Genomic DNA, 55,566 nt, shown 5'->3' with positions numbered 1-55,566 from the left:
CGGAACTTCACCGCCCTGGTGCACGAGTTCCGCACCCAGCTCGACGCCTACGCGAAGAGCCAGAAGGGCCAGAAGGGCCGGGGCCACGGCTCGAAGCCCAAGCACTACGACCTCTCGGCGTTCGTCCCCGCGTCCCCCGAGAAGATCGACGCGGGCTTCGACGTCCCGCGCATCATGCGGGACTTCGACTTCGTGAACCTCCAGGGTTACGACTTCCACGTCTCGGGCGAGAAGACCACCGCCCAGCAGTCCGCGCTGTACGCGAAGGGCGACTTCAGCGTCGACCGGACCGTGCGCGACTGGCTGAAACGCGGCGCCCCGGCCCGCAAGCTGGTGATGGGAATGCCGTTCTACGGTCAGGGCTGGACCGGTGTGACCGGCGGCGGTGACGGCCTGGGCCGGCCCGCCGCGGGGCCCGCACCCGGCACCTGGGCCGCAGGCTACGAGGACTACAAGGCCCTCAAGAAGCTGGCCGAATCCGGTACGTACAAGGTCCACCGCAACGTCCGGGACGGCAGCGCCTGGCTGTTCGACGGCACCACACTGTGGACGTACGACGACCCGCAGGTCCTGCGCACCAAGACCGCCTACATCCGCGACCACCGGCTCGGCGGTGCGATGTTCTGGTCACTGGACGGGGACACGGACGACGGCGAGCTGATGGCCACCGTCGACCGAGGGCTGTCCGGGCGGCGGTAGGAGCTCGCACGGATCCGGAATGTGCGGGTCCGGGGTGGCTGCGACCGCGCGGCCACCCCGGGCCCCTGTCACCGGTCCCGGGCTCCCGCCCTCCTGCTGACATGCTGGCTGCCATGGCCACCGCATACCGCTGCCCGCAGGACGGAACCCGTGCCGACGTCGCTTCGCTGACCTGGTGCTGCCCGGTCTGCCGCGGCCCCTGGGACCTCGACTTCGAGGTCTCGGGGCCCCTCCGTCCCGCGACCCTGTCCGGCCGGGTCAACTCCCTCTGGCGCTACGAGGAGGTGCTGCCGCTCGCGTCGCCCACGACCACCCTGGGCGAGGGCCGCACCCCACTCGTGCCGCTCACCGGCACGGTCTCGGCCAAACTCGACTTCCTCATGCCGACGCTCTCCTTCAAGGACCGCGGCGCGGTGATGCTCGCCGAACTGGCCCGCCGTCTCGCACCCGAGCGCGTGGTGGCCGACAGCAGCGGCAACGCGGGCACCGCCGTCGCCGCCTACTGCGCCCGCGCCGGGCTGCCCTGCACCGTGTACGTCCCCGAGGGCACGTCCCCGAAGAAGACCGAGCAGATCCGGGCCCATGGAGCCCGGTTGGACATCGTCCCCGGGGACCGCGAGTCGACCGCCCTGGCCGCCCGGGCCGCCGCCGACGCACCCGGCACCTTCTACGCCTCGCACGTCTTCAACCCGTACTTCCTGCACGGCACGAAGACCTACGTGTACGAGCTGTGGGAGGACCTCGGCGGCAGGCTCCCCGACGCGATGGCCGTACCCGTCGGCAACGGCACCCTGCTCCTCGGCGCGGCGCTGGCCGTCGCGGAGCTCCGTGCCCAGGGCCTGATCGACACCGTTCCGGCCCTGATCGCCGTGCAGGCCGAGGCCGTCTCCCCGTTGGCCGCCGCCTTCCACGCCGGGGCGGACGTACTCCCCGACACCCCGCCCGGCGCCGTCTCCCCCACCCTCGCCGAGGGCATCGCCATTCCGCGTCCGCCGCGGGCGCGGGCGATCCTGGCGGCGGTGCGCGAGTCGGGCGGCACCTTCCTGACCGTGACCGAGGATCAGATCCGGGACGCACAGCGGGATCTGGCGGCCCGCGGCTTCTACGTGGAGACGACAGGCGTCGCCTGCTGGGCCGCGGTCGGTGGCTGGACGGACCGCAGCGTCGTCGTACCGCTGTGCGGCGCGGGCCTCAAGACGGGGCTCGCGGCCTGAGCCGGGCCACTCCCGTGCCCTGGGGCACACCGCTTGCTGCCGGATCCTGGTTCGGCCGGCTGCCTCATCAGCCGTTCACCCGCGCGCCGCGCGCCGCCGTGCCGGTTCCGTTCCCTACGTTCGTACCGTGAGCCTCTCGCGCATCTCTCTCCTCACGTCACTGGTCGCATGCGCGCTGATCGCGCCCTTGCCGCCCGTCTCCTACGCCACCCCCCACCAGGCCGCGCCCGCTGCCGCCGGTCCCGCTCCCGACGTGGCCTGCGGCCGCGACACCGATCCCGCCTGGGCCCCGACGTCCACCACGTTCGGCGAGGCCGCGGGCTACGACCCCTACGTCGGGAACGGCTACCTGGGCCACCGCGTCCCCGCCGCCGGCGCCGGATACGCGGAGACGGGCGAGACGACCGGCTGGCCGCTGTTCACCCCGCGCTACGACGGGGCCTTCGTCTCCGGGCTGTTCGGCCGCGACCCCGACCTGTCGGCCGGCCGCGAGGTGGCCGCCGCGCTGCCGAGCTGGACCACCCTCGATGTGCGCGTGGGCGACGAGACGTACGGCTCCGCCACCCCGGCGGGCCGGATCTCCCGGTACCGCCAGACGGTGTTCCTGCGCTGCGGACTCGTGCGCACGTCGTTGCGCTGGACGACCGCCGACGGCCGCGCGACCGACCTGACGTACGAGGTGCTGACCGACCGCGCCTCCGTGCACACCGGCGCCGTACGGCTGCGGATGACCCCGCACTGGAGCGGCACGGCGACCGTCACCGGCCGGCTCGACCCGCGCGGCGCACGCCGGATCGCACTCGACGACGACGGGACGTTCCGCACGCGGGGCACCGGAACGGCCGGCGCGATCGTGCAGACGATGCGCCGGGACTCCGGCATCACGGGCCGAACCACCGGCACCACGCCCCCGGTCGCCGGGAACGCGAACCCGTCCCGGGTGAGCGCCGGGCGCACGTACACGTTCGAGAAGTACGTCGGGGTCGACACCACGCTCACCTCGCGCGCCCCGCGCACCACCGCGCGCGAGGCGTCCCGGCGCGCTGCGCGGCTCGGCTGGTCCGCCGTCCTCGCCGAGAACGCCGCCGTCTGGCGCCGGGACTGGGCCGCGGACGTCCTGGTGCCGGGCAGCCCCGACCTCCAGAAGTGGCTGCGCTCCGCGCAGTACGGGCTCCTCGCGTCCACCCGCACCGGTTCCCGCGACAGCATCGCCCCGGCCGGGCTGACCAGCGACAACTACGCGGGCATGGTGTTCTGGGACGCCGAGACCTGGATGTACCCCGGGCTGCTCGCCACCCGCCCCGAGCTGGCCCGTTCGGTGGTCGAGTACCGCTACCGCACCCGTGACCAGGCCCGTGCCAACGCCGAGAAGCTGGGGTTCAAGGGGCTGTTCTACCCCTGGACGAGCGCGAGCGAGGGCAACCTCTGGTCGGAGTGCCAGAGCTGGAATCCGCCGCACTGCGTCACGCAGAACCACCTCCAGGGCGATGTCTCCCTGGCCGTCTGGCAGTACTACCTGGCCACCGGCGACCGCGACTGGCTGGCCGGTCACGGCTGGCAACTCCTGCGGGGGATCGCGGACTTCTGGGTCTCGCGCGCCACCGCGAACGACGACGGAAGCACTTCCTTGAAGGAGGTGGCGGGCCCGGACGAGTACAGCAACGGCGTCACCGACGGGGTGTTCACCAACGCCGTCGCCGCCACCGCCCTGCGCAACGCCACCCGCGCGGCGCAGCTCCTCGGCCACCCCGCTCCGGCCGAGTGGATCAAGGTCGCGGACAGTCTGCGCATCCCGTACGACCCGAAGCGCAAGCTCTTCCTCCAGTACGCGGGCTACGACGGCTCGACGATCAAACAGGCCGACACCGTGCTGCTGATCTACCCGCTGGAGTGGCCGATGGAACCGGGTGCGGCGGCCGCGACGCTCGACTACTACGCGGCTCACACCGATCCGGACGGCCCGGCGATGACGGATTCGGTCCACGCGATCGACGCGGCCACGATCGGGGAGCCCGGCTGCGCCACGTACACCTATCTCCAGCGTGCCGTGCGCCCGTATCTGCGCGGTCCGTACGCCCTCTTCAGCGAGGCGCGGGGCGCGAAGTCGGGCGCGCAGGATCCCCTGTCCGGGTTCCCCGCCGAGGACTTCCTCACCGGGAAGGGCGGCTTCCTCCAGGTGTTCACGCACGGACTGACGGGGTTGCGGCTGCGGGAGGACGGAGTACGGCTGGACCCGATGCTGCCGCCGCAGCTGCGCGAAGGGGTCACGCTGACGGGCCTGCGCCATCAGGGGCGCACGTACGACATCGCGATCGGCCCCCGGACGACGGAGGTCCGGCTGACCTCGGGTGCCCCGTTCACCCTGGACACGCCCGCCGGCCCGCGTCTGCTGTCCACCGTGCTCACCCTGCCGACCCGCCGCCCCGACCTCACCCCGACCACCGACGCGTCCCGTTGCCGCCCGGCGACGGCGACCTCGGAGTCCCCCGGCCTGTACGCGGCGGCGGCGGTGGACGGCAGTACGGCGACGGCCTGGTCCCCTGACGGGGCGACGGGCACGCTGACCGTGGATCTGGGGCGGACGGCGGCGGTGACGGCGGTCGTGCCGGAGTGGACGGACGTACGCCCCGCCGCCCACCGGCTGGAGACCTCGGCCGACGGGGAACACTGGGAGCCGTACCGGGCGGGCGCGGTGGCCCGCGAGGTGCGGGTGACGGTCCGCTCCGCGGATGCGGACGAGCCCGCGGGCGTACGGGAGTTGAGGGTTACCCAGCCGTAGACGATCCGGGCGCCCCGGCGGACTCCGGGGGGCGGCCGGCCCCGGTGGGGCCTGCGGGTCGCCCGGCTCCGGAGGGGCGCGCCTCGTCCGGCCGGCGGGCCGTCGGGCGGCCGAGGAGAATTCCGCCCAGCACCAGGACGAGGCCGCACACCTGCCTGAGGGTGAGCGACTCCCCGGCGATCAGGGTGCCGAGCAGTACCCCGGTCACCGGGTTGAGCAGGCCGACCAGGCCGACGGTCGCGGCGGGCAGATGGCGCAGGCCCGTGAACCAGGCGGCGAACGCGACCGCGGTCGCCACCACCGCGACGTACCCGAACGCGAGGACGGCCGGCCCGTCGAGCGCGGGCGGCGCGCCCTCCACCACGGCGGCGAGGGGCAGCAGCAGGAGGCCACCGGCGATCAGCTGCCAGGAGGTCGAGGCGAGCACGTCGGCACCGGCGCCCCAGCGCTTGACGAGGATGTAGCCGAGGGACGACATCAGCATGGCGGCGACCGAGGCCAGCACTCCGCGGGCGTCGACGGAGACCGAACCGGTCAGCAACATGAGGCACACCCCGGCGATTCCCGCGGCGGCGCCGAGCAGGGGCAGCAGGCCCGGCCGTTCCGCGACCAGTGCCCAGGCGATCAGCATCATCGCCACCGGCGAGGCCGCCATGATCGTCGAGGCGGTGCTGGTCGGGAGCAGTTGCGCGGCGACGTAGACGAGGGCGAAGAACCCGCCCATGTTGAGGACGCCGAGGACCGCGGCCTTCCACCACCAGGAGCCGCGGGGCAGCTCCCGCCGGACGGCCAGGAGCAGCAGTCCGGCGGGGAGGGCCCTGACCGTGGCACCGTACAGCGGGGTCTCCGCCGGCAGGTAGGTGTGGGTGACGTAGTAGGTGGTGCCCCAGGCCACCGGCGCGACCGCCGTGATCAGCACCCATCGCAATGCAGCTTCCATGGAAATTATTATGCCTTCCACGGAAGCTATAGTGAAGCCATGCAGGATTCCTCCCCCGATTCCCCCGCCGCCCCCACCCCTCAGCCCCTGGACCACGTCGCGCGCATCCAGGCGGAGTGGCACCGCGAACGCCCGGACCTCGATGTGAGCCCGCAGGGCGTGATCGGACGGCTGCACCGGCTCGGCGGGCTGCTCACGGAGGAGCTCTGCGTGGTGTACCGGCGATTCGGCCTGAGCGAGGGCGAGTTCGACGTACTGGCCGCTCTGCGGCGGGCCGGTACGCCGTTCGAGCGGGCCCCCGGGGAGCTGGCGACGCACACCATGGTCACCACCGGTGCGATGACCAAGCGCATCGACCGTCTGGAGCGCGCCGGCCTGGTCACCCGCCGCCGCGCGGCCGGCGACGGCCGGGGCCGGGTGGTCGCCCTCACCGACGCGGGCCGGGAGCTGATCGACCAGGCGTTCACGGAGCACATGCGCAACGAACGCCGCCTCCTGGACGCGCTGACCGGGGACGAGGCGGCGGCCCTGGAGCCGCTCCTGACCGCGTGGCTGGCGCGGGTGGAACCCCCGCAGGAGGGCTGAACCCGGCGGTGGGCGGCGGTCTCGACGGGCGGCACAGCCGACCGGCCCGGACGGTCAGGCGGGCGGCCGTGGCTCCAGGACCGTCGCGGTCCCGCCCGCCTCTGCACACTCGTACAGCGTGATCCGGTCCCCGGGGACCAGGTGGCGCCACCGGCTCGGGTCCAGGGGCAGGAGCCGTACGGGGGCCCGGTCACCGGGCCGGAGCTCGGGGGCGAACTCGACCCATACCCGGGCGATGTCCCCTTCGGGTTCTCCGTCGCGTCGCCGGTTGCCGATGCCCCACATCGGTCGCAGTACCCCGGCACCCGGAATCGGCGTGCGCCGGAACGTCTCGCCCGCCGGGCGGAGTACGAGGTCGGCCCGGACCACCAGGCCCGTGCGCGTCTCGGTATCCCGCCACCGGCACCACTCGCGGCTCCGTTCGAACCCCAGCATCTCCGCCGCACGCCCCAGCCGCTCCCAGAAATTCGCCGGCGCGGTCCATCCGTCGGCCGACTCCTGCAGCACGCAGAGCGCCGCCTCCCACTCGTCGTGCGCGAGGTCGTCCCAGACGTCGGAGGCCGTGAAGTCGTTGCTGGTGGCCACGTCCTCGGGCACGAGCAGCGCGGCGGCCTCAAGGATCTCGACGACGTCCATGCGGCGAGTATGGGCCAGGGGGTGCACGCAGCACCCGTGCCCACCGTCCCGCGTGCGCTCGGGTGAATACCGGCCCGGCCGGGAATAGCGGGCGCGGGTCGCTGTTGGCCACTGCATGACTTCTGAGACGCGTGAGGCATTCGGACGGGTCGGAATCTGGAGCAGCGCCCTGCACGGGTCGCGGACGGACGACGCGGGCGGGCGAGCCATCGCGGAAGCCGTCGCCGAGCTCGAAGACCTGGGGTACGGCACGCTCTGGATCGGCGGCAGCCCCTCGCCCGACGACGCCGCGGCGATCGTCGCCGCCACCCGCAAGGCCACCGTCGCCACCGGCATCCTGAGCATCTGGGACCACACGGCGCAGGACGTGGCGGCGCGGATCGCGGAGATCGACGCGCAGGCGCGCGGGCGGTTCGTCCTCGGCCTGGGCGTCAGCCACGGCCCGATGGTGCCGCAGTACGCGAAGCCGTACAGCGCGATGGCCGCGTACCTCGACGCACTGGACGCCGCCACCCCGCCCGTGGACTCCGGGCATCGGGTTCTCGCGGCGCTCGGCCCGAAGATGCTGAGGCTGGCCGCCGACAGGGCGCTGGGCGCGCACCCCTACCTCGTCACCGCCGAGCACACGGCGGAGGCGCGCGAGGCGCTCGGCCCCGACGCGCTGCTCGCCCCGGAGCTCTCCGTCGTGCTCGACACCGACCCCGACCGGGCCCGCACCACCGCGCGGACCATGCTGGGAAGGTATCTCCAGCTGCCCAACTACACGGACAACCTGCTGCGCCTGGGGTTCCTGGAGAGCGACTTCGAGGGCGGCGGCAGCGTCCGTCTGCTGGACGCCCTCTTCGCCCTGGGCGACGCCGAGCAGGTGAAGGCGCGGACCCAGCAGTACCTGGATGCCGGCGCCGATCACGTCGCCCTGCAGGTGATCACCGCGGACGAGGGCAGCGCCGGGCTGCCCCGGGCCGAATGGCGTGAGCTGGCCGAGGTCTTCGGCGACGCGTTGTAGCCGTGCCGGTCCGGGCGGGCGGGAGGGCCGGCACGGCTGGTCGCGCAGGTCGGTGTGCGGGCCGCTGGACCGCGAGCGGATGGTGGAACACGTCGAGCGGATCCCAGCGTGCCTTCGCCCGCTGGAGCCTGGCCCGCGCGGGCGATTTCACCCGATTCCGGGAGTTGCGGACCGGCGCACCACCGAGCGGGGGCCCTTGTAGCGGCGTGGGGATGTCCGGCGGGTCTCGCCGTGTCCTCAGCTGCCGGCCGGGGGGCCTTGCTGCGGACCGAGGGCCGGTTCGAACGCGGCGGTGTAGCGGTCGAAGTGGCTCTTCCAGGCATCGGCGGCGACGGTTTCACCAGCGAGGTGGCCGAGGCACATCTGCCAGCCGGCCGCGTTGCGGGCAGCGATGCCCGGGGGCGTCTCGTCGGTGAACACCAGGCGGGTGCGGCCGTCCGGCTCCGGCGTCAGGGTGAAGCGGAGGGTTTCCTCACCCCAGGTGTAGGCGAGCGTGTGGGGCGCCTCCGCTTCCAGAACAGTGCCGGTGAGGGTCATGTCGGTCCCGGGGAACGGGAAGCTGATCTTGGCGCCGGGCTCCCAGGCGTCGGCGATGACCTCGGACGGAAACCACGCCTTGAGTTCCTCGCGGTCGGTGATCGCCCGCCAGACCGCCTCGGGAGGCCGGGCCAGAACGCGCTCGAAGCGCAGAACCGGCCGGGCGCCGCCCGTGCTCAGCGTGGCTTCGGCCGGGTCTGCGGGTCCCATGGGTCCTGTGGGGGTGTTCATGATGCTCCTTCCTCCAGATGCCGGCCCAGGCGGTCCAGGCTCGCGCTCCACAGGCTGCGGTAGGAGGCGAGCCACGCATCGAGCTCGGCCAGCGGCTCCGGGCGTATCCGGTACAGCCGCCGCTGGGCGTCGACCCTGGCCTCGACCAGTCCGGCATCGCGCAGAGTGCGCAGGTGCTTGGAGACGGCCGGCTGCGTCAGCCCCAGCTCGTCGACCAGCTCGCCAACGGGCCGCTCGCCGTCCTTGAGGAGGTCGAGTATGCGCCGACGGTTGGGCTCGGCGAGTACGGCGATGACGTCACTTGCCGGAGTACTCACCAGACGAATATACGACACCAGCTATATGCCCGCAACCGCATATACGAGACGGATCCACCCATGGGGAATCCTTCCCACGGTGCACGACTTATTGCAGGGGACATCCTCATCCTCTGTAACCACGACGTCCGGCGGAAGGAGGCACTTTCATGTCGCCCAGTCGCACCGATGTGCCCAGCCCTCCGGAACGCCCGATCGCCGGTACCGGCACCGGCACCGGCACCGGCACCGGCATGTTCACCCTGAATCCGCGGAGGTCGGAACGCGACGGCCTGCCGATCCGGACCGCATGGGCCACCGTGCCGGCCGAGGAGAGTACGAGCCGATGAGCCTCCGTCAGTTCGAGTACGCCCTTGCCATCGCCGAGGAGGGCTCGGTGACGGCGGCCGCGGAGCGGCTGCACGTCGCCCAACCGTCGGTGTCCCAGCAGATCCGGAGCCTGGAGCGGGACCTCGGCGTCCAACTGTTCACCCGCACCCCGGCCGGCCTGGTGCCCACCGCGGTCGGCCGCGCGTTCCTGCGGGAGGCGGAGGTCGCGGTGAGCGCGTCACGGCGGGCGACGGCGCGGCGGTGCACGGACTGCGTACGCGGCGTGGGTGCGCAGGCACTCGCACAAGCACAGAGCGAGCAGCTGAGAAATTCCCCCACCCGGCCTGCTTGTCGAGGCGAAATAGGCACACCGACCGCCGGCCTCAATCGCTGCGATAAAGCGCTCCACGACGATTAAGTCTGCTGCCTTCCGATAATCCGGAGCACGATCGATCAGGTCGGGCAGATCACGCCGCGCAGGCAGCGTCGGGAGAACGCAGGTTCCCGCACGTTCCTGCGCGGGACCCCACTCCCGATGGCTCCGCTCAGTTGCCCGCGCCGAGGGCTGACATGAAGGCAGCCGGATAGCGGTCACCACGTGCCGCGCCGAGCGGTACCGCCTCCTCGATGCCGGCGAGGTCCTCGGGGGTGAGGCGTACGTCCAGTGCGGGCAGCGCCTCGGTCAGCCGCTGCCGGGTGCGGGCACCCACCAGGGGCACGATGCCCTCGCCCTGTGCGGCCACCCAGGCGATGGCCAGCTGGGCGACGGTGCAGCCCTTCGCCTCAGCGATCCGGCGCAGCGCCTCCACGAGGGCGAGGTTGTGAGCCACGTTCTCCTCCGAGAACCGCGGACTGCGCCCGCGCGAATCGCCGGGTCCCGCGCTGCGGCCGGCCGACCAGTGCCCGGAGATCAGACCCCGGCCGAGAACGCCGTAGGCGGTCATCCCGATGCCCAGCTCCCGCAGCGTGGGCAGGATCTCCGCCTCCACCGCGCGGGAGATCAACGAGTACTCGATCTGCAGGTCGGAGACGGGCTGCACGGCGTGTGCCCGGCGGATCGTCGCGGCGCCGACCTCCGAGAGACCCAGATGGCGCACGTAGCCGGCGTCGATCATCTCCTTGATCGCCCCCACCGTCTCCTCGATCGGTACCGCCGGGTCCAGCCGGGCGGGACGGTAGACGTCGATGTGGTCGACACCCAGCCGGGTGAGCGAGTAGGCCAGGAAGTTCTTCACCGCCTCGGGGCGGCCGTCCTGCCCGCCGAACGTCGGGCCGGGCCCGCTCAGCATGCCGAATTTGACGCTCAGCCGGTAGCTGTCCCGGTTCCGGCCGCGCAGCGCCTCGGCGAGCAGCAGTTCGTTGTGGCCCATGGCGTAGAAGTCGCCCGTGTCGATCAGCGTCACGCCGGCGTCCAGCGCGGCGCGCACCGTGGCGATGCTCTCCTCGCGGTCGGCCTCGCCGTACGCGCCGGACATGCCCATGGCTCCCAGGCCCAGGGCGGAAACGGTCGGGCCGGTGTGGCCCAGGGTTCGCATCTGCATCGTGCTCTCCTTCGTCGTCGGTCCGTCTTCCACAGTGAGTGGAATCAGGCGTGTGCGGGAGAGGAGCGTTCATCCAGGGAGCGGCGCTCCCTGGATGAACTGCCGTCCGGGCGCGACCATGAAGGCATGCAACGTGAGCAGCTCGCCGACTTCCTGCGCCGCCGTCGCGAGGCGATCCGTCCCGCCGAAGCCGGCGTGGCGGACGGCCCCCGCCGCCGCACCAGCGGTCTGCGCCGGGAGGAGGTGGCCATGCTCGCCGGTATGTCGACGGACTACGTCGTACGCCTGGAGCAGGGCCGCAGCAGCCGGCCCTCGGTCCAGATCCTGGGCGCCCTGGCCCGTGCACTGCGCCTGTCAGAGGACGAGCGCGACCACCTGTTCCACCTGGCCGGCCATCGGCCCCCGCCCGCCGACGGGGTCGCCCGACTGGCCCGCGCCGGCCTGATGCGCATGCTCGACCTGCTCGGGCACACCCCCGCCATGGTCCTGTCGGACCTGGGCGAGATCCTGGCCCAGAACCGGGCAGCCGCCCTGCTCACGGGCGACCACGTCGATTTCGCCGGTGACCGCCGCTACACCGTCTACCGCTGGTTCACCGACCCGGCCGCCCGGTCGGCTGCCCCGGCCGAGGATCAGGAGCATCACGCCCGCTACCTCGTGGCCGACCTGCGCGCCGCGGCCGGCCGCCGCTCCGGCGACCGGGAGGTCACGGGCCTGGTCGAGCGGTTGCAGGCCGCGAGCGACGATTTCAGCCGCCTGTGGGCCGAGCACGAGGTGTCGGTCAGACGCGCCGACCGCAAGACCATCCTGCATCCGCGGGTGGGGCCGCTACTGATGGACTGCGAGACCCTGCTGACGCCCGACCTCGGCCAGCAACTGCTCGTCCTCACCCCGGCGGACCCCGAGACCCGCGAGCGGCTGGACCTGCTGCGCGTGCTCGGCACCCAGTCATTCCCCACGGGTCGCACCACCCCGCCCGCACGGTGACCCGAGCGGCCCGCCCCTGCCCGGAAAGGAGCCGGACAGCGCTTCACGGAACACCTGACGCTTCAGCCACCGGCCACAGCAGGTCTGCCGGAGATCGATCCGGCAGTCCCCCAGAACGCTCGCCCTTCCCTGCCGGATGCAGTGATCGCCCGACTGCTGCAGCGCGGCGATGCCGCGCCACGGATCAAGAACAAGGCCGCCGCAAACTGTCCGGTTGCCCGGTTGCCCTCATCCTTCTGGATCACGGATTCTCTTCCGGCCCGAGGCCGGGCCGGACTCCGCACGATCCCCCGCGCCATGGCGCTGCGCGTTCCGGCCGGACTGACCGAATCGGAAAGGGACCCGCTCGGCTTCAGCACCACCGCACTCGTATCCCGGCCGGAACGCCGTCGCCCACGAGTGGGCGCCTATCGCGTCGTCTACGCGATCGACAACGGTGAGTTGGTGCGCCGGATCGTGCCCATCGGGCATCGCTCCACCGTGTACACCACCTGATCCTGCGCAGGGAACGCCTGCGGTCGGCCGGAGTCCGCCGAAGGGAGCGGCGCCACCGCGCGGGATTGTCAGTGGCGGCTGCTTCCATGACGCCATGAGCACCGTGCACGAGACCGCCGCCCTCCTCCCCGATCCTGCCGAACTCCGCATTCATTTGCGCGCGTTGGCCGTTCTTGACGCCACGATCGGCGACGACCCCAGGTTCTGCTGCTACACCTTCGACGCCACCTGGGGCCCCGGCGAGGAAGCGGCCCTGATGGAGAACGGCTCGGGAGACGACTACTCGGTCCTCTTCACCCCGGACGGCGTGCTCATACGCGGCTTCGACCACGAGTCGGAGATGAGCCCGTACGGGACGGACGACGAGCAGGTCTGGCCCGGCGTCATCGACGACGTGCCCGCCGCACTGCGTCCGCTCCTGGACGAGCCCGCCTTCCGCGAGGAGGGCGTCGACGCCCCTCGGGTCACCGCCTGCCTGTGGCGGGAGACCGGCGACACGGCCTGGCGCACCGGTTCGGGCATCGCCTTCCCGCCCGGCAGCGAGGACCCGGACGGCTCCGGATTCCTCTTCCACCTCCTCGCCGACCGCTCCCCCGAGGCCGTCCAGGCCCACTTCGAGGACTACTACGAGCGCCCCGTTCCCCTCGACGCCGTCCGCCACGTCCTCGCCGGGCATCCCCTCACCCCTGCGATCTCCGCGGCCCTCAACCCGGCCGCCCTCTCCGACGACGCACTGCTTCGCAGGATCGCCGCGCATCCCGAGGTCGCCACCTATCTGGCCCGCGACGGCGAGTTCGATCCCGCCCGCACGGACCCGATCGAGCTGATCGCCCTGCCCAACGGCCTCCCGGTGGAGCCTGTCGCCGGCTGCAACGCGGGCGGCACCCACTACCTCTGCGGCCCAGCCGTCCCCGGCGGCCCCCGCCCTGTCCTCTACACCGACTCCGAGGGCCGGGCCTCCCTGATCGCCGAGTCCCTCGCCGAGGCGCTGACCCTCGCCATCGCCCTCCCGTCGTGGCACGACGCCCTGGCCGGCTTCCGCTCCCCGGCCCTCAGCTCCGACTACCTCGAAGACCACCCGGACCACCCCGTCGTCCGCGACCGCCTCCTCGCCGCCTTGGGGCTGCCCCCGGCCACCGACCAGGAAGTACTGGACCGCCTCCTCGCCACCGCCGCCCGCACCGTCCCCGACGGCTTCCTCCCGCACGTGCCCGATGAGGAGGACTCCGCCTTCGAGCCGATGCTCGAACCACTTGCCGACCAAGGCCCCACCCCCAGGTGATGGCACATCAGGAGATCCGGCAACCATCCAGCACGGGAAACAGCAGGGGCCGGCTCCCGGAGGAGCCGACCCCATCTGACCTGTGTGTTGCCAGGCCGCCGACCTGGTGTTATTCCATCCGCTCACACGTTGAAGCGGAATGTCTGAAGCCCGATCCTGACCTGCAGCAGAGCCGCATCTAAGCCGCTGACCAGGCATTTCTCAGTTGGCGTACGTTGGGTCCCGACGGTCGCTTACGGGCGTCCTGCGGACTGGGTGCGGACAGGCAGTGCACCAGTCCGCACCCAGCCCTCCCCCTAACCCACGGTGTCGATGTTGGCCACGACCACATCGATACCGGTATTCCGAAGCGCTACGGCCGCCTGGAGCAGGGAAACCTGCGCGAACGTGAACAGAGACGAGCTAGTCACCGGCTTCCCCTTGGAAAGGCTGATCGCGTAGACGACCTTGCTGGGAATGAAATCGTCCGAGATCGACCGCGTCGGATCCGCCATGCGGACCTTGGCGATGAACTTCTCCCGGGCCTCCGGATCCCAGCGAAGCGCCTCGACCGAGGCGCGCCCCTGCTGAAAGAGGTGATTGAGAGGGGCCGTGGAGCTGGCCCGCTTGACGTGGATCAGCTCATCCTCGGGGCCGAGGAGATCACAAGCCTCGATACCGCGAGGGTGCTGCTTCGTGTACAGAAGGTCACGATCGAGGCATACGTAACCAGGGAGGGCTGCCGCCACCGCTTCGTTGTACGCGGCTTCATCCTTCAGGTCGGGCGTCCAGTCAGGGAGCACGATGCCGGCCGGAAGGTTAACGATCTCATCGACCTGCTGCTGAAGAATCTCCCGGTGCTGATCACCGATCTCGAACCAGCGTCCCTCATGGTGGAAGAAGCGACTGGTGCCGATGTTGGCCTCGGCCGCGATCCACTTGTGAGCCGCAATAGCCCCACTGGCAGCCTCACTCGCCCGCTCGTCCGAGTATGCCTGGATGGTCCCCTTCGCCAGAGCCGAAAGCCGCTGGCCCGCCTGAACGGATGCGACCGCGTCACGCACGACGTCGAGAGAGAGGTCACGCACAACCAGCCGGGGCCCAGGGCCAACCTTCAGCGCATAGGCATTCGCCGCATCCTCACCATCAAGGTGTACGGCAGGGACAGTCAGCGCGATCCGGTCGTCAGGCGAATTGGCCCCAAGCATGGAGTCGAGGATGGCGTCGAGCTGCGTACGACGAGTGTCGGAAGGCTTGAGAGGGCGGACCTTTGCAATGAAACCGAACTCCGACGCCTCGCTGCTTTCCCTGTAGATGCGCAGGATCTCAGCAAGGTCCGCGAGCAGGTCCTCGGGGTGCGCCCCCAGGTGAATCCTGAGGGAGTCGGTGCCTGTGATCTGTGCGGACCGGCTGCGCCCTCGGCTGAAAGTAAGAGCGATCTCTTTCGGCTTCCCCGCCAGGCGACTGACGATTTCGCCGTACGGTTCGATTCCGAAACTGGCGATGCTCTGGTCAAGGGAGACGGAGTTCCGATCAGTGCGGCCTCGCGCGTCCATGGCAGTGTGCGTTACCTGGCGCACGGCATCGGGAACAAGAGCGCGCAAGGCAAAGGAGAGGCCGAACCCTGGGGTGGTCGTACCCGGAGCAAGCAGCAGGTGCCCCATGCCGTAGGTGAGAGCGAACACCTCCCCGTCGACGGGGATAAGGAGCACGGAGGCGGCGGTCCGGTTGGCGCCGCGTGGACGGACACCGGTCAGCCCAGCCACCGTGGAGGCCCACTCGGGAGGCCGCCCCGAGTCGATCACCCCCGAGTAGAGAAGCGCCGGGACTGCTCCAACAGTCACCTCCTCGATCGTGAAACCGTGCTTCTCGGCGTAGCGCAGGTTAAGGCACTCACTCAGGCCGGCAAACGTGGGATCGATGTGCTGCAGCAGGTGCAAACTCATGCGCTTGGAGCGCGCCGGAACAGGGTCAACGTCGTCATGCAGTATTTCGATCGTGGTGACCATTAGGTCCTCCTTGGACGGGCGCGCTGGGCGCTATCGGGATCTCAGGGGCCCGATTGGCCCCTTCGCCCACGTCTGACGCCCCACCAGTCCCGTCGTCCACGACGCACCGCCGTGACTTAGGTCACTCCACGCACTCGCGACACGTCTTGTTCCCCGGTGGAAACTGAGACCGATGCCGACTCATGAAGCACTTCTCACAGACCAGTTCCGCCCTCAGGGTGCAGCTGCAGTGGCCAGCCGGGCACTGAGGCTGGCCACATGTGGAACAGTTGGCGATCTTCTCGAAGGAGTCGTGACAGGTCTCGCAGTCCCAGGATGAGCTGCCGCTGGGTGCCCATCCAGTACCGCGCGGCAGAGCGAAGTTGCGCCAAGCCGGATCGTGGACGGTAAGTACGGCAACAACGTAGCCATCGCACATGGCGGCCTGACCATACAGAGACTCATACCGAGAGCCGTCGCGATACTCAATGGCTGTGGCATTCGACGTAACGATGTCGCCGGGATTCCGGGCGAGACGTGGTAGCGCTGCCCGCAAAAGCGGCGTGGCCGACTGATCGGTACCGCGGGCTGGAGGACGGACCTCTCCGCGGCCAGCAGCGAAGCTCACAACGCCAGCCGGTGTGCAAAGGATGACAGCTCCTGGCCCAACAAGCCGGTCAGCGGCCCTCACGCAACACGCCGCCCTGGACGCCAACGAAGACCGGTATAGCCCAGCCACACCGTCTGCCGTCGGCCCTCGGGCCTCAATGTGGGTGGCGGCGAGGTCATCCGACAATAGGATTCGCGCGGCGAACGCGTCGCACGCCAGATCTTCAAACTCCTCGGAGGCATCCACAGCCATGACGGCCTCTCCCAGGACCTCGTCGGTCTGCTGAAGATGATGGCCGAGCTCGTGCAATGCAGTGAACTGACGGCGCCCTGGAGACGCTGCCACGGCGACGACCACTGCGGGCGGCACGAGATCATCTCGATAACTGCCAGCCACCGAGCAGCCCGACCCGTCGCCCTGGACCTCCTCCACAAGGCGCACCTGGAGTGTCGGCCACGACCTCAGTTCGTCCAGAGCATCGACAGCCAACCGACCAGCCGCGCCAGGCTGACGTTCTTCCAGGACACGAACCATTTCGGCAGCCTGCGCCATGGCCATGGTTCGCAGGTAACCCTTAGTAGTCACTAGGCGCTCCTGCGGGCAGCTCTGCATCCAAATAGCGCTGGATGCGCTGACGCCATAGGCCCACACCACCGTCTCCCTGGCTGCTCTGACGCGCGGCTAGCGCGAAAGCACCATGTGCCACACGCAGCCTCGTGTCCGCCTCCGTTCGACCGTTCGTGCGCGCGAGGTAGGTGAGCAGGCCACGCCAACGCGGATGCTCGACCTCATCGATTCCAAGAGCCGGTAGTCCAGGGAGACATTCATCGATACTCGCAGCGGTAACGCCGGCCCTATATGCCAGGACCCGCACTTGGTCCGTTGTCAGAGGCTTCCGAGCCCGCATGATGTCCATCGCCTCGGACTGGGAGACACCCAAGCATTCCCGAATTGCAGCAAGAGGCAGGCTAACCACCTTCCTCAGGTCGCGGAGAGGCGGTCCGCCAGGCTTGGGTACCGCAAAGGCAGGCACGCGGCCGAGGCGATCCACCGTCGCTGCGATGTCACGCCGAAGCTCCTCATCCTCAGGCACCCGACGACCGAGCCGCGTTGACGTTGCCAAGGGGGTTTCGTCGACAACACACCGGGTGATCTCCGCGGACCACTCATCTACAACTCGATCCAGTACCCGGAAGGGGAGTTCTCCTCGCAGGCCACACCATGCGGTGGTGTCGACACCGAACGATGTGGCTTCAGCGGAGACCACGACAGACCGGTCATCCTGCCCCGTCGGCTCGATGGTGATCGGCGCAACTTCCACCTGCGCACCTTGCACTCCCAGCACGAGCACGAGCAAGGAATCCTCCTCCCACCTGGCACGCCACACCTGCCCAGTGGAAGGCTCGGCTGCTTCCGGCAGGCCGAAGCGCGCCTCCAGACCCTTGCTGGTCAGGTCCTCAGGTGCAGCGGCTTCACGAGCCAACTCAAGCAGCGCAGTCATGTGATCGGTCATCTCGCCCCCTCAGCGAATCGAACAGATGTTCCTCCCCTATGTTCTGACGCCGCACTGACATCAGAGTCCACGACCTCTCGCTCACACAACTCCTCCAGGCGCAGAACCACTGCGAAGGGATGCTCACTGTCGACAACGAGGTCAGCAACCAATCGACGAAGTGTCTGCATCCGCGCATAAGCCGAGCTACGCCCGCACGCAAAGACCCGCTGAACCTCCGCCACATCGTTCTCCCGCAGGAGGAGCAAGATCCGCCTGTCCTGGGGGCGCAGCTGGCGCAACACATTCAGCGCCTCCGCCTCGATCATCGCGCTCTGAGCAGCCGAGTCCCCAACGACAGCCACCTCGCCAGGCCCCTCGTCATGCAGGCCCTCAAGAGAGATCTCGAATGGGTCGGCCCATGCGGGGAATCGCAACGACATCCCGTAAGTCAGTTCAGCAACCTCGACGCTCCCACCAGCCGCTACGAGCATCGCTTCCAGGATCGCTACCAGATCCGCCCGCTCCGCCACCGGGCCTCGGCGCGTCTCACTCTTCCATGCACGCACAGGCCGAACCCGTACAGTTGCCGCAGCCTCAACGATGCGGGTTGCGTCCCCGTCCCACGGCGCAGCACCGGAACCCGCCAGACGCCAGGCTCCCCCGCCCGGCTCGGACTCCGGCACTCGCTCAAAGGCTGCTTCTTCACTGAGCAGCTCCTCAACCCGACGACGCACACCACCAGTGGCGCTGACCTTGCGGGCCCTTGACACGAGCCAACGTCGGATTGAAATGCGAGTTATACGCCTCACTGCGTCCTCGTCGGCGGCCTCAACGACCAACGAGACGGTAAGGCGACGGGCTTTATCGGCGAAGAAGGCATGGGTGTGCTCCAGGACAGCCTCTTCAGTAAATCCACTCTCCCGAGTGAGCACCTGAAAGTGCCGTAGCTCCTGACGCATTAGCTCGACCAACATCGAGACCCCCGCCTCGCCAAAGCGCCGGTCCCGTTGAAGTTCTTCGTAGACAGCCGTGGCCATCCACCCCCCGCCATCCCATCGCGGCACGCCGGTGGCCAACGTGCTCGTCAGGGATGGCTTTGACGTCCACGATGCAGTGCCATCACGGCCCTGGATAGACGCTGAAGTTACCGGAGCCTGCACCTGTCAACGCAAGTGAACATCTGAGCGAGTGGCCGTGTCGAGCTAGACCCATCGTGCTTAGTCTGCCGGCCAGCCGTCCAGGGAGACCTCGGTCCCACCGTTCAAGTACAGGCTGAGGGCACTTGCAGTGGTATCCACAAACGCCTTGGGGATGGCGTTGGCGTCGACCCAGCGGACCTGAGAGTGCTTGCGAGGTTCGCGGTTTTCGGGTTCGCCGGTCCAGTCGTGGGCGGCGAACACGACCGTGAGGAAGCCGTTGGGAGCTTCGACGCCCCAGGCGCCGTGGATAATGTGGGCGACCTTGAGGGACTCGGGCTTCACCGTGAGGCCGGTCTCCTCGTAGAGCTCGCGGACGGCGGTTTCGGTGATGGGCTCGCCCGGTTCGCTCTTGCCGACGGGGAGGTCCCACATGCCCTGGGCGAACTTGGCGTTTTCGCTGCGCTGGAGGAGGACGACGCGGTTGGTGGCCTTGTCGTGGACGATGACGGCCGCGACCAGCAGGGTCATCGAGTCGAGCGCCGGCTTGAGAGCTGGGGGGCGGTTGTCGGTCTGCTGGGCCACGGGGTTCCCTTCGTCGGACGTTGTTGGGCATGCTAGGCGAGGGCCTCGCGAGCGCGGCGAGCGAGATCGGCGGCACCGGGTACCTTGCGCCGCTGGTAGACCGCGAGCGTGGAGCGGATCGAGGTGATCGCCTTGCGGGTGCGGTCGGAGGTCATGCCCTCCATGAGGAGCAGGGCCTGGGTCCAGGCGGCGACTGCTTCGTCGGCGCGGGCCTGAGCGGCGAGGCTGTCGCCGAGGTCGGCGTGAGTGAGGGCGTGGACTCGCTTGTACTTCTCCGGGTCCCAGCGGGTGAGCGCGTCGCGGTGCTGCTGTTCCGTGCCGATGTGGTCGGCGAGGTCGGTCAGCGTGCGGGCGGTGTGGCTGGCCACGGTGCCGGCGGCGGGGCCGCTGACGCGGGAGAAGCTGGGCTGGGGACCGTCCTCGCGCAGGAGCGCGTCTTCGGCGGCGAGCAGAGCACGAGCGGCCAATGGGTTCTCGCCGACCGCTGCGTAGGCGCGGGCGTGCGTGATGTGAAGGAGCGCTTCCGTCTGGCCGTCTACGTGGCCGAGGCCGCGGGTGAGGGCTCCTTTGACGAGGTCCACGCAGTGGTGGGGTTGCTTGAGGCTGAGGGACTGGTGGGCGAGGGCGCGCATCATCCAGGCGGCATGGCCGTGGGGGTCGGCTTCGCAGGCGAGTTGATAGCCGACCTGGTAGTAGCGCTGAGCTGCCCCTTCGTGGCCCAAGTCGTGGTGCTTCCACCCTGCGAGGTAGGCGAGTTCGGCGACGGCGCCGAAGGCGGCCTGGCGTAAGGGTTCCGAGGGGAAGCGTCCACGGAGCATAGGTGCGGCTGTGTCGGCGAGGTACGCGGTGACTGTGGTCAGGCCGTGCCCGCCGCCGAGCCGTTCGTCGGCGGCGCTGAAGGCTGCCGTGATCTGTCGTACGACGTCGATGTCGTCGCTGCCGACGAGGGAGCGGGCGGTGCGGGCACGGAGCATCCGCGAGGTGGCTTCGTGGTCGTGCAGGAGCGGCATGGCCACGCCGGCCGTGGTGAACGCGGCGATGGCGAGGAAGCGGCGACGCTCGACGTCCGCACGGCCGAGGTCGGTGACCGCGGTGACGGGGTCGGTGTCCGGTGGCGACTCCGTGTCGGGTGAGTGGAGGCCGAGCTCGGTTCGGGTAACGACGCGGCCCAGCCGCCGGGAGAGGGCTTCGGCGAGGTACTGGCCTGCCTGGCCGGACGGCGTGCGGGCACCGCCCACCCAGTGGGCGATGGCCGACTTGTTGGTCTGGAGCAGTTCGCCGTTCTCGGCGGCGATGCGGCGTACGTCCTTGGCGAGCGCGTCGTACGTGCACCCGGCGGCGTTGATCGTCTCGCGTAGGCGGGAGTTGGCGCTGGTCGGTGTCGACACGATCGCCTCCGCTCTGGATCCGTAAACCGTGTATACCGCTTGACCTCGGTCACACCGTACCCACTCTGCGTAGCGGGCGGTTCACTTATCGACAGCCGCCCCACTCTCGGGCCGGGCGGCCCCCAAGTTCCGTACGCCCCAACGGGCTCGGGCATTCCTGTGCCCCGGCCCGGACGATCAGAGACGGAGACACGGTGACCACCATCGACACCGCGACCATCACGGTCGAGCTGCCCGACGCCTTCGACCCCCGCTGGAACCGCCTGCCCGGCATCCAGGTGGACGGCCGGCGCATCACCATCGACCCGGCCGAGTACTTCTTCCGCTTCGAGTCCAGCACCTGGCTCGTCGCCGACTGGGAGTTGGTGAAGGCCCAGCTCCTGGACGTGGACGAGACGACCGAGAGCGCGGTCGAGCAGCTCGCCCTCGACTTCATCAAGAACCACGGCGAGTCCACCTCCGACGCGGCCCGCGTGCTGGCGACGGCGTACGGGGTGTACACGTACCTCTTCCGCGAGGAACACCTGGCCGGCCTCGGCCTCCCGCAGATCACCGCCGACCACCTGCGCATGCTGCGCGAGGCAGCGACGTTGATGGCGCTCAACAAGGTCGAGCTGGACGGGCACATCTCCAACGTCGGCCCGTGCTGGTTCTTCCCCGCCGCCACCTCCGTCGTCTTCGACCTGGACGAAGCGACGGGCGGAATGCTGGACGAGGTCTACCACGGCGGCTGGTTCAACGAGCACCGCCGGATCGAGTCCATCAAAGCCCACACCGCGCTCGGCGGCCGGCTCGTGCACGGCTGCCAATCCGTGCCGGACCAGTCCGGCGGCGTCGTCGCGCCCTACGGTGCCTCGATGGCGAACTTCCGTGACGACCTGGCCGAGTTCAAGACGGGCTGGATCGAGCAGGTCTACGCCCACCGCGTGACCGCAGCCGAGTAACCCCGCCCCCAGTACGGCTCCGGGGCGGGCCAGCTCGCGCGCGCCCGCCCCGGAGCCCACCAGCCCCTGGAGACCCCCCATGGACCAGAGCCCGTCCGCCACCCTGCTGGACGACCTGTGCACCCTCGTCGGCAAGCCCCTCCCCGAACGTACCGAGATTCGCGTCTGGGGCATGTCCGGCGTCGAACGCGTCACCTTCCCCGACGGCACCACGGCCGTTTTCAAGTACGCCAAGGAACCCTTCGACCGCGAGGCCCAGGCCCTGCGGGCGGCATACCAGCGCGGCCTCCCGGTCCCCGCGCTCCACGCAACCGCCATGCAGGACAAGTGGCTCGGGATGCTCATGGACGACCTCGGCACCCCCGTACGGGACGCAGACGACCTCGACGGCGTCGCCGCCGCCGTCATGCTTCACGCCGCCCGCCCGGCGGGAGGTCTGCCCCTCCTCGACGGTGCCGGCCTCGCAGCCCTGCCCGGCCGAGCCCTCGATCACCTCCAGCGGCTGCGAAAAGCCGACCGATGGACGGACTGCGACGACATCGAGACCGCGCTGGGGAAGATCTCCGCCGCAGCCGAGACCCGCGTCCAAGGGGCGACGCTCGACCCGTTCGGCTGGGTCCACTCCGAGTTCCACCCCACGAGCGTCCACATCGGGGAGAACGGCTGGCACCTCCTCGACTTCGCACGCGCCTTCACCGGACCCGGCCTGATCGACCTCGCCTCGTACCACGGCACCACCGACGTACCGAGCCCCTTCCGAATGCGGGTGCTCCTGGAGCAGTACGTCACCGCAGGCGGTCATGAAGACGCCCTCGCCGCCCGGGGCAGCCTCGCCGCCGAGGCATGGGCCCTGGGCTGGCACCGCATGTGGGCCGTGGAGTGGTTCATGGAGCAGGCCATCCGCTGGATCGACGACCCGGCCAAGGACCCCGCGTACATCCCCGTCGTCCGCCGCCACCTGAACGACGTGGTCCAACTCCTGGAGGTCTAGGTGCTCGCCCAGATCTCCCCCTGGTACGCCCACGCAGCCCAGCGCACAGCCGCCGCCCCCGCGCACGCCCTCACCGCACCGGCCCGGATGGAATGGAGCACCCACGCCGGCATCGGTCCCGGCGCCGAGATCCTGGGACGCAACCTGCGCGGCAAGCGCATCCTGGAGCTGGGCTGCGGCCCCGGCCACAACGTGGCCCACCTCGCGAAGCACCACCAGGCCCGCGTCACCGGCGTGGACCTGGTCGGCCTCCAGGTACGCCGGGCCCGCTCCCACTACGGCCACATCGACGGCGCCACCTTCGCCGCCGGACACGCACTGCACCACCTGCAGGCCACCGGCCAGACCTTCGACGCGATCTACTCCGCCTTCGGCGCCGTCGGCCCGTCGCCCCCGAGCTCCTCCTCACCGCCATTTCACGACGTCTGAAACCGGGCGGTGTCCTGGCCTTCTCCGTCCCTCACCCGGCACGGGCCGGAAGGCATCCATCCACGGACGACCGTCCGCGCGAGGACTACGTCACCATGCCCGACCGCACCCGACTACCCCTCGCCCGATGGGAGTTCGACGCCCGCCGCTGGGGTGCCCACCTCTCCCGGACCGGCCTGGGCATCACCTCGACGGTGGAGCTGCGGCACCCGCGCCGCGACCCGTGGCCCACCACCCTCCTGATCACCGCCCGCAAACGCTGACCGACGGAGGCAACGATGCCCCTGCCCTACCTGTTCCTGGACATCGACGGAGTCCTTATACCGTTCCCAGCCGCCGACGGCAGCACCCCGCCCACCCACGTCCGCCACACCGTCCTGCCCGCCGGCCGGCACCCCGACGACCCCGTCCCCATCTGGCTCGACCCGAGCCACGGCTGCATGCTCACCGACCTCGTGACCAGCGGACTCGTCACCCCCGTGTAGTGCACGAGCTGGCGTAAAGACGCCACCACGATCATCGGGCCCCTCCTGGGGCTACCCGACTTCCCTTACCTCGACCTGCCTCGCCCCCAGATCACCACCAGTCACCCCGACGGCTACCTCTGGAAACGTGACCATGTCGACGTCTGGCTGGCAGACGCCCCCGCCGTCTGGATCGACGACGACTTCACCAGCCTCGACCACGGCTGGGCGGCGGAGCGCACCTCTAGGGGAACGCCGACCCTCATCGTTCAGCCCGACCCACGTCTCGGGCTGCAGCCCAAGCATCTGACCGAGGTGACGAAGTGGGTCGCGCAGTTACCCACAACCCGAGCCGTTTGACGGCTGATGCCCTCGCTGCCACGAGCAGCGAGGGCATCAGGATGCGCTGTGGGGTTGACTCCCTGGTGCCTGTGGAGTCGGGACCCAACTCAGGCGGTGCCGACTACCCTGCCGGACCTACGGATCGGCTGGCCGAGCAGCTTCTCCACCTCCGCGGATGCGGCGTCGAGGAATTCCTGACCGAACAGACAGAGGGACTGTTCCCAGGGGTGCCCAAAACTGCCCGTCCGGAAGTCTTCCGAGAGGTAGATGTAGTAATCCCCGTCGGGATACGGGCTCAAAGGCCAGGCCAGCTGCCCCGGGCCGCCGACGCCCAGCGGTGCGAAGCGATATGACGTGTGCTGCCAGTCGAGCGCGAGCAGTGTTCCGCTCGGGCCCATGCAGGACTTCAGCCCCTGCTCGACCACCTCGACCAAGCGGTCCAAACGGTAGAAGCCCATGCGCAAGTCGGTGATCTCGAACTCGAACATCACGTCATCAACGAGGTCTGCCAAGTGCGCGTCGGCGGCGGGGGTATTGGTCGCGGTCCATGTGTTCAGCCAAGGACGCACGCTGTTGGTGGCCACGGTGATGACGCTGAGGCAATCCCTGACGGGCACGGGGCTGGGATGGGTATGCAGCGTGCTCTGCCACCAAGCGGACCATACGTCCCGTAGGGCCTCGGCCAAGGGCAAGTCCCAGGTGGCCCAGCGCGCGTGGATCAGGCGGGAGGCGATGAGCTCCTCGTCGATGTGGAGCCGACCTGTGACGAGTAGGCGAATGATGCGCGGGACGAGGTGACGATAGAGACGAGGAAAGTCTTCCCAATGATCAGGCGTCTTGGCGGCAACCGAGGAAACCAGGTCGTCGCCTATGAGGTGCAGCGGGCCGGAGAGTTCGGCGAAGTCGTGCTCGCTGTAGCAGTACGTGCATCCTGTGACGAGGAAGGGACCTTCTGAGGCGAAGGCGTGGTCCAGGGCATCGAGAGCTGTCATGAGCTGCTCAGAGCAAGACATGAAGACCTGCCGGGGGACTCCGTCCGGGTGACCGGCGAAGATCGCAGGCTATCAGGCCGTCCCCCGCCTCTCACGGAATACCTTGACGGTCCGAGTGGAGGGGAGCGAAGTTCCGTGAAGGATCTATCCGATCCTCACACGGGCGACTCGATAGGGTCGGGCCATGATGGAGAGTCCCGTGGTCGAGCTGCTTGAGACCGAGTACCGGCGCGTTTGGGACCGCTTCTACGACGAGTTCACGTTCCGGCCGAGTACGAGTTCTTTCAAGTGGCCGGCCATCAAGGAGCCCGTCGCATCGGTTACCTGGAGCCTTGCCGCGCTTGACGACGACCCTGAGTACGACCCGTACCAGATGGGTTCGCCGGCGCTGTTGGTGTCGCCGGGTGCGGCGAGGCTGTAGCCGATCACGTCGCCGCTCTCGGGGCCGAGGCGTGTCTTGACCTCGATGCCGAGGGATTGCAGCACGGTGAAATAGTCGGCCTCGGTGTGTACGGCGGCGGCGACCGCGTACGCCCGCTCGCGCAACCACTGACGTGCCGTCACCGTCTGACCCTGCCGCTCGGCCTTGGCGCGTTCGGCACCGGTGGGCGTACGGGGGGCCGTGAGGTCACCGGACTTCAGGCGGCGCAGGCCGAACTCGGTCTCGATCCTGCGGCACTCGGCCTGGGCCCGTCGGCCGTCCTGGTGGGTGCGGGGCCGGCGATAGGGTCCTTCATAGATGTTCCTCTCGGGTGGGGGCGAGACGAGCAAGGTCTCGCCCCCGACAGTTCGTTCAGGGATGGGCGACGTGCAAGGGGATCTCCGGCCCTCGGCGTAGGCGCGCCGAGGGCCTTTGCTGTGTCCGGACGGGCCGGCGGCTCATGAGGCCAGGCCCCAGTCCTCTCCGCCGTCGATCAGCGCGCGCTCATAGCGCAGCAGTTCGGCCTCGGGGTAGAGCACCCGCTTGCCGACCTTGATGCCGCGGGGTCCCTTCTGGAGATGGCGCCAGTAACGGACGGTGCTCTCGGCGGTGCGGTAGCGCTCGGCGACCTCGGCTGTGGTCAGGTATCGCATGCGTTCCCATTCGGCTAGGTAGCGATTCGATCTGCATAATCAGTACCTCATGATCGGCGGTTAGCCAAACCGGGAAGCTCATGTTTCAATTTGGATAGCGACGGTCGCGATGGAGGTTCGATGGCAAGCGAGAAGGCCGAGGGTGGCGAAGTGCCGCTGCTCTACAGCGAAGGCAACGCGGCAGGCCGCGTGGCCCTGGAGCGCGAGGTCAGAGGGTGGAGCACAACCGAGCTGGCCGAGCGCGTGACCAGAGCCGGCGTGAAGATGAACCAGACGGCCGTGTGGCGCATCGAGAATGGTTCACCCCGCCGCCGGATCAATCTCGATGAGGCGCTCGCCTTCTCCCGCGTCTTCGAGCTGCCCCTCGAAGAGCTCATGTCACCGCCCTTGGAAGGGCTCGACATCGACAGCCGACGACTCGTCCAGGAAGCCGTCGAAGCGTTCTACGAGACCCGCGACGCCCGCGACCGCCTGCACCGCGCCGTGGTCGCCGTCGCCGACCACATCAAAGCAAACCCCGACAGCTCACGCGCGATCAACGAGCAGTGCCTCCGCCTCATGGGCGACGAGCGAGACGCTCGCACCCTCACCAGCGACATCGAGGACGGCGGCCACTACTGACAACCGGCACGAAGGAGAAGGCACTTGGCGAACATACAGAAGCGCCCCAACGGCAAATGGCGAGCCCGATACCGCGACCTCGACGGCAAGGAACACGCCCGCCACTTCGACCGGAAGCTCGACGCCCAGCGCTGGCTCGACGAAGTCACGACCAGCGTGGTCACCGGTCAATACGTTGACCCGCGCTCGGCGAAGAAGCCCTTCAAGGAGTACGCGGAGGAGTAGCGGGCCAGCCAACCGCACCGGCCGTCGACGGCCAAGGCCGTAGCCCAGCACCTGCGTTGCTACGCCTACCCCGTCTGGGAGAAGCGGGCACTCGGCGCGATCAAGCCCGGTGACGTGCAGAGCTGGATCACCAGCCTGACGACCACCCACAAGCTCGCCGCGAGCACCTCCCGCACCGTCTTCAACACGGTCAACGCGGTCTTCCGGGCAGCGGTCCGCGACCGCATGATTCCGCACAACCCCTGCACCGACGCAAAGCTGCCCTCCGTGCCCCGGAAGAAGGTGGTACCGCTCGCGGTCGAGCAGGTGCGGACGCTGGCCAAGGAGATACCCGGCCGCTACAAGGGCCTGGTCCTGCTGGGCGCTTGCACCGGGCTCCGCCCCGGCGAGCTCTTCGGCCTCCAGCTTCGGCACGTGGACCTGCTACACGCCACCATCTCGGTCGAGCAGCAGATCCAGCAGACCGCCAAGCACGGCGTGTACGTCTGCCCGCCCAAGACCGCTCGCTCGCACCGCACGGTCCCACTCCCCCGCATAGCAGTGGATGCGATGAAAGCCCACCTGCGGGACTTCCCCGCCGATGGGCCCGAGAGCTGGATCTTCACGGCGCCGCAGGGCGGGCCCGTGGTCTACACGCACTTCATGGATGGGTCCTGGCGGCCCGCCTGTGCGAAGGCCGGCATAGCGAAGGGCACCGGACCCCACGCCCTCCGGCATCACTACGCCAGCCTGCTGATCAAGCACGGCGAGTCCGTGAAGACGGTATCCGAGCGCCTCGGCCACACCAACGCAGCCATGACGCTGAACATCTACACCCACTTGTGGCCCGACTCCGAGGAGCGGACCCGGGCGGCCGTCGACAATGCGTATGCGGACCGCCCTGCGGACGGCGAGGCGCCTGGCCGCTGAAGCGTTGTAGCGGCTACCCCCGCCGCTGACTGAAGCCGCTGGTGTACATGGCAACGGGGCCGGCGGCCGGTCGATGAGACCGCCAGAGCTCCGGCGCTTCTAGTAGTACTCCCGGATGTATCCCAGTGCCTTCCCAAAGACATCCTGGTCCCGGATCTTGAACTTGATGTAGAGCGCCTTACGAAGCGCCTGTTGAACGAGGCGATCGCCTTCGTTGGTGTCCTGCCAGCCGTCAAAGCGAACGGTACGGACAACGGAGTCGACCTCGTCGACGACCTTTTCGGCGATGATCGGGGTCTCCTCACCCTTGAGCGACTCGAAGAGGTCGGTCAAGGCGGCCTTTCCACGCTCCTCCCGGGGCACCTCAGCGGCGACCTTCTCCGCTGCGACCGTGTCACGCGCCAGCGCGAAGAGCTCCTTGAGGAAGTCCAGAGATGCCTGCTGAGAGTGGGTGTACTTCTCGCGCAGGGCATTCAACCGCTGGCCAAGCTCGACGAAGGCTGGGTTGCCGACGTGCTTGGCAATGCGGGCGGTGATCCATTTCTCGACCTCGACGGGGTCGATGTCCTTGCGGTTGCCGGTCATCAGGTCCTCGATAACCTTCGCATCGAGGACGATGGTGTCCAGGTCGGTACGGGGGACCTCGACGGTAACGTGCTCGTTTATGAGGTCAAGGGTCTTGGCACCCAGCGTATGCCAAACCAGTCGGCCGGTGACGTCCGTGGGTTGCACGGACTGGTAAACGTCGGTCAGCCAGCGGTAGTCCGCTTCGTATGCGGACAGGCTCGGGTCCGGGGACAAGGTCTCCCACAACTGCGCAACGACGCTGTACGCGGCTCCGAAGGCGTCGCGGGACTCATCGGAGTCGATCGCGGCCTGCGCCTGGATCAGGCCCTCATAGCCACCGACGGTGCGGTCGACACCCGAGAAGAACGCCAGAGCAGCCTCGATCGCGGGGCCGAACTGCTCGCGGAGTACAGCGATGTTGGAGATGACCTGCTGGACAGACTTGTCGTCGAACTCAAAGGCCTTGGCAACGTCGTCGAAGATACCTAGGTAGTCCACTATCAGGCCGTGGGTCTTCGCGGGCGGGTAGACCCGATTGGTGCGGCAGATCGCCTGAAGCAGGGTGTGCTCGCGCAGCGGCTTGTCGATGTATTGGGCGTAGAGGATCGGGGCGTCGAAGCCGGTGAGCAGCTTCGCGGTCACGATGATGATCTTCAGCGGGTCGGCCGGTTCGTTGAAGCGGGCGGTGATCCGCTCCAGCTCCTCACGGCCCGGGGTCCACTGCTTCCACGTCGGCTTGTCGCTGCGGCCAGTGGACATCACGATCGTGGACACGTCTGAGCCAAGCAGGCCGTCGAGCTCTTTCTTGTACGCCACACAAGTGGCCTTGTCGTAGACCACGACCTGCGCCTTGAAGCCCTGTGGGGCGACCTTAGCGGTGAAGTGCTCGGCAATGTCGGCGGCGATCTTGCCGACCCGGGCGGGGGCCTTGATCAGGACTTCCAGGGAGGCGGCCTTCTTCGACAGGGTGGTGCGGTCCTCCTCGGTGAGCCCGTGGCGGTTAGCAAGCTCGGTAAAGGCCGTGGTGATCGCCTCCTCGTCCAAGTGGATCTCCGAGAGGCGTGGCTCGAAGTGCAGCGGCAAGGTGGCGCCGTCGCGGATGGAGTCGGAAAAGGAGTAACGCGAGAGATAACCGTGCTCATCGGCCTCGTCCCCGAACCACATGAACGTATTGCGGTCACGCTTGTTGATCGGCGTCCCGGTCAGCCCGAACAGGAACGCGTTGGGCAGCGCCTCGCGCATCTTGCGGCCGTAGTCGCCCTCCTGGGAGCGGTGGGCCTCGTCGACCATCACGATGATGTTGTCTCGCGTGTCCAGCACACCGGGGGCTTCGCCGAATTTGTGGATCGTGGTAATGATGATCTTCCGCGCGCCCGCAGCCAGGAGCTCCTGCAGCTCCTTGCGGGACTCCGTTGAGACGAGGTTCGGTACGTCCGAGGCGTTGAACGTCGCGGTGATCTGGGTGTCCAGGTCGATCCGGTCGACCACGATGATCACCGTCGGCGAGGTCAGCCCCGCCGTTGCGCGCAACTTCTGCGCAGTAAACACCATCAGCAGCGACTTCCCCGACCCCTGGAAGTGCCAGATCAGCCCTTGCTTGATCTGCCCGTGCAGCACCCGCTCCACGATCAGGTTGGCCGCCTGGAGCTGCTGGTACCTCGCGATCACCTTGATCTTGCGGTGCTTCTTGTCGGTCGCGAACAGCGTGAAGAACCGCAGGAAGTCCAAGATCGCGTCCGGATCCAGAACGCCCTCGACCGCCTCCTTGACCGCCGAGAGGCCTACCTTCACCGGCGTATGATCATCACTGGACTCATCAGCCCGCCACGGCCCCCACAGCTCCACCGGCATCCCGACCGAGCCGTAGCGGAAGTCCTTACCCTCGGTGGCGAAGTTGAGCACGTTCGGCACGAAGAACGCCGGCACGTTGACCTCGTAGTCCTCCTTGATCTGCGCGGCAGCATCGATCCAGGAGTACGCCGGCCGCACCGGCGACTTCGCCTCCCCCACGACGAGGGGGAACCCGTTGCACCAGATCACCAGGTCGAAGCGCCGCTCCAGTCGCCCGACCCGGTAGGGCACCTCGGTGGAGACGATCCAGTTGTTCGCACTGTGCTCGCCGGGGTGACCGAAGTCGATCAGCTTGACGGTCACATGCTCGCCGTCGGGCCCGAACGGCATCGACTTCTGCCCCGTAAGCCATGCCGCGAACTCCTCGTTCGCCACCACCGGATTCGGCGTGTTGCGCGCGGAGACCAGGATCGCGCGCAGCCGGTAGATCACCTCATCGGCCAGACGCGGATCCGCCTCGATGGTCGGGTTGAGGCGGATTAACGCCTCCCTCACCTGCTGCTCCAGCAACACCTCATCGGTGCGCCGCGGTAGATGACTTCCTGGCGCGAACCGCACATTGACCGACTCCACCAGATCCCGGACGAAGTCGCGGACGGTGTTCGCCTCGTTGAAGGTCACACGGCACCTCCGAATGTCTCGGCAAGAAGAGAGGACCTCAAATCGTGGATGGCACGTGCTTCGGCGTCCAGTGCGTCGGTCCCGCTCCGCACAGTGGCCAGGATCGACAGAATCCTCGACTGGCATTCGGGCGGAGGCAGCGGGAAGTCGAACCCCTCGACATCGCGCTTCGTGATATTCGGGTCTTTTCGGGAGCTCGCAGCCACCCTCCGCCACTTGGGCCGCCCGGCCTTGAGCACCTCATGCAGAAAATCTGGACGAACGTCGCTGCGGAGATCCAGAACGGCGCTCACAGCCTGGTTCGTGGCTGCGGCCATCTCAAGCCTCGCAGTGCGCCCGATTTGCCCGAAACCCCCGTACATCGCCACGAGAACCGTGCCTGCGGGAACGAGCTTGGCCGATGTCTCCGCCACCGCTACAGTCGTGATGCACTCGTCGGTAGAGCTGAGGATCTCCTCGTTCAGGTCCAGCGTCTTGACCCACGGAACCGTGCCGCCGTCGAAGTAGCGTGTCTGCTCTGCTCGATTGGGCGTCGCTCCGGACCGTACTCGGCCGACCGACGCAATGGTTTCCCGTGACCAGCCATCCGGAACCCCGTGAGTCCACCGGTCCAGGTATTGGGCGTCCCAGACAGCACCTCGCCAGTCCCCGTCGGGGCCAGTGGTCAACAGGGCAGTCCGCGCAGCTTCATGAAGATGCAGTGCACGGGCCCGCCCATCGATGACCTTCTGACCGTGTCGCTCCAGAGCCCAGAGCATGTCGGCGAGGCACTGCTGTTCGTCGAGGGGTGGGAGGTCGAACTCGTACCGCTGCATCTGACCCCAGAGCAGACGCGGGTTCATCGATCCGGTGGCCTCGGCGGTCGCGTAGGCGATGAAGTGGTCAGACGCAAGGACAAAGGGTAGAAATTCCTGCAGCAGCCCGTTCTCAAGGACGGCGTCGAGAACGTAGGTCTTGTCGGCGACGACACCCGAGAAACTCACGACGCCGGACTTGCGAAGGTAGGGGCGTGCCGATACGAAAAGAATCTGACCGGGCCTGAAAAGGTAAGTGAACGTCGAACCCATCTGGCCGTCATCGACTTCACCGAATCGGTCGATGGTGAGACTGTCACTGTCGATGTGTCCGCCGCCAACATAGCGGTCGACATCGCCATTCGCAGGGTCGGCCTGGGTACGGGAGCGACGGATGACGTCGCCGAGTCGCACTCGCTTCCAGGTGCTCTTGTCCAGGTTGAGGCTCACCGGGCAACCTCCGCACGCAGCAGGCGGAGAACGTCCTCGACAGCGACGTCCGCCGCTGTTTCGGCCTCTCGCCACCCTGCGAGCGCCGTTGCGACCGAGTCAGTAGGAGTCGAACCACCACCTGGCGCAGGCGTGACGTACTGCAGGATGGCCATGTTGCCGTTGTTGGCGCGGATCTCGTCGAGGGTGGCGACTCGGGCGAAGCCCGGCACATCGGCAAAGTTCTGGAACGCGCGCAAGATCCTCTGCTGATGCGTCTCAGAGAGGAAGGACTGGGCGCCTGCTCGGTAGAACTCCTTCTTCGCGTCGATGAAGAGCACCTTCTGCCTGCGGTCAGCCAGCTTCTGCTTTCGGAGAACGAGGACTACTGCCTCCATGCCCGAGTTGTAGAAGAGCCCGTGGGCGAGGCCGATCACCGCCTCGACGGCGTCGGCTTCGATCATTGCCTTGCGAACTGCGGCCTCACCGATCCGGTTCAGGACGCCGTGAGGCAGCAGGATTGCGGCACGGCCGGTCTTGGGATCGAGGCTCGCCTCGATGTGCTGGATGAACGCGTAATCCGCAGCGTTCTGCGGCGGTACGCCCCACATGCTGCGACCGTAGGAGTCTTTGGTGAAAGCGGCCCGGTTCCAGGTCTTGATGGAGTACGGCGGGTTGGCCAGGACGACGTCGAAGGTCCGCAGCTGGCCGTCGGCGTCGAGAAAGGCTGGCTTGGCGAGGGTGTCGCCGTGGGCAGTGTTGCCGTCGGCGATGCCGTGGAGGAAGAGGTTCATCTTCGCAATCGCCGAGGTGCCGTAGTTGAGCTCCTGGCCGTACAAACGAAGGTTGCGCCACTCCTTGCCCTGGCGCTTGAGCTCAGCGACCGTGGAGATGAGCATGCCGCCGGTGCCGCAGGTGGGGTCGTAGACCGACTCCCCCGGCTCGGGCTGGAGCATCATCGTCATTAGGTGCACCAGGGTGCGGTTGGTGTAGAACTCCTGGGCGGTGTGGCCGGAGTCGTCGGCGAACTTTTTGATCAGGTACTCATAGCCCTGCCCGAGCTCGTCCTCCGGCAGGTTCGCCACCGACAGCGTGCTGGTCGAGAAGTGCTCGATCAGGTCTGAGAGGGTCGCGTCAGGGAGCAGGTCCTTGTTGGTCCACTCCCCGTCGCCGAAGACGCCGGGGAGGGTGTCGGGGTTGGCGGACTCAATGGCCCGCATCGCAGCCTTGAGCATGGTGCCGACATTGCTGGTGACCTTGCGCAGGTCGGCCCAGTGGGCGCCATCGGGGATGGCGAAGCGGTGGTTCTCCGGGAGGTCAGCGAGTTCCTCGTCGCCGTACGCCTCCATGGCCGTGGCGTGCTCCTCGTCGTAGACATCGGAGAGACGCTTGAGGAAGACCAGCGGGAAAATGTACTGCTTATAGTCGCCGGCGTCGATCAGCCCCCTCAGCAGCACTGCAGCGCCCCACAGGTAGGACTCCAGTTCCCGCTGGGTGATCTGCTTCGGGCTCGTCGCGGTCATGCGTCCAGCCCCCACTTCGCCAGCTCGGCCTCCAACACTGCGCGGGTCTCGCGGGCCTTCGCGTGCGCGGTCTCCAGGTCGGCCAAGACTTGCTCCAGGGTGATCTGCTCGCCGGCCTCGGCCGGCTCGACGTACAGCGGGATGTTCAGGTTCCAGCCATTGGCCTTGATGTCGTCCAAGGTCACGACCGCGGCCAGGCCGGACTGGTCGGCGTACTCCTGATACGCCTTCAAGACGGTCTCAGCGTGGTCGAGCTCGAGGGTGTTCTGGTTGCGGCCGCGCTTGAAGAGCGACTCTCCATTGACGAAGAGCACCTTGTCCTGCTGCTCGGCGGGGCGCTGGCGACGCAGGACCAGTACACACGCGGCCAGGTTGGTGCCGTAAAACAGGTTGGGTGCCAGACCGATGATGGCCTCCACGAAGCCGGCTTTGAGGACATGCTCGCGGACGCGGCCCTCAGCACCCTGACGGAACAGCGCGCCCTGCGGGAGGACGACCGCGACCCTTCCTCCGGTGGGTGCAGCGGAGGTGAGCATGTGCTGGGCCCAGGCCCAGTCGGCGTACCCCTTCGGCGGCACGCCGCCCAACTCATTACGACCCCACGGATCGGAGGCCCACTGCTCGTGGCCCCAGTTCTTCAACGAGAACGGCGGATTGGCGATCACGCAGTCGAATCGCGCCAACCGGCCGTGATCGAAGTACGCCGGGTCGCGGAGCGTGTCGCCGCGCTCGACGTGGAAGTCCTCCATACCGTGCAGCAGCAGGTTCATCCGGGCGATAGCGGAGGTGGTGAGCACCTTCTCCTGGCCGTACAGCTTTCCGAGCACGGTCTTCGGGTCACCGCCGCGGGCCTTGATGTGCTGGATGACCTCGATCAGCATGCCGCCAGTGCCACAGGCCGGGTCGTAGACCGTCTCTCCCTCTTGGGGGTCGAGGATCTTGACCAGTAGGGCGACCACTTCGCGCGGGGTGTAGTACTCGCCAGCCTTCTTGTTGGACTGGTCAGCGAACCGCTTGATCAAGTACTCGTACGCCTGCCCCAACACGTCAGGAGCGGCTTGGGAGATCGAAAGGGTCTTGATCGAGAAGTGCTCGATCAGGTCAATCAGCTTGCTGTCCGGCAGCTTGTCTTTGTTGGTCCAGGTCGCGCCACCGAAGATGCCGTACAGCGTGCCCTGGTTGGCCTGCTCGATACCGCGGAAGGCGGTTCTGAGGGCCTCACCGACGTTCTCGGTGCGTTCGCGTATGTCTACCCAGTGGCAGCCATCAGGGATGGTGAACCGGTGGTTCTCCTCGAACGCCGCATACGTGTGGTCACCACCAGACTCGTCCAGCGCGCGGGCGTACTCCTCGTCGTACACATCGCTGATCCGCTTGAAGAACATCAACGGGAAGATGTACGCCTTGAAGTCCGCCTGATCAATGCTGCCCCGCAGCAGATCAGCCGCCTTCGCCAGATACGACCCCAGCTCCCCCAGTGTCAACTGCATCGGAAGCTCCTGCTCCCGCGCGCCGACCGCACTCAACCCCACTCGATCACTACTCGTTTCCATACTCTGCCTGGTCGGCTCGCCGTCCCGGCGACCACGTGTCGGAGCGTAACCGGATCCGCCAGGGCTGTACCGAATACGCGTCAAACTCTGCGGACTCTGTGCGGACCGCAAAGGCCGCCCAACCCACTCTGCCGCAGGTCAGACGGCCTTTCGCCGAACGTATTAGACGTTGAAGCGGAACTCCACCACGTCCCCGTCCTGCATGACGTAGTCCTTGCCCTCCATACGGGCCTTGCCCTTGGCGCGGGCCTCGGCGACCGAGCCCGTTTCGACCAGGTCGTCGAAGGAGATGATCTCCGCCTTGATGAAGCCCTTCTGGAAGTCGGTGTGAATCACACCGGCCGCCTCGGGGGCCGTGGCGCCCTTCTTGATCGTCCAGGCGCGGGCTTCCTTCGGGCCTGCCGTGAGGTAGGTCTGCAGGCCCAGGATGTCGAAGCCGACGCGGCCGAGGGTGGCGAGGCCGGGCTCTTCCTGGCCCATGGACTGGAGGAGTTCCAGGGCCTCGTCGTCGTCGAGCTCGATCAGCTCGGACTCGATCTTGGCATTGAGGAAGATCGCCTCGGCGGGGGCCACCAGGGCGCGCTGCTCGTTCTTGAAGTCCTCGTCGACCAGCTCGTCCTCGTCGACATTGAAGACGTAGAGGAACGGCTTGGTGGTGAGGAGGTGCAGCTCGTGGAGGAGGCGGCCCTTCTCGGTGCCGGCCGTGATGCCCGCGTGGAAGAGGGTGTCGCCCGCTTCGAGGATCTTCTGGGCCTCCTCGACGGCGGCCAGGACCGCGACCTTCTCCTTCTGGAGGCGGGCCTCCTTCGTGAGGCGCGGGACGGCCTTCTCGACGGACTGGAGGTCGGCGAGGATCAGCTCGGTGTTGATCGTCTCGATGTCGTCCTTGGGCGAGACCTTGCCGTCCACGTGGACGACGTTCTCGTCCTTGAAGGCGCGGATGACCTGGCAGATCGCGTCCGACTCACGGATGTTCGCGAGGAACTTGTTGCCCAGGCCCTCACCCTCGCTCGCGCCGCGCACGATGCCCGCGATGTCGACGAAGTCGACCGTCGCCGGGAGCAGCTTCTGGGAGCTGAAGATCTCCGCGAGCGTGTTCAGGCGTGCGTCGGGGACGCCTACGACGCCGACGTTCGGCTCGATCGTGGCGAACGGGTAGTTGGCCGCCAGCACGTCGTTCTTGGTCAGGGCGTTGAACAGGGTCGACTTGCCGACATTCGGCAGGCCGACGATTCCGATCGTGAGCGACACGTTGGCGACTTCCTGAGGGGTGGGCGGGCTCGTAATGAGGTCCGGCCCCGGTGGGCCGATTCTCCAGTTTACGGGCGGGGGCGAGCGCGTAACCACGGGTCCCGCCGGGTGCCGATCCGGTTCCCGTTGGGCCGTGTGGCATCGAACTCATCGCCAAGGTCGGCCAAAGGGCGTGTCCCGCACGTGCTTCCTGCCGCCCGGCGACCTACGTTGTCCCGGTGGAGCAGCACAGGACACGTCCCCCGCAGCGCAGCCAGACCCAGCAGGCCCCGCTGTCCCCGCTGGGGACCAAGGGAGCCAAGGGAACAGTCGGCGACGGCGCCGCCGTCTATCGAGTGATGAGCACGCCCGCAGGCCGGGCCCGCCCGGTGGCACCTGCCGTGCTCGCCCTGCGGCGGCTGCCGAATCCCCGGCTGACCGGTATCGGCGGCGGGCTCTTCGCGGCCGCCGCCATGTTCGTACTGGCCTGTGCGGACCGGCTGCTGTTCGATGCCTCAGCCGTCGTGTTCGGTGTGCTGTTCCTGCCGGTCAGCGCGCTGACAGCGTTCTGGGTGCGGCCCGCGGACCTGGTGACCGCGCCGATCAGCGTGCCGATCGCGTTCGCCGTCGGCATCATCCCGATCTCGGGCGGCACGGGCGGCTTCGGCGGGCAGATGATGGCCGTCGTCACCGCGCTCGCCGTCCACGCCGGCTGGCTGTACGGCGGCACGCTCGTCGCCGGGCTCATCGCGACCGTACGGAAGGTCCGGCTGATGCGGGCCCGGCAGCGGCGGATGCTGCTGGCCGCACAGACCTCACGGGCGGCCGGGCAACCGCAGTCCCCCCGGCCGGCGGCACAGGCGCCCCGGCCCGCCGGACAGGCGCCCCGGCGTCGGCAGCGCTGACCGACGCCCCGGGGACGTCGCAGAAAGGGCCTGCGGTCAGCTGCTCCCCGCCGCCATCGCCGCGCCCACGATGCCCGCGTTGTTCTGCAGCTCCGCGGGCACCATCTCGGCCCGTACGTGCTCGATCAGCGGCAGGAACTTGGCGGCCTTGCGGCTGACACCGCCGCCGATGATGAACAGCTCGGGCGAGAACAGCATCTCCACGTGGACCAGGTACTTCTGCACCCGGTGCGCCCAGTGGTGCCAGCTCAGGTCCTCGTCCTCCTTGGCCTTGGTCGACGCGTGCTTCTCCGCGTCGTGACCGTTCAGCTCCAGGTGGCCGAGCTCGGTGTTGGGGACGAGCCTGCCGTCGATGAACAGCGCGCTGCCGATGCCCGTACCGAGTGTCAGCACGATGACCGTGCCCTTGCGGCCGCGCCCCGCGCCGAAGGCCATCTCCGCGATGCCGGCCGCGTCCGCGTCGTTCAGCAGGGTGACCGGCAGGCCCAGCTTGTCGCTGAGCAGCGTACGGGCGTCCAGGTCGATCCAGCCCTTGTCGACATTGGCCGCGGAACGGGTGACGCCGCTGGTGACCACGCCCGGGAACGTGATGCCCACCGGGCCCGACCAGTCGAAGTGGCCGACCACCTCGGCCACGCACCCGGCCACGTCCTCGGGTGTGGCCGGGTGCGGTGTGAGTACTTTGTGGCGCTCCTGTGCCAGGTCCCCGCGGTCCAGGTCCACGGGAGCACCCTTGATCCCGGATCCGCCGATGTCCACGCCGAAGATCTCCATGTGATCCACGGTACGGGCAGGCGGCCCGGCTCACTCCCCGGAGCGGAAACCCGAGCGAAAACCTGAGCGGAAACCCGTCAGCGTCCCGTTCGGGCGTCCCGATCGGATGCCGGGCCCTGGAGCCGTCATTCGGCGGACATCGCCGCCGCCTCCGCGCGCAGGTCCCGGCGGAGCTCCTTGGGCAGCGAGAAGATGATGGACTCCTCGGCCGCCTTCACGATCTCCACGTCCTCGAAACCCCGCTCGGACAGCCAGGCCAGGACGCCGTCGACCAGCACCTCGGGAACGGACGCGCCGGAGGTGACACCGACCGTGGAGACGCCGTCCAGCCAGGACTCCTCGATCTCGTCGGCGAAGTCGACCAGATGGGCGTCGTTCGCACCCGCGCCGAGGGCGACCTCGACCAGGCGGACCGAGTTGGAGGAGTTCTTGGAGCCGACGACGATCACCAGGTCGGCGTCCGCGCCCATCTGCTTCACCGCGATCTGGCGGTTCTGCGTGGCGTAGCAGATGTCGTCGCTGGGCGGGGAGACCAGGAGCGGGAACTTCTCCTTGAGCGCGCCGACGGTCTCCATCGTCTCGTCGACCGAGAGCGTGGTCTGGGAGAGCCAGACGACCCGGGACGGGTCGCGCACCTCGACGTTCGCGACGTCCTCGGGGCCGTCGACCAGCGTGATGTGCTCGGGGGCCTCGCCGGAGGTGCCGATGACCTCCTCGTGGCCCTCGTGGCCGATCAGGAGGATGTCGAAGTCGTCCTGCGCGAAGCGGACGGCCTCCTTGTGGACCTTGGTGACCAGGGGGCAGGTCGCGTCGATCGTGGCGAGCTTCCGTTCGGCCGCCTCGTCGTGCACGGCCGGTGCGACGCCGTGTGCGGAGAACATCACGATCGATCCCTCGGGGACCTCCGCGGTCTCCTCGACGAAGATCGCGCCCTTCTTCTCCAGCGTCTGTACGACGTATTTGTTGTGAACGATCTCGTGGCGTACGTAGACCGGTGAGCCGTACTGCTCTAGGGCCTTCTCCACGGCGATCACGGCACGGTCCACGCCCGCGCAGTAGCCACGGGGAGCGGCGAGCAGGACGCGTCGGGGTGTCGTAGCAGTCATGCGTCCCATCGTAAGGCCGTACCGAACAGGCGCGGGGCCGACAGGGTCGGGAGACTGATCACCACACGAACAACGGAGGACTCATGGCCGGCGGCGACAGCGGCAGCGATCCCGGCAGCGGCACGGTTTCCGGCAGCGGCCCCGCTTCCGGCAGCACCGGCCGGGTCGGACTGCGGCGGACGCTGGGCTTCCGGGATCTGGTGGTCTACGGGCTGCTGTTCATCGCCCCGATGGCCCCGGTCGGCGTCTTCGGCACGCTCGACGCGAAATCGCACGGCGCGGTGGCGCTGGTCTACATCGCGGCGACCGTGGTGATGGCGTTCACCGCCTTCAGTTACGCCCAGATGGTGCGGGTCGCCCCCCTGGCGGGTTCGGTCTTCGCGTACGCGCGCAAAGGGCTCGGGGAGGGGCCGGGGTTCATCGCGGGCTGGATGGCGATGCTGGACTACCTGCTGATCCCGGCGGTCGCCTATCTCTTCTCGGGGATCGCGATGAACTCGCTGGTGCCCGAGGTGTCGCGGTGGGTGTGGACGGCGCTGGCGGTGCTCCTCACGACGCTGCTGAACCTCTGGGGCGTACGGGCGGCGGCCCGGGTCGGCTTCGCGGTGCTCGCCATGGAGATCGTGGTGCTGCTGGTGTTCCTGGTGTCCGCGGTGGTGGTGCTCGTGCAGGACGGGGCGCAGCGCGGCTGGCTGACCCCGCTCAACGGCGACGCGGGCTTCTCCGCGGCGGCGGTGCTGGGCGCGGTGTCCGTGGCCGTGCTGTCCTACCTGGGCTTCGACGCCATCGCCACGTTCGCGGAGGAGGTGACGGGCGGCTCGGCGAAGGTGGCGCGGGCGCTGCTGTTCTGCCTGGTGCTGGCGGGGTTCCTGTTCGTGGCGCAGGCGTACCTGGCGGCCCTGCTGGAGCCGATGACGTCGGCGGAGCTGGCCGCCGATCCGGCCGCTCAGGGTTCGGCCTTCTACGACACGGTGGACTCCGCGGTCGGGTCCTGGCTGCACGACCTGGTGGCGGCCAGCAAGGCGATCGGGGCGGCCTTCGCGGCGCTGGCCGGGCAGGCGGCCGCGGGCCGGCTGCTGTTCGCGATGGCCCGGGAGCGGCGGCTGCCCGCACTGCTGTCCAAGGTCGATCCGCGCTCGGGGGTGCCGCGGATCGCGATCCTGATCGCGGCGGTCGTGACACTGGTGGCAGCGGTCTGGGCGGCCCGGCGCGACGACGGCCTGGACCAACTGGTGTCGGTCGTGGACGTGGGCGCGCTGACCGCGTTCGTACTGCTGCACGCCTCGGTGGTCGGCTGGTTCGTGGTGCGCCGCAGGGAGGGGGCGCCGAGCTGGTGGCGGCACGTCCTGATCCCGGTGGTGGGCGCCGGCGTGCTGATCGCGGTGATCGTGGAGGCGACACCGAGCGCACAGGTGGTGGGGGCCTGCTGGCTCGTGGTGGGGCTGGTGGTGCTCGCCGTACAGCAGAGGCACCGCAGAGCGGTGTGAGGTTACGGAGGGGGAGGTCTCTCCGGGCGGCGGAGGAGCCCGGCCGTTCCCGTGCGGAGCGGCCGCGTTGTCGGTCGTGGCGGATACGCTCGCCCGTATGGCTCTCCAAACATCCGCGGAAGCTCCGCTGCCCGTCGGTGACGTGTCACGGCTCATCGGCGGCTGGATCGACCGGCTCGGCGCCGTATGGGTCGAGGGGCAGATCACCCAGCTGTCGCGGCGTCCGGGGGCCGGAGTCGTGTTCCTGACGCTGCGCGACCCCTCGCACGACATCTCGGTGAGCGTGACGTGCTTCCGGCAGGTCTTCGACCGGATCGCGGACGTGGTCACGGAGGGGGCGCGGGTCGTCGTCCTCGCCAAACCCGAGTGGTATGCCCCCCGCGGGCAGCTCTCGCTGCGCGCCACGGAGATACGGCCGGTCGGCATCGGCGAACTGCTGGTCCGGCTGGAGCTGCTGAAGAAGTCGCTGGCCGGGGAGGGTCTCTTCGCCCTCGACCGCAAGAAGCCGCTGCCCTTCCTGCCGCAGCTGATCGGGCTCGTCTGCGGCCGGGCGTCGGCGGCGGAACGCGACGTCCTGGAGAACGCGCGGCGTCGGTGGCCCGCGGTCCGCTTCGAGGTCCGCAACACCGCGGTGCAGGGGGTGCACGCGGTGAATCAGGTGGTCCAGGCGGTGAAGGAGCTGGACGGCCTCCCGGAGGTCGACGTGATCGTCGTGGCGCGCGGCGGGGGCAGTGTGGAGGACCTGCTGCCGTTCTCGGACGAGGAGTTGATCCGTACGGTCGCGGCGTGCCGCACCCCGGTGGTCTCCGCGATCGGGCACGAGCCGGACTCCCCTCTCCTCGACCTGGTCGCGGACGTACGGGCCTCCACGCCGACGGACGCGGCGAAGAGGATCGTGCCCGATGTGGGCGAGGAGCTGGACCGGGTCCAGCAGTTGCGGGACCGGTCCCTGCGCACCGTACGGGGGCTGCTCGACCGGGAGGAACGGGGTCTGGCGCACGCGCTGGGACGGCCCTCGATGGAGCATCCGCAGCGGATGGTGGACGAGCGCGCGGCGGAGGTCGACGCGCTGATCGGGCGCGGCCGGCGGGTCCTGGGGCATCTCCTGGACCGCGCGGACTCGGAGCTCGCCCACACCAGGGCCCGGGTGGTCGCGCTGTCGCCCGCGGCGACGCTGGAGCGCGGATACGCGGTGCTCCAGCGGGCGGACGGGCACGTGGTGCGCGATCCCGCCGATGCGGGAGCGGCCGGGGACGCGCTGCGGGCCCGCGTCTCGGGCGGCGAGTTCGTGGTGCGGGTGGCCGAGTGACGGCGGCGGGTGACGGCGGCGGGTGACGGCGGCCGGGTGGCCGTGGCCGGCGGCCGGCAGGACTTCGGCGATATCGACGGACTTGCTCTCGCAATAAGGTGGATCACATGACGGACGACGGGACGACGGCTGCGGCCACGGGGACGCTCGGATACGAGCAGGCGCGCGACGAGCTGATCGAGGTGGTGCGCCGGCTGGAGGCCGGTGGGACGAGCCTGGAGGAGTCCCTCGCGCTGTGGGAGCGGGGCGAGGAGCTGGCGAAGGTGTGCCGGCACTGGCTGGAGGGCGCACGCGCCCGGCTGGACGCCGCGCTGGCGGCACCGGCCGCCGACGGCGCCGGGGACACAGCGGCCGACGCGGGCTGAGCAGTCCGCGTTCACTGTGGACTGGATCACTCCACTCCAGTTTTAGTTGAAAGTTAACCTACCTCTCCCGTACGGTGGTCGACGTTGTCCGACCCCCCTGTACGTCCGGAAGGTAATACGCAAGATGTCCCTCGTTCTTGACCCCGCCGCCCAGGACCTCCTCTTCCGTGAGGCCCGCACCGCCAACACCTTCACCGACGAGCCGGTGACCGAGGAGCAGGTCCAGGCGATCTACGACCTGGTCAAGTACGGTCCGACCGCGTTCAACCAGTCGCCGCTGCGCGTCATCCTGGTCCGCTCGGACGACGCCCGCGCGCGCCTCGTCACGCACATGGCCGAGGGCAACCAGGCCAAGACCTCGACCGCGCCGCTGGTCGCGATCCTGGCCGCCGACAACGAGTTCCACGAGGAGCTCCCGGCGCTGCTGCCGCACTTCCCGCAGGCCAAGGACGCGTTCTTCTCCGAGCGCCCGGTCCGTGAGTCGGCCGCCTCGCTGAACGCCGCGCTGCAGGCCGCCTACTTCATCATCGGCGTCCGCGCCGCCGGCCTGGCCGCGGGCCCGATGACCGGCTTCGACGCCGCGGGCATCGAGAAGGAGTTCCTGGACGGCGACCACAGCCTGCTGATGGTCGTCAACATCGGCAAGCCGGGCGAGGACGCCTGGTTCCCGCGTCTGCCGCGCCTGGCCTACGACGAGGCCGTCAAGAGCGTCTGAGCCGCATCGCGCCGGCCGGAAACACAGGGGAAAGGCCCTGGAGCACCTGCTCCAGGGCCTTTCCCGTGCCTACGCGCCCCGCTTGACCCTGCCGCCCTGCCGGAAGATCCCGCCAGTACGTCAGGAGGTCAGGAGGTCTTGAGCGCCGCCGCCATCTCCGCCAGCCGCTCCGGCGACGCGGACCCCGTGACGACCGTGGTCGCACCCTTGTCCTCGCGCACGAGGGCGTCGTACTTCGGGCCCTCCCAGTGCTGCCAGGTCTCACCGGCGACCTGCTGCGTGCGCCCGGTCTTCTTCGCGTCCTGGCTGACCTGGGTGACGTACTTCTCCGCCGGCGCCGTGGACTGCTCCACCGCGACGTACTTGCCCTCGGGGTCGAGGAAGCCCAGGTGCCAGCTGTCGCCGGCCTCACTCTCGTAACTGACGGAGGTCGGCTTCCACTTCTCGGCCAGACCGCTGGGTGCGGCCACCGGGTACGGAGCCGCGCGCCGTGCGGTCAGGAGCTCGACCCGGTAGTCGACCGCCTTGACCGGGTCGGCCTTGTCGTCGTGCGGGATGAAGAGGTAGACGACGCCGGCCACGGCGACGATCACCACCAACGACAGGAACATGTCCCGCACGGTCTGCTTGCCTCGCTTGCTTGCCACGGGTCCATCGTCGCATCAGCCCCCTCGGGACCGAATCGGGGGCGCCCGCTCATACGTGACCCGGTCTGCTCATTTTGTCGACCTGACGATAGAGTCACATCACCCTCATCCGGTCGTCGTCGTACAGAAAGGTGCGCTCCGATGTCCGAGCATCATCTGCCGTCCCAGCTGGAGGTCTCCCCGGAGGCCCCCGACCGCAACCTCGCGCTGGAGCTCGTCCGGGTCACCGAGGCCGCCGCCATGGCCGCCGGGCGCTGGGTCGGCCGCGGGGACAAGATCGGCGCCGACGGCGCCGCAGTGAAGGCCATGCGGACCCTCGTCTCCACCGTGTCGATGAACGGCATCGTCGTCATCGGTGAGGGCGAGAAGGACGAGGCCCCCATGCTGTTCAACGGCGAGCGGGTCGGTGACGGCACCGGCCCCGAGGTCGACATCGCCGTCGACCCGATCGACGGCACGACCCTGAACGCCAAGGGCATGCCGAACGCGATCGCCGTCCTTGCCGCCGCCGACCGGGGCGCGATGTTCGACCCGTCCGCGGTCTTCTACATGGACAAGCTGGTCACCGGCCCCGAGGCCGCCGACTTCGTGGACATCAACGCCCCCGTCTCGGTGAACATCCGGCGGGTCGCGAAGGCGAAGAACTCCACCCCGGAGGACGTCACCGTCGTCGTCCTGGACCGCCCGCGCCACGAGGGCATCGTCAAGGAGATCCGGGAGACCGGCGCACGGATCAAGTTCATCTCCGACGGAGATGTCGCGGGCTCGATCATGGCCGCCCGCGACGGCACCGGCGTCGACCTGCTCATGGGGATCGGCGGCACTCCGGAGGGCATCATCTCGGCCTGCGCCATAAAGTGCCTCGGCGGTGTCATCCAGGGCAAGCTCTGGCCGAAGGACGCGGCCGAGCGCCGGCGCGCGCTGGACGCCGGGCACGACCTGGACCGGGTGCTGTCCACGGACGACCTGGTCAGCGGCGACAACGTGTTCTTCGTGGCGACCGGCATCACGGACGGCGAGCTGATGCGCGGGGTGCGGTACCGCGCGGAGACGGCGACCACCGAGTCGATCGTGATGCGGTCCAAGTCGGGCACCATCCGGAAGATCGACTCGACCCACCGGCTGTCAAAGCTGCGTGCCTACAGCGCGATCGACTTCGACCGCGCGAAGTGACGTAGGCGCGTTCAGGTGAAGGGGCGCCCCCATGTGCGGTGGGGGCGCCTTTTCGTGCGGCAGCCGGACGCGTTGTCGCAACCGGCGCGGTGGGGCGGTGTCTCCGTCAGCCGGCAGCGGCGATGTGGCCGGCCGCGCCGGAGGCCTTGAGCTCGGCCTCGCGCCGCCGGCGGCGGGCGAGTGCCACGCGGCGCTCGGCAGCCGTGAGGCCACCCCACACCCCGTACGGCTCGGGTTGCAGCAGGGCGTGTTCCCGGCATTCGACCATGACCGGACAGCGCGCGCAGACCCGCTTCGCGGACTCCTCGCGCGAGAGCCGGGCAGCGGTCGGCTCCTTGGACGGGGCGAAGAACAGCCCGGCTTCATCCCGGCGGCACACCGCCTCCGAATGCCAGGGGCCGGCCTGGTCCTCCCGAGCGGGGGTCCGCTGGGAAGGCACGGCGGCGACCTGCAGGGGCTGATGCGGCAGTTGCAGCACGGTCCACTCCTGACGACGGCTTCACGGGCGAGAAGACGATGCAGAACTCCCTACCCGCTGTGCGCGCGCCTATGCACTGAGTGGCACTCAGGTCCGTTCCGCGAAATTGCTGTCGACCGTGATTTCGGCTGGAATCAGTTCCTTCCGCCCCCGGCTCTCCGTCAGTTCCCGAGGTGTTTGCGCAGGCGGTCCTGGAGATCCGCAATGAACTTGCCGCGCTTGGGCTTTGCCTCGACGCTGCCGAACACCGAATAACCGTTGACCACCACCACTGGCGCCTCGGGATCACCGGATTCCAGAGTGACGACTTCGAAATTGCCGAAGATGCCCGTTCCGCTGCCGCGCAGCGAGATGTTCTCGGGAACCCGGATCTCTACACTTCCGAAGATGGAGGTCGCGTTGATCACGGTGAGACGCTGTCCGAAAAGCGCCTCGGTCAAATCGATCTCCACGCTGCCGAACAACGAGAACGCGTTCGTCCGGCCGCCGACCCGCCAGCGCCCCTTGCGGGTGGAGCTGCTGAAGACCGCGACCAGGTTGTCGGCCGGGCCCGACGCCCCCTCGGGGCCGTAGGCGTACGGCGCGGTGGAGGGCCTGGCGCTCCCGCCCGGCGCGGGCAGGTCCCGTACCAGCGGCTCCAGTTCGCCGACGGTCTTGGCGCGGTAGACAGCGTCGACCCGCTCGCCGTGCTCCTCCGCGGTCAGCCGGCCCTCGACCATGGCTTCCCGCAGGATGTCCGCGATCCGGTCACGGTCGGCGTCGGAGGCACGGATGACGTCGGGTTCCGCCCGTGCGGTGGGCTGCTGGGGGTGCTTTTCGAGGTCCACCGGCCCAGCGTACCCAAACGCGATAGATCGCGACTAGGCCTTGCACGGTGACGGCGAGGCGCGAAACGGGGCCGTGTTCGGGACGAAGCGGGGCGGCGTTCGGGACCCTGTTCGAGTGAGCCCTACCTCACAGGCCCGCCGCCCCGGCGGGGTTCTACCCTGGTGGGTGCGCTGCCCAAGGGAGGTCAGCCGCCGTCACCGAGTGAGGAATGGCCGTAATGCCAGAGTTTGCGTACTCCGATCTGCTCCCCCTGGGAGAGGACACCACGCCGTATCGTCTGGTCACCTCCGAGGGTGTTTCCACCTTCGAGGCCGACGGCCGTACGTTCCTCAAGGTCGATCCGGCGGCGCTGCGCACCCTGGCCGCCGAGGCCATGCACGACATCTCGCACTACCTGCGGCCCGCGCACCTGGCGCAGCTGCGGCGGATCGTGGACGACCCCGAGGCGTCGTCCAACGACAAGTTCGTCGCGCTCGACCTGCTGAAGAACGCGAACATCGCCGCCGCGGGCGTCCTGCCGATGTGCCAGGACACCGGCACCGCGATCGTCATGGGCAAGCGCGGGCAGAACGTGCTCACCGAGGGCGGTGACGAGGAGGCGCTGTCGCACGGCATCTTCGACGCGTACACCAAGCTCAACCTGCGCTACTCGCAGATGGCGCCGCTGAACATGTGGGACGAGAAGAACACCGGCTCCAACCTCCCGGCCCAGATCGAGCTGTACGCGACCGACGGCGGCGCGTACAAGTTCCTCTTCATGGCGAAGGGCGGCGGCTCGGCCAACAAGTCGTTCCTCTTCCAGGAGACCAAGGCGGTCCTCAACGAGGCCTCCATGATGAAGTTCCTGGAGGAGAAGATCCGCTCCCTGGGCACGGCCGCCTGCCCGCCGTACCACCTGGCGATCGTCGTCGGCGGTACGTCGGCCGAGTTCGCGATGAAGACCGCGAAGTACGCCTCCGCGCACTACCTGGACGAACTGCCCGCAGAGGGCTCCCCCACCGGTCACGGTTTCCGTGACCGGGAGCTGGAGGAGAAGGTCTTCGAGCTGACGCAGCGGATCGGCATCGGGGCGCAGTTCGGCGGCAAGTACTTCTGCCACGACGTGCGCGTGGTCCGCCTGCCCCGCCACGGCGCCTCGCTGCCCGTCGCGATCGCCGTGTCCTGCTCGGCCGACCGCCAGGCCACCGCGAAGATCACCGCCGAGGGCGTCTTCCTGGAGCAGCTGGAGAAGGACCCGGCGCGCTTCCTCCCCGACACCACCGACGAGCACCTCGACGAGGCGGGGGACGTCGTGCGGATCGACCTCAACCGCCCGATGGACGACATCCTCGCCGAGCTGACCAAGTACCCGGTCAAGACCCGGCTCTCGCTGACCGGCCCGCTGGTCGTGGCGCGCGACATCGCGCACGCCAAGATCAAGGAGCGGCTGGACGCGGGCGAGGAGATGCCGCAGTACCTCAAGGACCACCCGGTGTACTACGCGGGCCCGGCGAAGACGCCCGCCGGCTACGCCTCGGGTTCCTTCGGTCCGACGACCGCCGGCCGGATGGACAGCTACGTCGCGCAGTTCCAGGCGGCGGGCGGCTCCAAGGTGATGCTGGCCAAGGGCAACCGGTCCAAGCAGGTCACGGACGCGTGCGACGCGCACGGCGGGTTCTACCTCGGTTCGATCGGTGGCCCGGCGGCGCGGCTGGCGCAGGACTGCATCAAGAAGGTCGAGGTCGTCGAGTACGAGGAGCTCGGCATGGAGGCGGTCTGGCGGATCGAGGTCGAGGACTTCCCGGCGTTCGTCGTCGTCGACGACAAGGGCAACGATTTCTTCACCGAGCCGGCCCCCGCGCCGACGTTCACCAGCATTCCGGTACGCGGTCCCGGCCTCGGCTGACCCGTCCCGGCTGGACCCCGGCCGGGCGTCCCCCGGCCGGGGTTCAGCTGTCCAGCAGGCCCGAGGTCGCTACCAGGTAGCCGAGTTGGGCCCGGCTGGTGCTGCCGAGTTGCTCGGAGACCTTCCGCATGTGCTCGGCGACGCTGCGGCGGCTCATCCCGATCCGCCGGGCTATCGAGGCGTCCGTCTCACCGTTGACCACCGCCCGCAGGATGGCGCGCTGCAGGTCGGACGTGACGACGGGGGTGCGCAGCGGCGCCCGCTCCGGGCGGACCGGCACCGAGCGGGCCCAGGCCTCGTCGAAGCCGCGGGCCAGGAACCGTACCAGTGACGGATGCTGGACGCGCAGCGCGTGGTGCGGATCGTCGGAGAACGGGACGAACGCCAGGTCCCGGTCGAACACGATCACCCGGTCGACCACCTCGGCGAGCGTTCTGATCTCCGCTCCGGCGGCGGTCACCTGCTCGACGTACGCGAGGGTCGTCCGGTCGGAGCGGACGGTGTGCTGGTAGATCGTCCGCTGCCGGATGCCCCGCCGCAGGTTGCCCAGGTCCCGGATCAGCGCTTCCTGGAGCACGAGCGCCGGACGGCCGCCCCCGGGGTGTGCGGTGCGGACCTGCTCCCGGCAGCCGTCCACCGCCGCGTCCAGCGCCTTGCTGATGACGGCCTCCCCGGACAGCCGGGTGAGCGCGGGCTGTTCGGTCCGGTGCGCGTCCGCGTACAGGGCCTCGAAGACGGAGAGCGCGGCGCGGGTGGCGTGCAGCGTGCGGCGCCGGTCGAGGACGGCCTCCTTAAGCGGGGCGAGCGCGGCGTGGGACGCCGTCTCCGGCGGTACGGGGATCATGAATCCCGGTGAGTGGCGGTCGGCCACCATCAGGTGCAGGTCCCGGAGACATCCGGCCACCTCGTGCGCGGGAAGGCAGCCCGCCACCAGTGCGCGCCGATAGGCCGCGAGCGCGCTCTCGCACGGCTGTCGCGGGGCGGAGCCGACCCGTGCGGAGCGGTCCGCCGACGATTCGCGGCAATCGCATGCCGGTGGGCTGGAATGATCGTCCTTCACAAGTATGCAGATTACCTTTGTACATACCGGATGACGGCCGGGAGTTCGACGGTTCGACGACTATGAACGGGTGACGCCCGGCCCCGACCACACCCTCAGCCGGCCGACCGCCGAATCGGCCGACTCGCGGTACGGAGTTCGGCGTTATCGATTCCTGGTGGCCGGCTACGCCATCTCTTCGTACGGCACGTTCCTGAATATGGTGGCGCTCAATCTGTTCGTCTATGAGACGACGGGGCGGGCTCTCGCCATGGGGTTGTTCATGGCGGTGCGGCTGGCGTCGGGATTTGCCGCCGGGCTGGCGGCGGGGGGTCTGCTCGCCCGTTTCACGGCGAAGAGCGTGATGCTCTGGACGAATATCGCGCAGGCGTCGGTGATGCTGCTGCTGGTCCTCGCGCCGGACGGGCTGCGGACGGCCGCGCTGGTCGCCGTATCGGTGGTGGTCGGCTCCTGCGGGACCCTGTTCATGGTGTCCCTGCGCAGCTCGATCCCCGAGATGGTCGGCGAGGACCGGCGTTCCTGGGCCAACTCCCTCTCCATCACCGGCCGCTCGCTGGCCATGGTGGCCGGTTTCGCGTCGGCGGGCGTCGTCGTCTCGCTCGTCGGGTACACCGCCGCGTTCGTGGTGGACACCGCCACCTTCGCGGTCTGCGCGGTGACGGTGGCCCTGCTCCCCATTCCGGGCGGCGGCAGGGGCGACGGCGGGAGCGGGAGCCGGGAGAAGCCGGCCGTCGAACCGGGGGGCGAGGCCGCACCCGCCCGTCGGCGCGGGCCCGCCGCGCTCGCCGCCCTGGCCGCCGCGCCCGGTCTGGCTCTGATGGTGGCGCTGCGGGGCGTGGACGCGCTGGGCTCGTCCTCGCACAACGCGGCGCTGCCGGTCTACTCCAGCGGGCTCGACGCCTCGCGCCCCGCCGTGTTCGTCAGCGCCTTCTGGTGCCTGTGGGCGCTCGGCAACATCGTGGTGCAGCAGCTGATCCAGCGGTACGCGCGCCGCACCGGCCGGTCCGTCGGGGCGCTGGGCTTCGGCTGGGGCACCTGTCTCATGTCCGGGGCGTTCATCCTGGCCTTCGCGGGGTTCCCGCTGGTGGCCACGGCCGCGATCGCCCTGGTCGCGGGGGCCGCCGACGGGCTCACGGAGGTCTCGTACACCTCGCATCTGCAGACCCTGCCGGCCGGGCTGCGCGCGCACGCCTTCGGGCTCTCCGCCACGGTGGAGAACCTCGGGTTCGGCGCCGGGATGATCCTGGTCGCGGCCGCGCTCGACCACTACACCCCGCTGACGGTCGTCGGCTGGTCCCACGGCGGCGCCCTCGTGGTCGCCGCGGTGTTCCTGATCCGGGTCTCGGGCCTGCGCAAGGCTCCGCCGGTCCCGCCGTCCCCGTGACCGGGCCCGGTGCCGGGACGGTCCACGTACGACTGAATTCAGCCAATCCTGTGGAAGGCGGTGCGGGGCCGCCGCGAGAGCCTGCGCGCCCGGGTACCGGAACGGGTACGGGCGGCGAGCCGCACGCCGGTCGCCGTTCCGGTGCCGGCCGGGCCCTGCGGCGCGGCCGCAGGAGGGTCCCCGCCGGCCGCGGGCGCCGGCGTCGTACCGCCGCATTCGCGCAGCGGGCCGCCGGCCGGGCTTGCGGGGGGCCGGGCCGATGCGGTGAGTTGTCCGCGTCGCGGGAGAACCCGCCCCGCCCGACCCCCCGGTACGGATGCCGCCGCGCGACCCCGGCCGCACCGTCTCCGCCCGCCCGTCACCGATGCCCCCTGCCCGCGGCCGCCGCGCCCGGCAGCCGCCCCGTCCGCCAGTCCGAAGCATCCGCACCCGCACGGCCGAACCACCTTCAACGTCCCACACCGGAAAGGCGGAGACCGCATGACGCCGGTCCACCACCGCAGCCACGTCGACGATCTGCTCTCCTTCATCAAGGCCAGCCCCTCCCCCTACCACGCCGCCGCGAGCGCCGCCCAGCGGCTGGAGAAGGCAGGCTTCCGTGAACTGCGGGGTACGGACGACTGGACGGGCACCACGGGCGGCAGCTTCGTCGTCCGCGGCGGCGCGCTGATCGCCTGGTACGCCCCCGAGGGCACTACCGCCCACACGCCCTTCCGGATCATCGGCACCCACACCGACTCGCCGAACCTGCGGATCAAGCCCACCCCCGACACCGGGTCCGCGGGCTGGCGGCAGATCGCGGTGGAGATCTACGGCGGGGTCCCGCTCAACACCTGGCTCGACCGCGACCTGGGCATCTCCGGCCGCCTCGCCCTCCGGGGCCCCGGCGGCACGACCGACTCCCGGCTCGTCCAGATCGACGAACCGCTGCTGCGGGTGCCCCAGCTGGCCATCCACCTGGACCGGTCCGTCAACGACGGCCTGGCCCTGGACCGGCAGCGCCACATTGCCCCGGTGTGGTCGCTCGGCGACGCCGAGGAGGGGGCGCTGCTGCGCCGGGTCGCGGCGGCCGCGGAGGCCGATCCGGACGAGGTGCTGGGCTGGGACCTGATGCTCCACGACATCCAGGCGCCCGGATACCTGGGCGCGGAGCAGGAGTTCGTGGTCTCCTCCCGGCTGGACAACCTGGTGTCGGTGCACGCCGGTGTCACGGCACTGGCCGCTGCGGCGACGGCGGCCGAGGCGCCCGCGTACATCCCGGTCCTGGCGGCCTTCGACCACGAGGAGGTCGGCAGCGGCTCCGACACGGGGGCGCAGAGCCCGCTGCTGGAGCGCGTCCTGAGCCGTTCGGTGACGGCCCGCGGCGGAAGCCCGGAGGACTGGTCGCGGGCGCTGGCCGGCGCCTTCTGCGTATCGGCCGACATGGCGCACGCGGTGCACCCGAACTACACGGAACGGCACGACCCCGACCACCGCCCGCTGCCCAACAGCGGCCCGACGGTCAAGGTCAACGTCAACCAGCGCTACGCCACCGACTCGACCGGCATCGCGGTGTTCGCGTCGGCCTGCGAGCGGGCGGGCGCCCCGTGGCAGCCGTTCGTCTCCAACAACGCGATGCCGTGCGGTACCTCGATCGGCCCGCTCACCGCGGCCCGGCTGGGTGTCCCGACCGTGGACGTGGGAGTTCCGGGGCTGTCGATGCACTCGGCGCGCGAGCTGTGCGGCGCGGCCGACCCGGGTCACCTGGCGGCGATCCTGGGCGCGTTCGTGACGTCCGGCTGACCGGGGGTGCGGGGAGGGACCGCGTACGCCCCTCCCCGTACTTCCGCGCTCGATCCTCAAGGGGCCCGCTAGGCGAAGCGCTGGCTCGCGCTCCCGTTGCAGGGCTGGAGCCTCAGCGGGTCGTGGGCGCCCGCCAGGGTCGCGCACAGCCCGGTGGAGGCGGCCGGGCCCAGGGTGCCCGACTGCCGGACGAACTTCTGGTTGGCCGCGCCCGAGCAGTTGTAGAGGACGAGGGCGGCGCCCGCCTTGTAGTCGGCTCCCGGTACGTCCAGGCAGCGGTCGTGGCTCAGTGCCGTACGGACGGTCTTCGTGCCGGAGTCGTACCACCAGCCCTGGTTGCGGCCACCGTGGCAGTCCCAGCCGGTCACTCCGGTGTTGTTGCGGGTGACCGAGGCCGGGGCGTCCAGACAGCTGCTGGTGGCCTCGTTGCGCAGCGGCTTGAAGACGTCGTCCCAGGCGGCGGTCTGCAGCACGGGCGTGCCGGTGCTCGCCGGGTCGGCGCAGCTCGCCTCGCGCAGGCCCGAGTTGTAGATCTGGGTCAGGCAGGAGGCGAAGGCGCCGTGGCCCGCGCGGTTCGGGTGGAAGGACTGCCGGACGGAGTTGGAGTCCGGCGGGAAGTGCGAGAGGTCGATGAAGAGGCCGCGGGCCCAGGTGGACTCGCTGCACACCTCGTGGCCGTGGAAGAGCCGGGAGTTGTCGAGGTAGACGGCTCCGGTGTCGGCGGCGGCCTTGCGCATCCCGCGTTCGAAGGCGGGAACGGCGGTGTTGCGGCCCCAGGCGGCGTCGGAGTCGTATCCGGCGCAGCCGCCGGGAAGCTTGCCGGGGAAGTTCGGGTTGTCGTAGAAGTCCGGGCCGATCGGGCTCGGGTAGCCCATGACGACGAGCTTGTAGTCGCCGTTGGCGTATCCCGCGTTCGACATGACGGTCCGCAGATCGCCGACGGTCTTCTCGACCTTGGGGACGAGCGCGTCGACGCGGGCCTGCCAGCCGCCGTTGTACTTCGGCTCGCACGTGCCCTGGAGGAGGATCCAGCGCTCGACGCAGTCCGTCATGACCGGGCCGAACTGGAGGTCGTCATTGGCACCCGCCACCAGCACGATCATCTTGATGCGGGTGTTGCGCGCCTTGATGGCGAGGTTGTCGCTCTGCACCAGTTCGTCGGCGTACTGCTTCGAACCGCCGATGACGATGTTTCCGGTGTACGCGCCGGAGCAGGAGACGTTGTACGTGACGTCGGCCGGGATACCCGTGCGGTGGATGGCGGAGTCGGGCGAGCGGTGGCACCAGTTGTCGGGGCCGTTGGTGCCCGCCTCGTACGTGCCGACGCCCTCGCCCGAGATCTCGCTGTCGCCGAGCGAGATCAGCCCGGTCTTGCGGTCGGCGAGCGGGCGCTCGGCCGGGTCGCCGTACAGCCGGGTGGCCTCGGTGGCGCGGATGGCCTCCAGTTCCGGCGACAGTGCGGTGGATGAGGTAGCGGTGGTACCGGACTGTGCCGCGCCCGCCGGTCCGGCGGCCGCGGTCATCCCGCCCAGTGCCGCCGCCGTGGCGGCGACGGCCGCGACGGTACATCGGAGTCTGAACCCTGTGCGCCTCATTGCGCCTCCCGAGATTGTTGTTACCCACGGTATTTACTGGTCGGTAGGCGACTTGGGAATACATAGAACAAGACAAGTGCTCATCTTTTTTTCAGGTCCAGCGGAGGTTGAACGCGCATGAACGACGTACAGGGCCGGGACGACGGCACAGCGACCGACGGGAAGTACCGCGTCGAGCACGACTCGATGGGCGAGGTGCGGGTCCCCGCGGACGCCAGGTGGCGGGCCCAGACCCAGCGGGCCGTGGAGAACTTCCCGATCTCCGGACAGCGCCTGGAGCGGGCCCACATCGAGGCCCTGGCCCGCATCAAGGCCGCCGCCGCCAAGGTGAACGCCGAGCTGGAGGTGATCGACCCGGAGATCGCGCAGGCCATCCAGGACGCCGCGGCCGAGGTCGCGGAGGGGCGCTGGGACGCGCACTTCCCGATCGACGTCTTCCAGACCGGCTCCGGGACCTCGTCGAACATGAACACCAACGAGGTGGTGGCCACCCTCGCCACCGAACGCCTCGGCCGCGAGGTCCACCCCAACGACCACGTCAACGCCTCGCAGTCCTCCAACGACGTCTTCCCGTCCTCCATCCACATCGCCGCGACGGGCGCGGTGACCGGCGAGCTGATCCCCGCCCTGGACCACCTCGCGGCCGCCCTGGAGCGCAAGTCCGTCGAGTTCGCGGCGGTCGTGAAGTCGGGGCGCACCCACCTGATGGACGCCACCCCGGTGACCCTGGGCCAAGAGTTCGGCGGGTACGCCGCGCAGATCCGCTACGGCGTCGAGCGGCTGCACGCCTCGCTCCCCCGGCTCGCCGAGCTGCCGCTGGGCGGCACGGCCGTCGGCACCGGCATCAACACCCCGCCCGGCTTCTCGGCCGCCGTGATCGCCGAGGTCGCCCGCGTCACCGGGCTGCCGCTCACCGAGGCCCGGGACCACTTCGAGGCACAGGGCGCGCGGGACGGTCTCGTGGAGACCTCCGGCCAGCTCCGTACCGTCGCGGTCTCGCTCACCAAGATCTCCAACGACCTGCGCTGGATGGCCTCGGGGCCGCGCACCGGACTGGCCGAGATCAGCCTCCCCGACCTCCAGCCGGGCTCGTCGATCATGCCGGGGAAGGTGAATCCGGTCATTCCAGAGGCCGTGCTGATGGTCGCCGCCCAGGTGATGGGGAACGACGCGACGGTCGCCGTGGCGGGGGCCGCCGGCAACTTCGAGCTGAACGTGATGCTCCCGGTCATCGCGAAGAACCTGCTGGAGTCGGTGCGGCTGCTCGCCAACGCCTCCCGGCTGCTCGCGGACCGCACGGTCGACGGGATCACCGCGAACGTGGAGCGGGCCAGGGAGTACGCGGAGTCCTCCCCGTCCGTCGTCACCCCGCTGAACAAGTACATCGGGTACGAGGAGGCGGCGAAGGTCGTCAAGAAGTCCCTCGCGGAGCGCCTGACGATCCGCGAGGTGGTGCTGGCCTCCGGCTACGTCGAGCGCGGGGACCTCACCGTGGAGCAGCTCGACGAGGCACTGGACGTGCTGCGGATGACCCGTCCGTGACGCGGGGCGTCGTTGACCGACGACAGGGCCGGAGGCCGGGTCCCGGGGCGTCGGGAACCCGCTGGTCGCCGTGGACCAGGTCGTAAGATCCCTCCATGACAGGTACCGGAGAGACCGAGCGCTGGGCGCCGGGTGATCAGATCCTGTGGCGCTACCGCGGCAACGGACCGCTGCGGCACGGTCCCGCGCCCGGCCGGACGCCGAACCCGGTGCACATCTGCCGCCCCGTGACC

51 protein-coding genes and 6 pseudogenes (2 of these 57 only partly in view) are annotated in these 55,566 nt (G+C 69.2%); 30 read left to right on the top strand and 27 right to left on the bottom strand.

The features are described 5' to 3' along the window. The 3 genes from ACIQM0_RS04800 to ACIQM0_RS04790 form a co-directional block, all read left to right on the top strand. On the top strand, positions 1-699 hold the 3' end of the coding sequence (locus ACIQM0_RS04800; protein ID WP_401283582.1) for a glycoside hydrolase family 18 protein. It extends 720 nt beyond the left edge of the window; the window shows 699 of its 1,419 coding nt (coding positions 721-1,419); its start codon lies off the left edge, out of view; its stop codon occupies positions 697-699. Positions 700-800: 101 nt separating this feature from the next. Beyond that, the gene (locus ACIQM0_RS04795) at positions 801-1,913 is read left to right on the top strand and encodes a threonine synthase (protein ID WP_401283580.1); all 1,113 of its coding nucleotides are present in this window, start codon (positions 801-803) and stop codon (positions 1,911-1,913) included. 127 nt (positions 1,914-2,040) lie between these two features. Continuing rightward, positions 2,041-4,692 carry a discoidin domain-containing protein gene (locus ACIQM0_RS04790; RefSeq protein ID WP_401283579.1) on the top strand — a complete coding sequence of 884 codons (2,652 nt, stop codon included), beginning with the start codon at positions 2,041-2,043 and terminating at the stop codon, positions 4,690-4,692. Here ACIQM0_RS04790 and ACIQM0_RS04785 read toward each other — a convergent pair. After that, positions 4,679-5,632 (bottom strand): DMT family transporter, encoded by a 954-nt coding sequence (locus ACIQM0_RS04785; protein ID WP_401283577.1) that lies wholly within the window; start codon positions 5,630-5,632, stop codon positions 4,679-4,681. The genes ACIQM0_RS04790 and ACIQM0_RS04785 overlap by 14 nt on opposite strands. 39 nt (positions 5,633-5,671) lie before the next feature. On the opposite strand from ACIQM0_RS04785, the gene ACIQM0_RS04780 reads away from it, so the two are divergent. After that, a complete protein-coding gene (locus ACIQM0_RS04780; protein ID WP_401283575.1) occupies positions 5,672-6,217 on the top strand; it encodes a MarR family winged helix-turn-helix transcriptional regulator in 546 nt (181 codons plus the stop codon). 54 nt (positions 6,218-6,271) lie between these two features. On the opposite strand, the gene ACIQM0_RS04775 is transcribed toward ACIQM0_RS04780, so the two are convergent. Further along, positions 6,272-6,853 (bottom strand): hypothetical protein, encoded by a 582-nt coding sequence (locus ACIQM0_RS04775; RefSeq protein WP_401283573.1) that lies wholly within the window; start codon positions 6,851-6,853, stop codon positions 6,272-6,274. A 115-nt stretch (positions 6,854-6,968) separates the two neighbouring features. On the opposite strand from ACIQM0_RS04775, the gene ACIQM0_RS04770 reads away from it, so the two are divergent. After that, the gene (locus ACIQM0_RS04770; RefSeq protein WP_401283572.1) at positions 6,969-7,859 is read left to right on the top strand and encodes an LLM class F420-dependent oxidoreductase; all 891 of its coding nucleotides are present in this window, start codon (positions 6,969-6,971) and stop codon (positions 7,857-7,859) included. Here ACIQM0_RS04770 and ACIQM0_RS04765 read toward each other — a convergent pair. The 3 genes from ACIQM0_RS04765 to ACIQM0_RS04755 form a co-directional block, all read right to left on the bottom strand. Beyond that, positions 7,780-8,010 carry a BBE domain-containing protein gene (locus ACIQM0_RS04765; RefSeq protein WP_401283570.1) on the bottom strand — a complete coding sequence of 77 codons (231 nt, stop codon included), beginning with the start codon at positions 8,008-8,010 and terminating at the stop codon, positions 7,780-7,782. The two genes, ACIQM0_RS04770 and ACIQM0_RS04765, sit on opposite strands and share 80 nt — an antisense overlap. A gap of 86 nt (positions 8,011-8,096) precedes the next feature. Beyond that, positions 8,097-8,627 (bottom strand): SRPBCC domain-containing protein, encoded by a 531-nt coding sequence (locus ACIQM0_RS04760; RefSeq protein ID WP_401283568.1) that lies wholly within the window; start codon positions 8,625-8,627, stop codon positions 8,097-8,099. Further along, positions 8,624-8,944: an ArsR/SmtB family transcription factor gene (locus tag ACIQM0_RS04755; protein ID WP_385027284.1), complete on the bottom strand. Its 321-nt coding sequence runs from the start codon at positions 8,942-8,944 to the stop codon at positions 8,624-8,626. Before ACIQM0_RS04755 ends, ACIQM0_RS04760 begins: the two co-directional genes overlap by 4 nt. A 149-nt stretch (positions 8,945-9,093) precedes the next feature. Between ACIQM0_RS04755 and ACIQM0_RS04750 the strand changes: the two genes are divergently transcribed. Together ACIQM0_RS04750 and ACIQM0_RS04745 are read left to right on the top strand one after the other, a co-directional pair. Continuing rightward, a complete protein-coding gene (locus ACIQM0_RS04750) occupies positions 9,094-9,273 on the top strand; it encodes a hypothetical protein (protein WP_401283566.1) in 180 nt (59 codons plus the stop codon). Then, positions 9,270-9,509: pseudogene (locus ACIQM0_RS04745) on the top strand (LysR family transcriptional regulator); the annotation flags it as partial. The gene ACIQM0_RS04750 and the pseudogene ACIQM0_RS04745, both read left to right, overlap by 4 nt. 289 nt (positions 9,510-9,798) lie before the next feature. Here the strand turns inward: ACIQM0_RS04745 and ACIQM0_RS04740 are convergent. Continuing rightward, a complete protein-coding gene (locus tag ACIQM0_RS04740) occupies positions 9,799-10,794 on the bottom strand; it encodes an aldo/keto reductase (RefSeq protein ID WP_401283564.1) in 996 nt (331 codons plus the stop codon). A 126-nt stretch (positions 10,795-10,920) separates the two neighbouring features. On the opposite strand from ACIQM0_RS04740, the gene ACIQM0_RS04735 reads away from it, so the two are divergent. The 3 genes and pseudogenes from ACIQM0_RS04735 (at position 10,921) to ACIQM0_RS04725 (ending at position 13,558) form a co-directional block, all read left to right on the top strand. Beyond that, positions 10,921-11,781 (top strand): helix-turn-helix transcriptional regulator, encoded by an 861-nt coding sequence (locus tag ACIQM0_RS04735; protein ID WP_401283562.1) that lies wholly within the window; start codon positions 10,921-10,923, stop codon positions 11,779-11,781. 214 nt (positions 11,782-11,995) lie between these two features. Next, a pseudogene (locus tag ACIQM0_RS04730) lies at positions 11,996-12,276 on the top strand (type II toxin-antitoxin system RelE/ParE family toxin). Between the two features lie 94 nt (positions 12,277-12,370). Then, positions 12,371-13,558, top strand: a complete 1,188-nt coding sequence (locus ACIQM0_RS04725) for a hypothetical protein (RefSeq protein ID WP_401283560.1) — start codon at positions 12,371-12,373, stop codon at positions 13,556-13,558. Between the two features lie 296 nt (positions 13,559-13,854). Here the strand turns inward: ACIQM0_RS04725 and ACIQM0_RS04720 are convergent, their stop codons facing one another. The 6 genes from ACIQM0_RS04720 to ACIQM0_RS04695 form a co-directional block, all read right to left on the bottom strand. Next, positions 13,855-15,546: a DUF6119 family protein gene (locus ACIQM0_RS04720; protein ID WP_401283558.1), complete on the bottom strand. Its 1,692-nt coding sequence runs from the start codon at positions 15,544-15,546 to the stop codon at positions 13,855-13,857. Positions 15,547-15,667: 121 nt separating this feature from the next. Then, positions 15,668-16,669 (bottom strand): ImmA/IrrE family metallo-endopeptidase, encoded by a 1,002-nt coding sequence (locus tag ACIQM0_RS04715; RefSeq protein WP_388335939.1) that lies wholly within the window; start codon positions 16,667-16,669, stop codon positions 15,668-15,670. 40 nt (positions 16,670-16,709) lie between these two features. Beyond that, entirely contained in the window at positions 16,710-17,648 is a 939-nt protein-coding gene (locus ACIQM0_RS04710; RefSeq protein WP_388335845.1) for a hypothetical protein, read from the bottom strand. Then, a complete protein-coding gene (locus ACIQM0_RS04705; RefSeq protein WP_388335843.1) occupies positions 17,645-18,667 on the bottom strand; it encodes a hypothetical protein in 1,023 nt (340 codons plus the stop codon). The genes ACIQM0_RS04710 and ACIQM0_RS04705 overlap by 4 nt, the downstream gene beginning before the upstream one ends. Before the next feature lie 180 nt (positions 18,668-18,847). Further along, positions 18,848-19,351, bottom strand: a complete 504-nt coding sequence (locus ACIQM0_RS04700) for an NUDIX domain-containing protein (protein WP_388335841.1) — start codon at positions 19,349-19,351, stop codon at positions 18,848-18,850. Between the two features lie 32 nt (positions 19,352-19,383). Then, the gene (locus tag ACIQM0_RS04695) at positions 19,384-20,739 is read right to left on the bottom strand and encodes a tetratricopeptide repeat protein (RefSeq protein WP_401283555.1); all 1,356 of its coding nucleotides are present in this window, start codon (positions 20,737-20,739) and stop codon (positions 19,384-19,386) included. Positions 20,740-20,933: 194 nt separating this feature from the next. Here ACIQM0_RS04695 and ACIQM0_RS04690 point away from each other — a divergent pair, with 194 nt between their 5' ends. From ACIQM0_RS04690 to ACIQM0_RS04675, 4 genes and pseudogenes are all read left to right on the top strand, one after another. Next, the gene (locus tag ACIQM0_RS04690) at positions 20,934-21,683 is read left to right on the top strand and encodes a hypothetical protein (protein WP_401283553.1); all 750 of its coding nucleotides are present in this window, start codon (positions 20,934-20,936) and stop codon (positions 21,681-21,683) included. Between the two features lie 79 nt (positions 21,684-21,762). Continuing rightward, a complete protein-coding gene (locus ACIQM0_RS04685) occupies positions 21,763-22,674 on the top strand; it encodes an aminoglycoside phosphotransferase family protein (protein WP_401283551.1) in 912 nt (303 codons plus the stop codon). Next, positions 22,675-23,366, top strand: a pseudogene (locus tag ACIQM0_RS04680) (class I SAM-dependent methyltransferase). Between the two features lie 15 nt (positions 23,367-23,381). Then, a pseudogene (locus ACIQM0_RS04675) lies at positions 23,382-23,927 on the top strand (HAD domain-containing protein). 89 nt (positions 23,928-24,016) lie between these two features. On the opposite strand, the gene ACIQM0_RS04670 reads toward ACIQM0_RS04675, so the two are convergent. Continuing rightward, positions 24,017-24,922 carry a DUF2716 domain-containing protein gene (locus tag ACIQM0_RS04670; protein ID WP_401283549.1) on the bottom strand — a complete coding sequence of 302 codons (906 nt, stop codon included), beginning with the start codon at positions 24,920-24,922 and terminating at the stop codon, positions 24,017-24,019. A 163-nt stretch (positions 24,923-25,085) separates the two neighbouring features. Here ACIQM0_RS04670 and ACIQM0_RS04665 point away from each other — a divergent pair, with 163 nt between their 5' ends. Beyond that, positions 25,086-25,322 (top strand): DUF2716 domain-containing protein, encoded by a 237-nt coding sequence (locus ACIQM0_RS04665; protein WP_401283547.1) that lies wholly within the window; start codon positions 25,086-25,088, stop codon positions 25,320-25,322. Here the strand turns inward: ACIQM0_RS04665 and ACIQM0_RS04660 are convergent. Next, a pseudogene (locus ACIQM0_RS04660) lies at positions 25,265-25,624 on the bottom strand (mobilization protein); the annotation flags it as partial. The gene ACIQM0_RS04665 and the pseudogene ACIQM0_RS04660 sit on opposite strands and share 58 nt — an antisense overlap. Before the next feature lie 156 nt (positions 25,625-25,780). Beyond that, a complete protein-coding gene (locus ACIQM0_RS04655) occupies positions 25,781-25,975 on the bottom strand; it encodes an AlpA family transcriptional regulator (protein WP_265693247.1) in 195 nt (64 codons plus the stop codon). A 120-nt stretch (positions 25,976-26,095) separates the two neighbouring features. Here ACIQM0_RS04655 and ACIQM0_RS04650 point away from each other — a divergent pair, with 120 nt between their 5' ends. From ACIQM0_RS04650 to ACIQM0_RS04635, 4 genes and pseudogenes are all read left to right on the top strand, one after another. Next, positions 26,096-26,596, top strand: a complete 501-nt coding sequence (locus ACIQM0_RS04650) for a helix-turn-helix transcriptional regulator (RefSeq protein WP_401283545.1) — start codon at positions 26,096-26,098, stop codon at positions 26,594-26,596. 24 nt (positions 26,597-26,620) lie between these two features. Next, positions 26,621-26,821, top strand: a complete 201-nt coding sequence (locus ACIQM0_RS04645) for a hypothetical protein (RefSeq protein ID WP_401283543.1) — start codon at positions 26,621-26,623, stop codon at positions 26,819-26,821. A 30-nt stretch (positions 26,822-26,851) separates the two neighbouring features. Continuing rightward, positions 26,852-27,064: pseudogene (locus ACIQM0_RS04640) on the top strand (site-specific integrase); the annotation flags it as partial. Beyond that, a complete protein-coding gene (locus ACIQM0_RS04635; RefSeq protein WP_401284146.1) occupies positions 27,047-27,730 on the top strand; it encodes a tyrosine-type recombinase/integrase in 684 nt (227 codons plus the stop codon). The pseudogene ACIQM0_RS04640 and the gene ACIQM0_RS04635, both read left to right, overlap by 18 nt. Positions 27,731-27,829: 99 nt before the next feature. On the opposite strand, the gene ACIQM0_RS04630 is transcribed toward ACIQM0_RS04635, so the two are convergent. From ACIQM0_RS04630 to ychF, 5 genes are all read right to left on the bottom strand, one after another. Next, positions 27,830-30,769: a type I restriction endonuclease subunit R gene (locus ACIQM0_RS04630; protein ID WP_401283542.1), complete on the bottom strand. Its 2,940-nt coding sequence runs from the start codon at positions 30,767-30,769 to the stop codon at positions 27,830-27,832. Continuing rightward, positions 30,766-32,013, bottom strand: a complete 1,248-nt coding sequence (locus ACIQM0_RS04625) for a restriction endonuclease subunit S (protein ID WP_401283540.1) — start codon at positions 32,011-32,013, stop codon at positions 30,766-30,768. Before ACIQM0_RS04625 ends, ACIQM0_RS04630 begins: the two co-directional genes overlap by 4 nt. After that, positions 32,010-33,515 (bottom strand): N-6 DNA methylase, encoded by a 1,506-nt coding sequence (locus ACIQM0_RS04620; protein ID WP_401283538.1) that lies wholly within the window; start codon positions 33,513-33,515, stop codon positions 32,010-32,012. The genes ACIQM0_RS04625 and ACIQM0_RS04620 overlap by 4 nt, the downstream gene beginning before the upstream one ends. Further along, positions 33,512-35,005: an N-6 DNA methylase gene (locus tag ACIQM0_RS04615; RefSeq protein ID WP_401283536.1), complete on the bottom strand. Its 1,494-nt coding sequence runs from the start codon at positions 35,003-35,005 to the stop codon at positions 33,512-33,514. Before ACIQM0_RS04615 ends, ACIQM0_RS04620 begins: the two co-directional genes overlap by 4 nt. 225 nt (positions 35,006-35,230) lie before the next feature. Further along, the gene (gene ychF / locus ACIQM0_RS04610) at positions 35,231-36,319 is read right to left on the bottom strand and encodes a redox-regulated ATPase YchF (RefSeq protein ID WP_123461369.1); all 1,089 of its coding nucleotides are present in this window, start codon (positions 36,317-36,319) and stop codon (positions 35,231-35,233) included. A gap of 338 nt (positions 36,320-36,657) precedes the next feature. On the opposite strand from ychF, the gene ACIQM0_RS04605 reads away from it, so the two are divergent. Further along, a complete protein-coding gene (locus ACIQM0_RS04605; RefSeq protein ID WP_401284144.1) occupies positions 36,658-37,203 on the top strand; it encodes a DUF6542 domain-containing protein in 546 nt (181 codons plus the stop codon). 36 nt (positions 37,204-37,239) lie between these two features. On the opposite strand, the gene ppgK is transcribed toward ACIQM0_RS04605, so the two are convergent. After that, positions 37,240-37,977, bottom strand: coding sequence for a polyphosphate--glucose phosphotransferase (gene ppgK, locus ACIQM0_RS04600; RefSeq protein WP_401283534.1), 738 nt, complete (start codon positions 37,975-37,977; stop codon positions 37,240-37,242). A 125-nt stretch (positions 37,978-38,102) separates the two neighbouring features. Further along, positions 38,103-39,092 (bottom strand): 4-hydroxy-3-methylbut-2-enyl diphosphate reductase, encoded by a 990-nt coding sequence (locus tag ACIQM0_RS04595; RefSeq protein WP_401283532.1) that lies wholly within the window; start codon positions 39,090-39,092, stop codon positions 38,103-38,105. Positions 39,093-39,166: 74 nt separating this feature from the next. Between ACIQM0_RS04595 and ACIQM0_RS04590 the strand changes: the two genes are divergently transcribed. The 4 genes from ACIQM0_RS04590 (at position 39,167) to ACIQM0_RS04575 (ending at position 42,959) form a co-directional block, all read left to right on the top strand. Next, positions 39,167-40,570, top strand: coding sequence for an APC family permease (locus ACIQM0_RS04590; protein WP_401283530.1), 1,404 nt, complete (start codon positions 39,167-39,169; stop codon positions 40,568-40,570). A gap of 97 nt (positions 40,571-40,667) precedes the next feature. Further along, entirely contained in the window at positions 40,668-41,879 is a 1,212-nt protein-coding gene (xseA, locus tag ACIQM0_RS04585) for an exodeoxyribonuclease VII large subunit (protein ID WP_363027461.1), read from the top strand. A 107-nt stretch (positions 41,880-41,986) separates the two neighbouring features. Then, a complete protein-coding gene (locus tag ACIQM0_RS04580; RefSeq protein WP_401283529.1) occupies positions 41,987-42,244 on the top strand; it encodes an exodeoxyribonuclease VII small subunit in 258 nt (85 codons plus the stop codon). 124 nt (positions 42,245-42,368) lie between these two features. Beyond that, positions 42,369-42,959 (top strand): malonic semialdehyde reductase, encoded by a 591-nt coding sequence (locus tag ACIQM0_RS04575; RefSeq protein WP_385027220.1) that lies wholly within the window; start codon positions 42,369-42,371, stop codon positions 42,957-42,959. A gap of 128 nt (positions 42,960-43,087) precedes the next feature. On the opposite strand, the gene ACIQM0_RS04570 is transcribed toward ACIQM0_RS04575, so the two are convergent. Next, a complete protein-coding gene (locus ACIQM0_RS04570; protein WP_363027457.1) occupies positions 43,088-43,606 on the bottom strand; it encodes a DUF4245 domain-containing protein in 519 nt (172 codons plus the stop codon). Positions 43,607-43,747: 141 nt separating this feature from the next. Between ACIQM0_RS04570 and glpX the strand changes: the two genes are divergently transcribed. Beyond that, positions 43,748-44,779, top strand: a complete 1,032-nt coding sequence (glpX, locus tag ACIQM0_RS04565; protein WP_401283526.1) for a class II fructose-bisphosphatase — start codon at positions 43,748-43,750, stop codon at positions 44,777-44,779. A 106-nt stretch (positions 44,780-44,885) separates the two neighbouring features. On the opposite strand, the gene ACIQM0_RS04560 is transcribed toward glpX, so the two are convergent. Both ACIQM0_RS04560 and ACIQM0_RS04555 read right to left on the bottom strand, forming a co-directional pair. Continuing rightward, positions 44,886-45,257, bottom strand: coding sequence for a WhiB family transcriptional regulator (locus ACIQM0_RS04560; RefSeq protein ID WP_123461359.1), 372 nt, complete (start codon positions 45,255-45,257; stop codon positions 44,886-44,888). Between the two features lie 161 nt (positions 45,258-45,418). Then, positions 45,419-46,084 carry a DUF1707 domain-containing protein gene (locus ACIQM0_RS04555; protein ID WP_363027451.1) on the bottom strand — a complete coding sequence of 222 codons (666 nt, stop codon included), beginning with the start codon at positions 46,082-46,084 and terminating at the stop codon, positions 45,419-45,421. A gap of 218 nt (positions 46,085-46,302) precedes the next feature. On the opposite strand from ACIQM0_RS04555, the gene ACIQM0_RS04550 reads away from it, so the two are divergent. Next, positions 46,303-47,970: a fumarate hydratase gene (locus ACIQM0_RS04550; RefSeq protein ID WP_401283523.1), complete on the top strand. Its 1,668-nt coding sequence runs from the start codon at positions 46,303-46,305 to the stop codon at positions 47,968-47,970. A 43-nt stretch (positions 47,971-48,013) separates the two neighbouring features. On the opposite strand, the gene ACIQM0_RS04545 is transcribed toward ACIQM0_RS04550, so the two are convergent. Beyond that, a complete protein-coding gene (locus tag ACIQM0_RS04545) occupies positions 48,014-49,030 on the bottom strand; it encodes a LuxR C-terminal-related transcriptional regulator (RefSeq protein ID WP_401283521.1) in 1,017 nt (338 codons plus the stop codon). A 157-nt stretch (positions 49,031-49,187) separates the two neighbouring features. On the opposite strand from ACIQM0_RS04545, the gene ACIQM0_RS04540 reads away from it, so the two are divergent. Both ACIQM0_RS04540 and ACIQM0_RS04535 read left to right on the top strand, forming a co-directional pair. Further along, complete coding sequence (locus ACIQM0_RS04540; protein WP_401284142.1) at positions 49,188-50,414, top strand: MFS transporter; 1,227 nt, start codon at positions 49,188-49,190, stop codon at positions 50,412-50,414. Positions 50,415-50,894: 480 nt separating this feature from the next. Further along, the gene (locus tag ACIQM0_RS04535) at positions 50,895-52,196 is read left to right on the top strand and encodes a M18 family aminopeptidase (protein ID WP_401283519.1); all 1,302 of its coding nucleotides are present in this window, start codon (positions 50,895-50,897) and stop codon (positions 52,194-52,196) included. Positions 52,197-52,264: 68 nt separating this feature from the next. Here ACIQM0_RS04535 and ACIQM0_RS04530 read toward each other — a convergent pair whose 3' ends face one another. Continuing rightward, a complete protein-coding gene (locus tag ACIQM0_RS04530; RefSeq protein ID WP_401283517.1) occupies positions 52,265-53,791 on the bottom strand; it encodes a ricin-type beta-trefoil lectin domain protein in 1,527 nt (508 codons plus the stop codon). Positions 53,792-53,908: 117 nt separating this feature from the next. Here ACIQM0_RS04530 and ACIQM0_RS04525 point away from each other — a divergent pair, with 117 nt between their 5' ends. Both ACIQM0_RS04525 and ACIQM0_RS04520 read left to right on the top strand, forming a co-directional pair. After that, positions 53,909-55,333 (top strand): class II fumarate hydratase, encoded by a 1,425-nt coding sequence (locus ACIQM0_RS04525; protein ID WP_401283515.1) that lies wholly within the window; start codon positions 53,909-53,911, stop codon positions 55,331-55,333. A 95-nt stretch (positions 55,334-55,428) separates the two neighbouring features. Further along, on the top strand, positions 55,429-55,566 hold the beginning of the coding sequence (locus ACIQM0_RS04520; protein WP_401283513.1) for a DUF402 domain-containing protein. The gene runs 582 nt beyond the window's last position; the window shows 138 of its 720 coding nt (coding positions 1-138); its start codon is at positions 55,429-55,431; its stop codon lies off the right edge, out of view.

This window comes from Streptomyces sp. NPDC091387, assembly GCF_044756945.1.
In the GTDB taxonomy this organism is placed as follows: domain Bacteria; phylum Actinomycetota; class Actinomycetes; order Streptomycetales; family Streptomycetaceae; genus Streptomyces.
This window is presented reverse-complemented; position numbering and strand designations above follow the sequence as displayed.

Bases quoted from the DNA above. Each gene is read 5' to 3' on its own strand.
- ACIQM0_RS04795 (WP_401283580.1), top strand. From the start codon at position 801: ATGCTGGCTGCCATGGCCACCGCATACCGCTGCCCGCAGGACGGAACC.
- ACIQM0_RS04785 (WP_401283577.1), bottom strand. From the start codon at position 5,632: ATGGAAGCTGCATTGCGATGGGTGCTGATCACGGCGGTCGCGCCGGTG.
- ACIQM0_RS04780 (WP_401283575.1), top strand. From the start codon at position 5,672: ATGCAGGATTCCTCCCCCGATTCCCCCGCCGCCCCCACCCCTCAGCCC.
- ACIQM0_RS04775 (WP_401283573.1), bottom strand. From the start codon at position 6,853: ATGGACGTCGTCGAGATCCTTGAGGCCGCCGCGCTGCTCGTGCCCGAG.
- ACIQM0_RS04770 (WP_401283572.1), top strand. From the start codon at position 6,969: ATGACTTCTGAGACGCGTGAGGCATTCGGACGGGTCGGAATCTGGAGC.
- ACIQM0_RS04760 (WP_401283568.1), bottom strand. From the start codon at position 8,627: ATGAACACCCCCACAGGACCCATGGGACCCGCAGACCCGGCCGAAGCC.
- ACIQM0_RS04750 (WP_401283566.1), top strand. From the start codon at position 9,094: ATGTCGCCCAGTCGCACCGATGTGCCCAGCCCTCCGGAACGCCCGATC.
- ACIQM0_RS04740 (WP_401283564.1), bottom strand. From the start codon at position 10,794: ATGCAGATGCGAACCCTGGGCCACACCGGCCCGACCGTTTCCGCCCTG.
- ACIQM0_RS04735 (WP_401283562.1), top strand. From the start codon at position 10,921: ATGCAACGTGAGCAGCTCGCCGACTTCCTGCGCCGCCGTCGCGAGGCG.
- ACIQM0_RS04725 (WP_401283560.1), top strand. From the start codon at position 12,371: ATGAGCACCGTGCACGAGACCGCCGCCCTCCTCCCCGATCCTGCCGAA.
- ACIQM0_RS04720 (WP_401283558.1), bottom strand. From the start codon at position 15,546: ATGGTCACCACGATCGAAATACTGCATGACGACGTTGACCCTGTTCCG.
- ACIQM0_RS04715 (WP_388335939.1), bottom strand. From the start codon at position 16,669: ATGGTTCGTGTCCTGGAAGAACGTCAGCCTGGCGCGGCTGGTCGGTTG.
- ACIQM0_RS04710 (WP_388335845.1), bottom strand. From the start codon at position 17,648: ATGACCGATCACATGACTGCGCTGCTTGAGTTGGCTCGTGAAGCCGCT.
- ACIQM0_RS04705 (WP_388335843.1), bottom strand. From the start codon at position 18,667: ATGGCCACGGCTGTCTACGAAGAACTTCAACGGGACCGGCGCTTTGGC.
- ACIQM0_RS04685 (WP_401283551.1), top strand. From the start codon at position 21,763: ATGGACCAGAGCCCGTCCGCCACCCTGCTGGACGACCTGTGCACCCTC.
- ACIQM0_RS04670 (WP_401283549.1), bottom strand. From the start codon at position 24,922: ATGTCTTGCTCTGAGCAGCTCATGACAGCTCTCGATGCCCTGGACCAC.
- ACIQM0_RS04665 (WP_401283547.1), top strand. From the start codon at position 25,086: ATGATGGAGAGTCCCGTGGTCGAGCTGCTTGAGACCGAGTACCGGCGC.
- ACIQM0_RS04655 (WP_265693247.1), bottom strand. From the start codon at position 25,975: ATGCGATACCTGACCACAGCCGAGGTCGCCGAGCGCTACCGCACCGCC.
- ACIQM0_RS04650 (WP_401283545.1), top strand. From the start codon at position 26,096: ATGGCAAGCGAGAAGGCCGAGGGTGGCGAAGTGCCGCTGCTCTACAGC.
- ACIQM0_RS04635 (WP_401284146.1), top strand. From the start codon at position 27,047: ATGATTCCGCACAACCCCTGCACCGACGCAAAGCTGCCCTCCGTGCCC.
- ACIQM0_RS04620 (WP_401283538.1), bottom strand. From the start codon at position 33,515: ATGACCGCGACGAGCCCGAAGCAGATCACCCAGCGGGAACTGGAGTCC.
- ACIQM0_RS04615 (WP_401283536.1), bottom strand. From the start codon at position 35,005: ATGCAGTTGACACTGGGGGAGCTGGGGTCGTATCTGGCGAAGGCGGCT.
- ACIQM0_RS04605 (WP_401284144.1), top strand. From the start codon at position 36,658: ATGAGCACGCCCGCAGGCCGGGCCCGCCCGGTGGCACCTGCCGTGCTC.
- ppgK (WP_401283534.1), bottom strand. From the start codon at position 37,977: ATGGAGATCTTCGGCGTGGACATCGGCGGATCCGGGATCAAGGGTGCT.
- ACIQM0_RS04595 (WP_401283532.1), bottom strand. From the start codon at position 39,092: ATGGGACGCATGACTGCTACGACACCCCGACGCGTCCTGCTCGCCGCT.
- ACIQM0_RS04590 (WP_401283530.1), top strand. From the start codon at position 39,167: ATGGCCGGCGGCGACAGCGGCAGCGATCCCGGCAGCGGCACGGTTTCC.
- xseA (WP_363027461.1), top strand. From the start codon at position 40,668: ATGGCTCTCCAAACATCCGCGGAAGCTCCGCTGCCCGTCGGTGACGTG.
- ACIQM0_RS04580 (WP_401283529.1), top strand. From the start codon at position 41,987: ATGACGGACGACGGGACGACGGCTGCGGCCACGGGGACGCTCGGATAC.
- ACIQM0_RS04575 (WP_385027220.1), top strand. From the start codon at position 42,369: ATGTCCCTCGTTCTTGACCCCGCCGCCCAGGACCTCCTCTTCCGTGAG.
- glpX (WP_401283526.1), top strand. From the start codon at position 43,748: ATGTCCGAGCATCATCTGCCGTCCCAGCTGGAGGTCTCCCCGGAGGCC.
- ACIQM0_RS04550 (WP_401283523.1), top strand. From the start codon at position 46,303: ATGCCAGAGTTTGCGTACTCCGATCTGCTCCCCCTGGGAGAGGACACC.
- ACIQM0_RS04535 (WP_401283519.1), top strand. From the start codon at position 50,895: ATGACGCCGGTCCACCACCGCAGCCACGTCGACGATCTGCTCTCCTTC.
- ACIQM0_RS04530 (WP_401283517.1), bottom strand. From the start codon at position 53,791: ATGAGGCGCACAGGGTTCAGACTCCGATGTACCGTCGCGGCCGTCGCC.
- ACIQM0_RS04525 (WP_401283515.1), top strand. From the start codon at position 53,909: ATGAACGACGTACAGGGCCGGGACGACGGCACAGCGACCGACGGGAAG.